The sequence below is a fragment of the Geodermatophilus sp. DSM 45219 genome (assembly GCF_900104025.1).
Lineage (GTDB): Bacteria > Actinomycetota > Actinomycetes > Mycobacteriales > Geodermatophilaceae > Geodermatophilus.
Map to the genome: position 1 here is coordinate 1 of NZ_FNIQ01000002.1, position 57,671 is coordinate 57,671.

Below are 57,671 nucleotides of genomic sequence, written 5' to 3' on the forward strand. Positions count from 1 at the left end.
ACCCATTCCGAACCCGGAAGCTAAGCCTCTCAGCGCCGATGGTACTGCCCCGGAGACGGGGTGGGAGAGTAGGACGCCGCCGGACAACCATTCCAGAACGGGGGTCGGAGCCACGTGCTCTGACCCCCGTTTCTGTCATTTCTGCCCATCTCCTGCAGCACCGGGCGTGCGGCAGCACCCAGTCTCGAGGTACGCACACCCCCATGACTTCTCCGCGACGAAGTGCCGGCGGTTCCGGCGGACAAGGACCCCGCGGTGGCCGCACGGGCTCCGGTCAGGGCCGTCCGCAGGCCCGGGGTGGCGCGTCGCGCGGCGGCTCAGCCGGTCGGGGCGGTGAGGGCTCGTGGCAGGGGCGTGCCGAGGGCGGCCGCTCGTCCGACGGCCGGGGTTCGGGCTGGCAGGAGCGCCGTCCCGACCGTGAGCGACCGCAGCGACGTCCACAGGGTGGCAGTGCCGGCCGCACGGCAGGCGGGGAGTGGCAGGACCGGCGCCCGCAGCGTGAGGGCGGAGCCTCCGGTGGCGGTCCGCGTCGGGACTCGCAGGAGCGCCGTCCGCAGCGTGAGGGCGGAGCCTCCGGTGGGGGCCCGCGTCGGGACTGGCAGGAGCGCCGTCCGCAGCGTGACGGCGGGACTGCTGGCGGCGCACCGCGCCGCGAATGGCAGGACCGTCGTCCGCAGGGTGACCGTCCGGCGGGCGCCCGCGGGGAGTGGCGTGACCGACGTCCGCAGGGCGACTCGTCCCGTACCGAGCGCTCGGGGTGGCAGGAGCGCCGTCCGCAGCGTGAGGGCGGACCCTCCGGCGGGGGACCGCGCCGCGAGTGGCAGGACCGGCGCCCTCAGGCCGGCGCGCGCCCGGAGTGGCGGGACCGTCGTCCGCACGACGACGCCCCGCGGGCCGAGCGTCCGGCGCGGAGTGGGTGGCAGGAGCGCCCCCAGCGTGGCGACCGGGACCAGACCGATCGCGGCGGCTGGCGGGACCGGCCGTCCGCGGGTCGTCCCGGTGGCTCGGCTCCGGAGCGGCGCGAGGAGCGTCCTCACCGGACCGGTGCGCCGCGCGGTGACCGGCAGCCTCGGGAGGAGCGTCCGGGCCGACAGCGCGGCGACTGGCGGGACCGCCGTCCCTCCGACGACCGTCGCGGGCACCCGGAGCGGGAGCGGCGCCCGGCCCGCAGTGCGGACCGCACCCCGCCCGCACCGGCCGGCCCCGAGATCCCCGACTGGGCCGACCCCCGTGAGCTGGACCAGACGGTGCGTGCGGCACTGCGCGGGCTCGACCCTCGCAACGCCCAGCGTGTGGCGGGCCACCTGGTCGTCGCAGGCACCCTCCTCGACGACCAGCCCGAGGAGGCACTGGCGCACGCCCGGGCGGCCCGCGACCGGGCGTCGCGGATCGCCGTCGTGCGCGAGGCGGTCGGCGTCGCGGCCTACCACGCCGGGGACTACGCGGAGGCGGCCCGCGAGCTGCGCGCGTACCGCCGGATGAGCGGCGAGCCGGGGTACCGCGCGGTGCTGGCCGACTGCGAGCGCGCGCTGGGGCGCCCCGACGTCGCCCTGCGCCTGGTGCGCGAGGCGCTGACGGAGCGGCCGGACGCGGAGGAGGCCGTCGAGCTGCAGCTGGTCGAGGCCGGGGCCCGCCAGGACCTCGGCGAGCTCCCCGCGGCCCGCCTGGTGCTCGAGGGGGTCCTCGGTGGGCGGCCGCGGCCGGACGCCGTGGACCTCACCGACCCGACCGTGCTCCGGGTGGCCACCGCCTACGCCGACCTCCTCGCGGCGGCCGGCGACGACGAGGCCGCGGCGCTGTGGGACGCCGCGGTGGCCGCGCACACGCCCGAGGAGCCCGACGTCGAGTTCTCCGAGGAGGAGCTGCCGGTGGTGGCGGCCGAGGTTGGCGACGGGGTGGACACCCGGGCCGACGAGCCGTCGACCGAGCCCGTGGACGCCGAGCCCGGGAACGCCGAGCCCGTGGAGGCCGAGGCCGCGGACGCCGAGCCCGTGGAGGCCGAGGCCGCTGCTGAGGCCGACGCCGAGGCCGACGCCGAGGACGACGCCGCTTACGACTTCGCCGAGGACGTCGAGGCCGAGGTCGCCGAACTCCTCGGCGAGACCGACGCGGACGACGACGCGGACGACACCCCGCCCCGGGACGGCGCCGAGCACTGACCTCCGACCGCGGGGGTTCCGTCGTCCACACCGGCGTCGTCGGTCCACAGACTCCCGGCGGGCCTGGTCTGCCCGTGAGGGGACGGCGAGGCTGCGGTCATGAGCGTGGCTGTGATCGACCGGAACGACGTGGTGCTCCGCGGGAAGCTGTCCGCACCCGCCGAGCTGCGGACCCTGCCCAGCGGCGACACGCTGGTCAGCTTCCGCCTGACGGTGCGGCGGCCCGAGCCGCAGGTGCGGGGGCGCACCACCGACACGCTGCCCTGCATCACCTACGACCGGGCGCTGCAGAAGCGGATCGCCGCGTGGCAGGCCGGTGACGTCGTGGAGATCGAGGGCGCGCTGCAGCGCCGGTTCTGGCGCACACCGACCGGCACCACCTCGATGACGGAGGTCAACTGCCGGCGCGGGCGCAAGGTGCCGCGGTCCGCGGGGGCCGACGCCCGCAGCGCGTGACCGGACGGTCAGTCCGCGTGCGGCCGCAGCACCAGACCGGTGCGCGGCTTCGGGACGAACAGGGTCGACTTGCGCGGCATGCGGGCACCCGCCCGGGCGACGGCGGCGACGTCGGCCGGCGAAGCGGCTCGAAGCAGCACGGCCACCCCGTGGCGGGCCGGCGCTCCGTCGAGCGCCTCCTCGATGCTGTGGGCGATGTGGACGCCGTCGGGGTCGTCGGTGCGCCCCCACATCTGCTGCACCAGGCCGTGGTGGGCCAGCACGACGTCCAGCCCGCGCCAGGCCGCGGGGGCGTCGGCGGGCACCGCGTCGCAGACGTCGGACGAGGGGGTGTCCAGCCGGACCAGGCGCCGGCCGTCACTGACGACCATCCCCGCCTCGCCGGGGTCGGCGAGCCATCGCCGCACCGCCGGAGCCGGGCCGTCGTCGCCCACCGGCAGCTCGGTCGCGCGGAAGCCGGCCGACGCCGCGGCGAGTGCCTCGGTGAGGGGGAGGCCGGGCACCACGCGGTGGATGGGGTTCACCCGGAGTCCCCCCGGTCCCATGGAGGTGAGCAGCGCCAGGATCGTCGCCGCCCCGTGGGCGCGTGCCGCGGCGAAGCGGTGGTGCCCGTCGGCGATGACCGCGCCGGTGTCGGCGAGCGCGGCGGTGACCTGTTCGATCGTCGTGGGGTCGGGCACCCGCCAGAGGGAGTGCCGGACGCCGTCGGCGTCGGTCAGCTCCAGCGTCGGCGCGCCCTGCTGTGCCGCTGCGGTCAGGGCCGGGACGGCGGGGTGCGGGTCGTGCGCGAGGACGATGGGCTCGAGGTCGGTCGCGGTGGCCTCGAGCAGCGCCCGGCGGCCCTCCACGGCGACCGGGAAGGTGTCCTCGTGCGGCAGCACGGCGCGGGAGCCGTCCGGCGGCAGCCCCACCGCGGCGAGCCAGCCGACCGTCGCGGGCGCACCGTCGGCGGGGTGCATCGCGTAGACCCACAGGGCGGGCTCGCCGTCGCGCTCGAGCACCCCGGTGCGCTGCCACTCGTGCAGGGTCCGCGCTGCCTGCTCGACCGGCCGCGCCCCGTCGGGTCCCGACGCGACGACGGGCAGGATCAGGCGGACGATGTTGTGTGGGTCGGCCGCGGTCAGGCGTTCGCGGCCCTCCGGCGTCACCAGGTCGTAGGCTGGCGAGCTGACCCGGGCCAGGGCGTCCGGGTCCCGCCGCCGGTAGGTGAGGGCGCGGAAGGGCCGGACGTCGAGGCCCGTCGCAGTTGCCAGGAGCGGGGAGTCCGCGGACGACGAGGGCACGACGGAGATCGTAGGAGCGGTGCGCTCCGGTGGGTGACGAGCGTGGGCCGTGGGGGAGGGCCGGCGGCGTCGACCGCGGCCGGCGGCACCCGGAGCAAGGGAGCGGCGGTGTCCGACGCGGGGGTGCCCGACGGTGACGTCTACGACTGGTACCAGCGCGGCCTGCAGTTGCTGGCCAACCGTGACCCGGCGGCGGCCGCGACGATCCTCGCTCGCGCTGCGGAGGCCGAGCCGGGGTCGCGCAGCCTGCTCGAGGCGCTCGCGCGGGCCCAGTACGACGCCGGCCGCTACACCGAGGCGATGCGCACGTTCCGCGAGCTGACCGTCCGCAACCCGGCCGACGACTACGCGCAGTTCGGCCTGGGACTCGCGGCCAGCCGGGCCGGGGACCTGGACCTGGCCGCCGAGCACCTCGCCCTCGCGGTCGCGATGCGGCCGGACCTCGGGCACTACTCCCGGGCGCTGCGTGGCGTGCGCGCCCGCCGCGGCGGGGAGACGTCGTGAGCGCCGCGCCGGTCCCGCTCAGCGCGGGCTCGACCCAGCCGCCGTGCGCCGTCCACGACGTGGCACTGCTCGACCTCGACGGCGTGGTGTACGTCGGGCCGGATGCGGTGCCCGGCGTGCCCCGGGCGCTGGCGGCGGCCCGGACGGCGGGCATGCGGCTGGGCTTCGTGACCAACAACGCCGCGCGCACACCCGAGGAGGTCGCCGGGCACCTCACCGCGCTGGAGGTGCCGGCCACGGCCGAGGACGTGATCACCAGCTCGCAGGCGGCGGCCACGGTCGTCCTCCAGCGGTTCGGTGCCGGCGCGCGCGTCCTGCCCGTGGGCGGGCCGGGCGTGACCGCCGCCCTCCGCGCCGCGGGCCTGACCGTGGTCCACCGGGCGGAGGACCGGCCGCTGGCGGTCGTGCAGGGCTACGGCCGCGACGTCGGGTGGGTCGAGCTGGCCGAGGCCGTGGTGGCGGTCCGCGACGGGGCCGAGCACGTCGCCACCAACGCCGACGCCACCGTCCCCTCCCCGCGGGGGCCGCTGCCCGGGAACGGGGCGCTGGTGGGGGTGGTCAGCGCCGTGACCGGCCGCCGTCCGCTGGTGACCGGCAAGCCGGACCCGGCGATGCACGCCGAGTGCGTCCGCCGGACCGGGGCGCGCCGTCCCCTCGTCGTGGGGGACCGGCTCGACACCGACGTGGAGGGGAGCCGGCGGGCCGGCGCGGCGTCGCTGCTGGTCCTGACCGGCGTCACCGACGCGGCGGTCCTGCTCGCCGCCGGGCCCCAGCAGCGGCCGGACCTGCTGGCCCCCGACGCCGGTGGGCTGCTCACCCGGCACCCGCGCGTGGTCCCGGAGGGGGCGAGCTGGCGCTGCGGCAGCTGGACCGGTCGTTCCCGGGGAGAGGAGCTCCAGCTGGCCCAGGACCGGGCCGCCGCCACCGACCACGGCGACGGGCTGGACGGGCTGCGCGCGCTCTGCGTCGCGCACTGGGCCGGATCCCCGGGGGCGGCTGCCCCGGTCCGGGTGCTCGCCGCCGACGAGGCGGCCGCGGCCGCGCTGCGGGCATGGGGACTGCCGTCCTGAGGCGCCCGGGGAGCCGCGCGGCCCTCCTGCGGGTGCCCGCCGGGAGGTCGCGGGCGGTGGGGCGCAGGAGGGCTCCTCAGAGCAGCGTGCGCAGCCGGAGCATGTCGCGCAGGCCGGCTTCCAGCTTCACCCGCCCCGACGCCCAGGCCGGTCCGAAGGACAGCCGGCCCTCGGTCAGGCCGACGAGGTCGTCACTGGACATCGTGAAACGGATGTCGGCCTTGTCCAGCGACTGGCCGTCGGGCTCGGCCCGCAGATCGCGCACCGACCCGCGTGCCAGCCGGCCGCGGACGACCTGGCCGAGGTCGGTCAGCCGGCAGGACAGGCTCCGGTCCAGGCCCTGGGCCGCCGGCTTGGCCGCGAGGTCGCCGAGGATGCCCTCCAGGGCGGTCATGCACTGCTCCATCGTGGCCACGCGGGCACGCCTCCATCGGGTCGGGGGACCGGGCGGCCGAACGCTAGCGTCCGCCGGCGAGCCGTGCGCGTCGCCCCCGGCCGGTACCGTGGCGAGCCGGGGGAACAGCACCGGGCCACACCGCGGGCACCCGTCCCCGACGTCCCTCCGGCGCACCCCGCCGCCCTGCCCGACCACCCGAGAGGCGAGCGATGACCGAGCCGAACCCGCCGCGACCGGTCCCGGGCCCGCCCCGGCCCGGTCCGGGGGGCGGCCCGGTCCCGGGCCCGGCCGCGACGGGCACGCGCACCGCCGACGTCGGCAGCGAGCCGGCCGCGTCCTTCGCCGGCCTGGACCAGCGGCCGGTCGCCGAGCACGTCGCCGTCTTCGAGGCCGAGCACGCCCGGCTGCAGCGCGAGCTCGGCACGATCGACCAGCTCTGATGGTCCGCCGCAGCCGGCTCGACGCCGAGCTCGTGCGGCGGGGACTCGCCCGCTCGCGTGAGCACGCCGTCGCGCTGATCGCCGACGGGCGCGTCGCCGTCTCCGGGCGGGCCGCCACCAAGCCCGCCACCGGGGTCGACGCCAACACCCCGGTCGTCGTGCGCACCGACCCCGACCAGCCCAGCTGGGTGTCCCGCGGCGCGCACAAGCTGCTCGGTGCGCTGGAGGCCTTCCCGGTCGCGTTGGGGGGCCGGCGCGCCCTCGACGCCGGCGCGTCCACCGGGGGGTTCACCGAGGTGCTGCTCCGCCGCGGCGCGCGGGAGGTCGTGGCCGTCGACGTCGGCTACGGCGAGCTGGCCTGGTCGCTGCGCACCGACGAGCGGGTGACGGTGCTCGAGCGCACCAACGTCCGCAGCCTGACCCCCGAGCAGGTCGGCGGCCCGGTCGACCTGGTCGTCGCCGACCTGTCGTTCATCTCGCTGCGGCTGGTGCTGCCGGCGCTCGCCTCCTGCGCCACCGCCGAGGCCGACCTGCTGCCCATGGTCAAGCCGCAGTTCGAGGTCGGCCGCGAGCGGCTCGGTGCAGGCGGCGTGGTGCGCGACCCGGCACACCGGCAGGACGCCGTCCTGCAGGTCGCGCAGGCCGCCGCCGCGCTCGGTTGGGGGACGGCGGGCGTCGTCGCCAGCCCGCTGCCCGGGCCGGCCGGCAACGTCGAGTTCTTCCTGTGGCTGCGCCGTGACGCCGGCCCGCCGCGCGAGGACGACGTGCGCCGCGCCGTCGAGGACGGGCCGTCGTGAGCACCGCGGGTACCCAGGACCCACGACCCAGGCACCAGAGGCGCCGCCGGCACCCGCCGGCCGCCGTTCCCCGAGGAGGACCCGTGACCGAGCTCGCGAGGTCACGCAGGGACCCAGCACTGTCCGGCGCGCGACCGACGAGCGCCGGCGAGGAGGAAGCGTGACAGAGGTCAGTCCTGCCGTGTGGGCGCCGAGCGGAGGCCGGCACGTGCTGCTCGCCGTCCACACCGGCCGCCAGGACATCGTCGAGCTCGCCCGCAGCTCCGCCGCCCGGCTGGCCAAGGGCGGCATCACCGTGCGGCTGCTCGAGGACGAGGCCGTCGCGCTCGGCATCGAGGGCGCGCAGGTCGTGGCCGCCGACGCCGAGGCCGCCCGCGGCGCGGAGATCGTCATGGTCTTCGGCGGCGACGGCACCTTCCTGCGCGCCGCCGAGCTGGCGCGGTACAGCAACGCCGCGCTCATGGGCGTGAACCTGGGCCGGGTCGGCTTCCTCGCCGAGACCGAGCCCGAGGCGGTCGAGGAGACCCTCACCGCGATCGAGCGGTGCGAGTACTCGGTGGAGAAGCGGCTGGCGATCGAGGTGGACGTCCTCGACGCGAGCGGAGCCGTCGTCGGCGGCACCTGGGCGATGAACGAGGCGTCGGTGGAGAAGTCCGAGCGCTCCCGGGTGCTCGACGTCGTCGTGGCCATCGACGGCCGCCCGCTGACCAGCTTCGGCTGCGACGGGGTGCTGTTCGCCACCCCCACCGGGTCCACCGCCTACGCCTTCTCCGCCGGCGGACCGGTCGTGTGGCCCGACGTCGAGGCGATGCTCGTCGTCCCCTCCAACGCCCACGCCCTGTTCTCCCGCCCGCTGGTGACCTCGCCGGACTCGGTGCTCACCGTCGCCATCCCGGCCGACGGCAACCGGGCCCGCGTCTCCGCCGACGGCCGGCGCGCGCTGGAGGTGCCCGAGGGCGGGCGGGTCGACGTCCGCCGGGCCGCCCGGCCGGTGCGCATCGCCCGGGTGCACAAGGCGACCTTCGGCGACCGGCTGGTGGCCAAGTTCGGGCTGCCGGTGCGCGGCTTCCGGGACGCCCGCCGGCACGACCCGGGCCGGGAGATCGGCGCCGACCGCAACGTGCTCACCCGCGGCTACGTCGGCGGGTACCCGGGGGAGGAGGGCCGCGGTGCCGGCACGGACGACGACGCGTGAGGCCCGGCGGCCGGCCCGCCGCGCGCAACCGGTGGAGGAGCCGGCCCCCGCGCCGCTGGGCCGGCTGACCGAGCTGCGGATCCGCGGCCTGGGGGCCATCGACGACGTCACCCTCGACCTCGGTGACGGTCTCACCGTGGTCACCGGCGAGACCGGGGCCGGCAAGACGATGGTGGTGACCGGGCTGACCCTGCTCTTCGGCGGCCGCGCCGACCCGGGGCGGGTGCGCGCCAACGGGCGGGCCGGCGTGGAGGGCCGGCTGGTGCTGCCGCCGGACTCCCCGGTCTGGGAGCGGGCCACCGATGCCGGCGCGGAGCCGGACGACGACGGCACGCTGATCCTGGCCCGCACCGTGAGCGCCGAGGGCCGCTCGCGGGCGCACCTCGGCGGGCGCAGCGTCCCGGTCGGCGTCGTCGCCGAGCTGGCCGAGGGGCTGCTGGCGGTGCACGGGCAGAGCGACCAGCTGCGGCTGTCGCGCCCGGCGGAGCAGCGCCGGGCGCTGGACCGCTACGCCGGCACGGCGCACCTGCAGCTGCTGGACCGCTACCGCGAGGTGCACACCCGCTGGCGGCAGCTGGCCGCCGACCTGGAGCGCCGCCGCGGCCGGGCCCGGGAGCTGGCGCAGGCCGCCGACGTCCTCCGGCACGGGCTGGCGGAGATCGACGCGGTCGGCCCGCAGCCGGGTGAGGACGACGAGCTCGACACGCAGGCCCGCCGGCTCAGCGACGCCGACGCGCTCCGGGCCGCCGCCGACGAGGCCCGCACCGCCCTGGTCGGCGACGTCACCGGCGACCTGGGCGAGGACCTGCCGCAGGACGCCACGGCGGCGCTGGCCATCGCCGAGCGGGCGCTGGCCGCCTCCGACGACCCCACCCTGGTCATGCTCGCCCAGGACCTGAACGACGCGGTCGCGGTGGTCTCCGACGTCGCCGGCCAGCTGGCCAGCTACGTCGCCGACCTGGACGCCGACCCCGCCCGGCTGGCCGAGGTGCTGGACCGCCGGGCGGCGATCACCGCGCTGGTGCGCAAGTACGCCGACGTGGGCGAGGGCGTGGCCGGCGTCCTGGCGTGGGCCGAGGACGCCCGCCGCCGCCTGGACGAGCTGGACGTCTCCGACGAGGCGCTGGAGGCCCTGGAGGCCGCCCGTGACGCCGCCCGGTCCGAGGTCGACGAGCTGGGTGCGCAGGTGTCGGCCGGGCGGCGGGCGGCCGCCGAGGGGTTCGCCGCGGAGGTGGGCGCCGAGCTCGCCGGCCTGGCGATGAGGAGCGCGCGGGTCTCTTTCTCGATCGAGAGCGACCCGGCCGCGCCCGGCCCCGAGGGCGTCGACGAGGTGGCGCTGCTCATGGCCGCGCACCCCGGCGCCCCGCCGCGGCCGGTGCACAAGGGCGCCTCCGGCGGCGAGCTGTCCCGCGTGATGCTGGCCATCGAGGTCGTCTTCGCGGGAGCCGACCCGGTGCCGGTGATGGTCTTCGACGAGGTCGACGCCGGGGTCGGCGGGCAGGCCGCGGGGGAGATCGGCCGGCGGCTGGCGCGGCTGGCCCGCCGCCACCAGGTCGTCGTCGTCACCCACCTGGCGCAGGTGGCCGCGTTCGCCGACACGCACCTGGTCGTGGACAAGTCCCCGGACACCGGCGCGGGCGTGACCGCCACCGACATCCGGGCCGTCGACGGCGAGGACCGGGTGCGCGAACTGGCGCGGATGCTCTCCGGTCTGACCGACAGCGACACCGGTCAGGCCCACGCGCGCGAGCTGCTCGCCGTGGCGGCGACCGCGCGCACGGTGGAGTGAGTCCAGACCCGCAGGAGTGAGGGCCGGAGAGGAGGGGTAGGGCCGGGTCGTGCCCCATCGACGTCGCACCGCCGCTGACGCGCGGCCCCTCGTCCCCTCAGCCCCGACCGGCTCCGCCCGGTGAGCTGCTTCTCCTCCGCCGACGAGTCGGCGCACTACGGGTTCAGTGTCTGCATGCTGCTGCAGCAGTACCGCGAGCAGCTGGGCTGGGACGCCGACGGCGTGGCCGAGCTCGGTACCGGTGACGCCACGGCCATCGCCGACGTGGTGGCCGGGCTGCCCGGGCTGCGGGTGCGCAGCTTCGACATCAGCGCGCCGTCGGTCGAGCGGGCCCGGGAGAACATCGCCGCCCGCGGGGTCGCCGACCGCTACACCGTGGAGCTCGGCGACTTCTTCGACAGTGCGGACTCCGCGGCCGGCCCGCCGGTGTCCACGGTGATCGCCAACCCGCCCTACATCCCGGCGCCGGACCGCGACATCCTCATGCCCGAGCTGTGGGGCGGGGTCCACGGCAACGACCTGGTGCTGCAGCTGCTCAAGGCGGGCTACCGCAACGTGGTCACCGCGGTGCCGAGCTACGCCGACCCGGAGACGACCGTCCGCACCGCCGAGGACCTCGGCTACCGGGTCGTCAACTTCCTCGCCATGGGCCTGGACTACGGCGAGTACAGCAGCGAGCCCAAGGTGCGCGACCACGTCCGCCGGCTGTGCGCCGAGGGCCGCGGCTGGGCCGGGGAGGACGAGTACATGGTCGCCGTCGCGCTGTTCACCCAGGACCCGGACATCCCCGGGGACCGGGGCACCCAGCTCCTGCGCGCCCTCCAGCTCGGCACCTGACCCCGGCGGTCACCCCAGCGGCGCGCAGAGCGCGGCCGGGTCGTCCGCGCAGCCGCCGGACCAGACGGTGACCCGGTCCCACGGGCCCTCGGCGTTGCTGCCGGCCTCGTTGCGCAGGCCGGACACCCGCAGGACCAGGTCCGCGGCGGGCACCCCGGCGGGTGCGACGACGTAGGCGGTGACCGGGACGTCGACGCCGCTGGTCCAGAACCCGTCGACCGTCGGCGTCGTCGTGCCGTCCTGGCACCAACGGGTGTCAGGGGCGGAGGACTCGACGAAGACCGCCGCGTCCGGCGCCGGCTCGCCGCCGTCGGCCGAGGTCAGCGCGACGGTCGCGGCGAGCGCGGCCATCGCCGTGCCGGTCGTGTCCGCGAAGGCGACCTCGACGGCGGTCGTGCGCACCGAGCCGTCGTCGGCCAGCGCGCCGTCGGCGGCGAAGGACCCCGGCAGCGGCGGCAGTCCGTCCACGGGCGAGACCGCGACCCGCACCGTCCCGGTGGAGTCGAGTCCGTCGTGGCGGTCGGCGAGGGCGGCGGCCGCCACCTCGACCGGCTCGGGTGGCAGCCGGGGCAGCCCGGTGGGGACCGGGGTGGACGCCGCGGCCGGCGGATCCGGCTCGGCGAGGTCGGTCAGGAACGCGCAGCCCGACGTGGCCAGGACGACGGTCGCGGCCGAGGACAGGACGACCGGCCGCCGGGTGATCACGAGCGGGGACCCTGCCACGGTCGCGGGCCCATCGGCCCGCGACTCCGCCGGCTACCGCCGCTTGGCGTAGCCGGCGAGGCCGAACTGGAGCAGGGCCAGGCCGCGCTCGCCGCGGGTGCGCAGCTCGGCCGACAGCTCCGGGCCGGAGACGCCGGCGAGCACGCGGTCGCGGGCCAGCTCCAGCAGGGCCGCGTAGAGGCTGAGCACCGCGTGCGCGGCGAGCCAGGGCGCGAGCTCGCCGGGCTCCGACCGGGTCTCCTCGGCGATCAGCTCGGCCAGCGCGGTGGTCAGCTCGCCGAGGATCTCCCGCTCGCGGACCTGCAGCGTGCGGCTGCCGCGGATCACCTGCGCCATCTCGGCCACCCCGGCCGCGGCCTCCGGGGAGCCGAGACCGCTCATCGCCCGGACGACGAACGTGCCGGCCGCCGCGCTCACCGACTCACCGGCCGGGCGGGTGCGCACCGCCCCGAGCAGGGCCGCGCGCATGGGCGGGTCGGCCTCGAAGACCAGCCCCTCCTTGACCGGGAAGTGGTTGAACACCGTCTTCTCCACCACGCCGGCCCGCTGCGCGATCTCCACGACGCTCACCGCGTCGAAGCCGCGCTCGGCGAACAGCTCGGCGGCGGCCTCGATGATCGTGGCGCGGGTCTGCTGGCGGCGCCGCTCGCGCAGCCCGGGGCCGCGCAGGGCCCGCCGTCCGCGCCGGCCGCGTGCGGTGGCGTCCGGTTCGGCGGCCGCCGGCGGGACGGCGGGCGTGGTGGCGCCGGGCAGCGGGGGCGCCTCGTCCTCGGCGACCTCCGCCGGCTCCGGTGCGGGCACGTCGGGGACGGCGGCCCCGGGCGGCTCCGGCCGCACGTCGTCGTCCTCGTCGGTGCGGCCGACCGCGTGCGCCCCAGGAGTCACCTCGCCAACGCTAGCCAGGACGGCGGGGTGGTCCGGCGGGGCGGGTGGGGCAGGCGTGCCCGGCGTGTCGTGGTCTCCGTGGTGTCGGACACTCTCCGTGACTGGTATGTGGCGGAAGCGCGTCGTGGGGGAGTCGTCCGGCCCGCCCGTGGGAGAGTGCAGGCCATGCGCATCGGCTCCATCCGCCGTGGCCGGGCGCCGGAGGCGGCCCCCGGAGTGACCGGCACCGTGCGGCTGGACCGCCGCACGAAGAACCTCACCAAGCGGCTGCGCCCCGGGGACGTCGCGGTCATCGACCACGTCGACATCGACCGGGTGAGCGCGGACTCGCTGGTCGCCTGCCGGGTCGCCGCGGTCGTCAACGCCGCGCCCAGCACCTCCGGCCGCTACCCGAACCTCGGCCCCGAGATCCTGGTGAACGCCGGCATCCCGCTCGTCGACGGCGTGGGCAAGGAGGTGCTGTCGGCGGTCAAGGAGGGCACGCCGGTCCGGGTCGACGGCAACCAGCTGCTGCTGGCGGACGGCACCGTCGTCGCCGAGGGGACCGAGCAGACCACCGAGTCGGTCGCCGGGGCGATGGCCGAGGCGCGGGCGGGGCTCTCGGTGCAGTTGGAGGCCTTCGCCACCAACACGATGGAGTACATGAAGCGCGAGCGGGCGCTGTTGCTCGACGGCGTCGGTGTCCCCGACGTGGCCACCCAGATCGAGGGCCGGCACGTGCTGGTCGTCGTCCGCGGCTACGACTACAAGGAGGACCTGCAGGCGCTGCGGTCCTACATCCGGGACTACCGGCCGGTGCTCGTCGGCGTGGACGGCGGCGCGGACGCGCTGGTCGAGGCCGGTTACCGGCCGGACATGATCATCGGCGACATGGACTCGGTGAGCGACGACGTGCTGAAGAGCGGCGCCGAGGTCGTCGTGCACGCCTACCCCGACGGGCGCGCCCCGGGCCTGGCCCGGGTGCAGGACCTGGGGGTGGAGGCGATCACCTTCCCGGCCGCGGCCACCAGCGAGGACATCGCGATGCTGCTGGCCGACGAGAAGGGCGCCAAGCTGATCGTCGCCGTCGGCACCCACGCCACGCTCGTGGAGTTCCTCGACAAGGGCCGCGGCGGCATGGCCTCCACGTTCCTCACCCGGCTGCGGCTGGGCGGCAAGCTCGTCGACGCCAAGGGCGTGAGCCGGCTGTACCGCAGCCGCATCTCCACCCTGACGCTGGTCGTCCTGGTGCTCGCCGCCTTCGTGGCCATCGGCTCGGCGCTCGCCGTGTCCGCGGCCGGCCGCCTCTACCTCGACCTGCTGGCCGACCAATGGAACAGCTTCGTGTTCTGGCTGGAGAACCTCTTCTCGTGATCGACTTCCGCTACCACCTGGTCTCGCTGATCGCGGTCTTCCTCGCCGTCGCGCTGGGCATCGTCATCGGCACCACCGCGCTCAACGCGCCGATCCTCGAGGACCTCGAGGGCGAGGTGGCCGCGCTCGCCGAGGACAAGCGGGAGCTGGAGACCCGGACCCAGGAGCTGCAGGCCCAGCTGGACACCAGTGACGCCTTCGAGCAGGCCGTCGCTCCGTCCCTGGTCGCCGGCAGCCTCGCGGGGCGCAGCGTCGTGCTGGTCGCCACCGGCGAGGACGTCCCCGAGGAGACCGTCGAGGAGGTCACCACGCTCGTCGGCGAGGCCGGCGGCACGGTCACCGGCACCATCCGGCTGCAGCCGGGCTACAACGACCCGGCCACCGCCGCCGAGGTGCAGAGCTACGTCACCGGCCCGGGCCTGCCCACCGGCGTCACCCTGCCCGAGACCGACGACACCGGGCAGCTGGTCGGCGCGCTGCTGGCCCAGGTGCTGATGCGGCCGGCCACCCCCGGCGCCACCGCGCCGGACACCGCCGCGCTGTCCTCGGTGCTCGCCGGCCTGCGGGCCCTCGGCGTGCTGGACGTCGACTCCGACTCGGTCACCCCGGCCGACTTCGCGGTCGTGCTGACCGCCGGGGCCCCGACCGGGGACGACGCCGCGGACCGCACCGACACCCTGCTGGACCTGGCCCTCGCGCTGGACGCCGGCGGATCGGGCGCGGTCGTCGCCGGCGACCCCGCCTCGGCCGGCGAGGCGGGGCTGGTCGGCGCGATCCGCGCCGACCCGGAGCACTCCGCCGCGGTCTCCACCGTCGACAACGTCGACTCCGCGTCCGGCCGGATCAGCACCGTGCTCGCCCTCGGGCGGGAGGGCGAGGGCACGTCCGGCGCCTACGGCACGGGCGAGGACGCCCAGCCGGTGCCGCCGGTCCCCGCCGCCGCACCGTGACCCGCCGTCGCACGGGCGGCGGTGCGCGGCGGGTGCTGCTCGCCGCCGGCGGCGCGGCGCTCGCCCGCCTCGGCCTGGCCGGCGCGGCCGCGCTCGACGCCCGCCCGGCCGGCGCGCCCTGGCGGCGCACCAACTACGCCGGCCGCCCGGTCACCCTGCTCGGCGGCCCGGCCCTGGCGCTCGCCGCGACGGTGTCCGCGGTCGCCGGCGCACCGGCCGGCACCGGGGCGGCCGCCGCGCTGGTCGGCACGGTGTCCGGGGTGGTCGGCGGCTACGACGACCTCGCCGGTGCCCGTCCCGAGCAGGCCCGGGACAAGGGGCTGGCCGGCCACCTGCGCGCGCTGGGCGCGGGGCGGGTCTCGGCCGGCGCGGTCAAGGTCGCCGGCATCGGCGCCGCCGCCGCGGCCGCCGCGCTGCTGGTGGAGGCCCCCGCTGCCCCCCACGCCTCGCTCCGCTCGGCCCGGGGCGTTGCAGCGGGGCCGCTGCGCCGCCCCACCACGCTCGCCGACGCCGTCCTCACCACCGGGCTGGTCGCCGGCACCGCCAACCTGGTCAACCTGCTCGACCTGCGCCCCGGCCGGGCGGCCAAGGCCGCCGCGCTGGCCGCGGCCGCGGGCCTGGGCGGCCCGGCGGGCACCCTGGCCGCCGGGCCGCTGGGCGCGGCCCTCGCGGTGCTGCCGGCCGACCTCGGCGAACGGGTCATGCTGGGCGACGCCGGCGCCAACGCCGCCGGCGCGCTGCTCGGGCTGCGGCTGGCCGCGGTGCCCGGCCGCCCGGCGCGCGCCGGGGCGCTCGCGGTCGTCGTCGCGCTCACCCTCGCCAGCGAGCGGGTCAGCTTCACCCGGGTCATCGAGGCCACGCCCGTGCTGCGGGAGCTCGACCGGCTCGGCCGCCGGGGCACATGACCCGCGCGCAGGTCGTCCGGGGCGTCGCCGGGGCCGCCGCGCTGATCGCCGTCCTCACCGTGCTGGCCCGGCTGGCGGGGTTCGGCCGCACGCTGGTGTTCACCAACGCCGTCGGCGCCGGCAGCACGGGGGACACCTACCTGGCGGCCAACACCGTCCCGAACATCGTCTTCGAGGTCGTCGCCGGCGGCGCGCTGGCCGGCCTGGTGGTCCCCATGCTGGCCGGGGGCATCGCCACCGGCGACCGCGAGCAGGTGCGGCGGACCGCCTCGGCGCTGCTGGGCTGGACGCTGCTGGTGCTCACCCCGCTGGCCGTGCTGCTGGCGCTGTGCGCCGAGCCGGTGGCCCGGCTGCTGCTGGGCACCGGCGACCCGGCGCAGGTCGACCTGGCCGCCCGCTTCCTGGTCGTCTTCGCCCCGCAGGTGGTGCTCTACGGCATCGGCATCGTGCTCACCGGCGTGCTGCAGGCCCACCGCCGCTTCGCCGCCCCCGCGCTGGCGCCGCTGCTGTCCAGCGTCGTCGTCGCCGGGGCCTACCTGACCTTCGCCGTGATCGGCGGCAGCCGGTCGGCGGGGGACCTGTCGACCGCCGCCGAGCTGACCCTCTCGGTGGGGACGACGCTCGGCGTGGCCGCCCTGGCCTCCAGCCTGCTGCCGCCCGTGCGCCGGCTGCGGCTGGGACTGCGGCCGGCGCTGCGCTTCCCCGTGGGAGTGGCGCCGAGGGTGCGCCGGCTGGCGGTCGCCGGCGTCCTGACGCTGGCCGGGCAGCAGCTGGTCGCCGCCGTGGCGATCCGGCTGGCCAACGCCGGCGCACCCGACGGCACCCAGGTCGTCTACGTCGCCGGGCTGACCGTCTTCCTCGTGCCGTGGGCCGCGCTGGCGGTGCCGCTGGCCACCTCCGCCTACCCGGGGCTGGTCGAGCGGGCCGGGACCGGCGACGAGGCCGGCTTCCGCCGGGCGCTGGCCCCGGTGACCGTGCTGGTCGTCGTCCCCTCGACGGTGGGCGCGGCGGTGCTCGTCGCCTGCGCGGGCCCGATGGCGCGGGTGTTCCTCGCCGGCGAGCCCGCGGCCGTCGTCGCCGCGCTCCGGGACACCCTGGTCGCCTTCGCCCCCGGCCTGCCCGGGTACGGGCTGGTGGCGGTGCTGACCCGCGCGCTCTACGCCCGCGGGCTGTGGCGGTCGCCGACGGTCTGCGTGCTGGGCGGCTGGCTGGTCGCGGTGGCCGCCGACCTGGTCCTCGCCGCGGCGCTGCCCGCGGCCGACCGCGGGGCGGCGCTGGCCGCCGGGCACAGCACCGGGGTGACCGTGGCCGGCCTCGCGCTGCTGGTCGTGGTCGCCCGCGTCACGGGACCGGCAGGGCTGGCCGGGGTCGCGCGCACCGGGCTGCCCGCGCTGCTCGCCGCGGTGCTCGGTGGAGCCGCCGGGCTGGCCGTCGCCGGTGCGCTGGGGGTCGACCCGGTGCCGCAGGGGCCGCTGCCCGCGACCGTCGGGGCCGGGGTCCTCGCCGCGGCGTCCGCACTGGTGGTGGCCGCGGCGGTCATGATGGGGACGGCACGCGGTCCGCTCCGGGCGGCCGTGCGCGGACTGAGACGAGGCGAGACCCAGGAGGTGCACGGTGGCTGAGCGGCTCCCGCTGCAGGGCCGCCGGGTGGCCGAGGTCCTGGCCACCAGCACCGGCGGGGTGGGCACGCACGTGCGCGCCGTGCTGCCGGCGCTCGCCGCGGCCGGCGCCGACGTCCGGGTGTGCGGCCCGGCGGCCACCGAGGCGCTGTTCGGGTTCACCGCCGCCGGTGCCGCCTTCACCCCCGTCGGCATCTCCGCCGGCCTCGCGCCCGCCGCCGACGCCCGTGCCGTCGCCGCGCTGCGCCGGGCCACCGCCGACGCCGACCTGGTGCACGCGCACGGCCTGCGGGCCGGCCTGGTCGCCGCTGCGGCCCGCCGGCTGGGCGACCGCAGCCGGCCGCTGGTGCTCACGCTGCACAACGCCCTGCCCGAGGGCGGGGGCCCGCTGCGCCGCGTGCTCCGGCTCGCCGAGCGGGCCACGGTCCGCGGCACCGACGTCGTCCTCGCCGCGTCCGGCGACCTCGCCGAGAACGCCTGGCGGCAGGGCGCCCGCGACGTGCGCGTCGCCCCCGTGTCCGCCCCGCCGCTGCCGCCGCCGTCCCGGACGGCCGCCGACGTGCGCGCCGAGCTGGGCCTGGCCGACGGGCGGCCGCTGGTCGTCGCCGTCGGGCGGCTGCACCCGCAGAAGGGCTACGACGCCCTGCTCGACGCCGCGGCCCGCTGGGCCGCCGAGCCGCGACCACCGCTGGTCGCCGTCGCCGGCGACGGGCCGCTGCAGGACCGGCTCGCCGCCCGGATCGCCGCCGAGCGGCTGCCGGTCGTGCTGCTCGGCCGGCGCACCGACGTCGCCGACCTGCTCGCCGCCGCCGACCTCGCCGTGCTGCCGTCGGTCTGGGAGGCCCGCTCGCTGACCGCTCAGGAGGCGCTGCGCGCCGGCACCCCGCTGGTCGCCACCCGCACGGGCGGCCTGCCCGGGCTGCTGGGCGATGCGGCCGAGCTGGTGCCCGTGGGCGACGCCGCCGCGCTCGCCGACGCGGTCACCGGGCTGCTCGCCGACCCGGCCCGCGCGGAGGCGCTGGCCGCGGCCGGCACCGCGCAGGCGGCCACCTGGCCCGACGAGGCCGCCACGGCCCGCCAGCTGGTCGCCCTCTACCGCGAGCTGCTCGGCGCACCCCGATGACCCGGCTCGCGGCCCTGCTGCTCACCGTCCTGGCCGTCCTGCTGACCAGCGCATCCCCCGCGGGTGCCGCGACGGACGAGGGGACGGCGCGGGCCGACCGCGTGGTCGTCGTCGGCGTCCCGGGCCTGGTGTGGGACGACGTCGACCCGGCGGCCACGCCCCACCTCTGGGCGCTCGCCGAGGGGGCGCCGATCGGCGCGGTGTCGGTGCGGGCGGCGCGCTCGACCAGCTGCGTGCTCGACGGCTGGGCGACCCTCGGGGCGGGCAACCGCGCCCGCTTCCCGGCGCCGGACGAGTCGATCCCGCCGGTGCCGCTGCCCACCGTGCCGCTGCCGGGTGGGGCACCGGTCGACCCGGACACACCCCCGGCGGACGACGCCGCGCCGCAGGAGCCCACCCCGCCGGTGCCCCCCACCAGCCCCGCGCTGTCGCACTGCGGCCTGCAGGAGCGGCTGGCCCAGGCCGGGCTGGCCGACCCGCGGACCGCGGTCGCCGCCGTGGCGGCCGACCCCGCGACCGCCCGCTTCGGTGCCGATCCGGCGGCGCTCGGCGAGGCGGTCGGCTGCGCCACCGTCGTCGGCCGGGCGCCGGCGCTGGCCGCCGCCGCCCCCGGCGTGACGATCGGCCAGCGCGAGCAGCTGCCGGCCGATCCCGGGGAGCTGCTGACCGGCTGCCCGCTGGTGCTGGTCGGCCTCGGCGACCTCGTCGACGCCGGCGAGCCGGACCTGGAGACCAGCGACACCGGCACCGAGCCGCTGCCACGGGCCGCCGCGCTGGCCGGCATCGACGCCGCCCTGGGCCGGCTGGTGGACGCCGCGGCGGCCGCGCCGGGGGAGACGCTGCTGCTGGTGCAGGGCATCTCGGAGGTCAACGACGGCCGGGCGCAGCTGCACGTCGGCATCGCCTCGGGCCCGGGCTTCACCGAGCCGCGCTGGCTGACCTCGGCCAGCACGGGGCGGGCGCCGTTCGTGCAGCTCATCGACGTCGCCCCGACCGTCCTCGCCGCCCTGGGGCTGGAGCGCCCGGCGTCGATGAACGGCCAGCCGCTGCGGTCCGACGGCGAGCGGCCGCCGCTGGCGGAGGCGGTGTCGGTGCTCGAGCGGGCCAACACCGCCGCCTCGGTGCACTACCGGAGCACCAGCGCCTTCTTCTGGGGGCTGGTGCTGCTGGACGCCGCCGTGGTCGGCCTGGGGCTGCTGGTGGCCGGTGGACGGCGCCGCGACCGGGTCCGGCCCCGCAGCGCGCTGCGCCCGGTCGCCCTCGGCGCCGCCGCGGTCCCGGTGGCCGGCTACCTCGCCGGGCTGCTGCCCTGGGAGCGGGCGGGGGCGCCGCGCCTCGCGCTGGCCGCGAGCGTGCTGCTGGCCGCGCTGGTGGTGACCGCCGTCGCCGCGCTGGGGCCGTGGCGGCGCCGCCGGCTCGGCCCACCGCTCGCCGTCCTGGCCGTCACGCTGGGCACCCTGGTCGGCGACGTGCTCACCGGCTCGCACCTGGAGCTCAACAGCCTGCTCGGCTACGACGCGATCGTGGCCGGGCGGTTCACCGGCTACGGCAACCTCAGCTTCGGCCTGCTGTCGGTGAGCGCGCTGCTGCTCACCGCCGCCGCGGCCACCGCTGCGGGACGCCGCGCGCCGGCCGGGCGCGGCCGGCTGGTCACCGCCGCCGTCGTGCTCGGCGCGGGCGCGCTCACGGTGCTCGTCGTCGGGACGCCGGCGCTCGGCCGCGACTTCGGCGGCGTGCTCGCCGCGCTGCCGGGCTTCCTGCTGCTGGCGATGCTGCTCACCGGCACCCGGGTCACCTGGACCCGGATGGCCGGGGTGCTGGCGCTGGCGGTGGCCGCGGTCGGCGCGCTGGCCCTCGTCGACTGGCTGCGGCCGGCGAGCGAGCGCAGCCACCTGGGCCGGTTCGTCGAGCAGCTGCTCACCGGCGAGGCGTGGACGGTGGTCAGCCGCAAGGCCCAGGCCAACCTCGACATCCTGCTGGGCAGCCCGCTGGCCTGGCTGCTGCCGGTCGCGCTGGTCGCCGCGGTGTGGCTGGTCCGCCCGGCCGGGGGCGGGCGGCTGGGGAGCCGGCTGCCCGCGCCGCTGCGCGGGCCGGGGCTGCTGCGCGGGCGCGCCGACCTGCTGGCGCCCGGAGAGCGCGCGGCGCTGCGGGCCGGGCTGCTCGCCACCGCGCTCAGCCTGGCCCTCGGGGCGGCCGCCAACGACTCCGGGGTGGCCCTGCCGGCGACCGCGGCGTCCCTGCTCGTGCCGCTGCTGGTGTGGCTGGGCGCCGGCCCGCGCAGCGGCGCGGAGGTGTCCGACGGCACCCCGCCGGACCGGGCGGCCGACGGCGGCACCCGTGTTACGGTCGTCTCCCGTGGATCGACCGCATGGCACGCGTGACTATGACCACGGGATGAGGGGTCTCCTCCACAACTCCCAGCCGACGAAGTTCGTCTTCGTCACCGGCGGAGTCGTCTCCTCCCTCGGCAAGGGCCTGACGGCCAGCTCCCTCGGGGCCCTGCTCTCCAGCCGTGGCCTGCGGGTCACGATGCAGAAGCTGGACCCCTACCTCAACGTCGACCCCGGCACGATGAACCCGTTCCAGCACGGCGAGGTCTTCGTCACCGAGGACGGCGCCGAGACCGACCTGGACATCGGGCACTACGAGCGGTTCCTCGACACCGACCTCACGGGCCGGTCGAACGTGACCACCGGCCAGGTGTACTCCGAGGTCATCGCCAAGGAGCGGCGCGGGGAGTACCTCGGTGACACCGTGCAGGTGATCCCGCACATCACCAACGAGATCAAGTCGCGGATCATGGCCGCGGCGGGGTCGGGTGGGGGATCGGATCGCGTGGACGTCGTCATCACCGAGGTGGGCGGCACCGTCGGCGACATCGAGTCGCTGCCCTTCCTCGAGGCCGCCCGCCAGGTGCGCCACGAGATCGGCCGGGACAACTGCTTCTTCCTGCACATCTCGCTGGTGCCCTACATCGCCCCGTCGGGTGAGCTGAAGACCAAGCCGACGCAGCACTCGGTCGCGGCGCTGCGCAACATCGGCATCCAGCCCGACGCGCTGGTCTGCCGCTCGGACCGGGAGATCGGCACCGGCCTCAAGCGCAAGATCAGCCTGATGTGCGACGTCGAAGCCGAGGGCGTCATCTCCTGCCCCGACGCGCCCTCGATCTACGACATCCCCAAGGTGCTGCACCGCGAGGGCCTGGACGCCTACGTCGTCCGCCGGCTGGGCCTGCCGTTCCGGGACGTCGACTGGACGGTGTGGGGCGATCTGCTCGACCGGGTCCACGCGCCCAGGCAGACGGTGACGATCGCGCTGGTCGGCAAGTACATCGACCTGCCCGACGCCTACCTGTCGGTCACCGAGGCGCTGCGCGCGGGCGGCTTCGCGCACAAGAGCCGGGTGCAGATCCGCTGGGTGCCGTCGGACGACTGCCAGACCCCGGAGGGCGCCGAGCGGGCGCTGGCCGGCGCCGACGGCGTGTGCATCCCGGGCGGGTTCGGCGTGCGCGGCATCGACGGCAAGCTCGGCGCGATCCGGCACGCCCGCGTCAACGGCGTCCCGCTGCTGGGCCTGTGCCTGGGCCTGCAGTGCATGGTCATCGAGGCCGCGCGCAACCTGGCCGGGCTGCCCGAGGCCAACTCGGCGGAGTTCGACCCCGAGACCCCCGACGCGGTCATCGCCACGATGGCCAGCCAGGTCGACGTCGTCGCCGGGCGCGGGGACATGGGCGGCACCATGCGGCTGGGCAGCTACCCGGCGTCCCTGCAGAAGGGCTCGGTCGTCGCGCAGGCCTACGGCTCCACGGAGATCACCGAGCGGCACCGGCACCGGTACGAGGTGGCCAACGCCTACCGCGACCGCATCGGTGAGGCCGGCCTGGTGTTCTCCGGCACCTCCCCGGACGGGCTGCTGGTGGAGTTCGCCGAGCTGCCCCGCGAGGTGCACCCCTTCTTCGTCGGCACCCAGGCCCACCCGGAGCTCAAGAGCCGCCCGACCCGGCCGCACCCGCTGTTCGCGGCGTTCGTGCAGGCGGCGATCGACTTCTCCGAATCAGCGCGGCTGCCGGTGCCGATGGACGAGGCCGAGAAGGTGGCGATCTAGTGACCGGGCTCGCGAGGGCACAGGGCGGCAGAGCGCGGCCCGCCGCCAGGACGACGAGCGCCGGCGAGGAGGACTGATGGTGGAGCCGGCGCGGCCGGGCGAGTACGAGGTCCTCGCCAGCGAGACCGTGCACGAGGGCCGGATCATCACGCTGGTCAAGGAGACCGTCGCCATGCCCGGCGGCGGGGACAGCGTGCGGGAGATGATCCGGCACATCGGCGCGGTCTGCGTCGCCGCGGTGGACGACGAGGGGCGGATCGTGATGATCCGCCAGTACCGCCACCCGGTCCGCGGCTACCTGTGGGAGCTGCCCGCCGGCCTGCGCGACGCCGACGGGGAGGCCCCGCTGGCCACCGCGAAGCGCGAGCTCGCCGAGGAGGCGGGCCTGGCCGCCGAGCGCTGGGCGCTGCTGGCGAACAACCTGAGCACGCCGGGCTTCTGCACCGAGCAGATCCTCGTCTACCTCGCCGAGGGGCTGTCGGCGGTGGACCTGCCGGAGGGCTTCGTCGTCGAGCACGAGGAGCTGGACATGACCGTCGAGCGGGTCCCGCTCGACGAGGCGGTGCAGCGGGTGCTCGCCGGGGGGATCCGCAACTCCTCGGCGGTCATCGGGGTGCTGGCCGCGGCGCAGGCCCGCGCCACCGGCGCGCAGCTGCGCCCCGCCGACTCCGAGTAGCGCCTACCGAGGTGCCTTTCGCGCGCGGAAGGCACCTCGGTCGGCGTGCTCAGCCGATGACGACGGCGTCCGAGGTGCCCACCTGCACCCAGCGCAGGACGCCGAAGGTGTCGGGCACCTCCTCCTCCAGCCAGAACACGTAGGGGACGCCGGAGGTCAGCCCGGCGAAGGCGACGGTGACCGGCACGCAGTCCTCGGGCTGGGCGGCGATCTGCACCGGCGGGTCGGGCTGCAGGCCGCTCACCAGCCGCTGGCTGACCGCCTGCACCCGGTAGCGCTGCACGTCGGCGTCGCCGTCGGCCTGCCAGCTGACCGTGGCCGACGCGACGCCGGGGACCACACCGGGCAGGATCCGCCGCGGGTTGCCGTAGCCGCCGCACTCCGACGGCGGCGGGTCGGTGTCCGGCATGACGCCGTAGGGCACCCCGGGCCGCACCGCGACCTCGATCGGCCGGGGCCGGGGGATGTCCACGGTGTCCACCGGCGGCACGGCGGCCGGCGCGGCGGGCGGGACGGCGACGACGCGCACCGGGTCGGGCAGCGCGGCCGCGGGCGCCGGGACGGCGGGCAGCGCCGTCGGGGTGGCCGTCACCGTCGCGGCCACCTCGGTGACCGGTCCGCTGAACGCGATCAGCCCGACCGCCGCCACCGCGGCGACGGTGCCGCCGTGCCCGCGCGGCCGTCGCTGCCGTCGTCCCCGCCCTGCCACGCAGTACCTCCCGGTGTCCCACCCGTCATCGGCAGTCCCACCGGTCTCCTCAACCCCAACGGCGCACGTCGTCCCCGGTCGTGGGCAGGCCGAGGCGGGCGAGCTCCACGGACGCGAGCGCGCGGGTCGCCGCAGGGTCGCCCGAGCGCCACGCGTCGGCGGTCCCCGGCGGGAGTGCGGCGAGCCGGGACAGCGGGGCGGTGGCCAGCGCCCGCGCCGCCAGGACGTCGGGGTCGGCCGCGGCCAGCCGCCGCGCCGCGACGGCCGCCCGCGCCCAGCCCAGCCGCCACGGCAGCCAGCGCAGCAGTGCCCAGCCCACCGGCAGCACCACCAGGACGACGGCGAGCACGGTGGCCAGGGTGCCGACGGCGTCCTGGGCGGCCTGCCCCGCCCCGCCCACCGAGCCGGCCGCCGAGCCGAGCGCCTCGAACGGCCCGGCCAGGTCGTCGCCGACGACCGGTACGTCCTCGGCGGCCTCCGCGGCCGAGGACATGCTGCCGGCGACCGACGCGCCGAGGTCCTCCACGGCGCGGCCGGGCTCGGCGAGGGCGAGCACCGCCCCGTGCACCGTCCGGGCCACCACCACCCAGAGCACCAGCCAGGCCACCATCCCCAGGTCGGCGGCCAGCTGGCGCCCCCGCAGCGCGGGGGACGGGGCGTAGAGGGGCATCGGGTTCCTCCGGAGGTGGTCGGCACGGGCCGGACGGCCCTACCCGGTGTCCGCGGCCGGGACCCTCCCGCGCGCGGCGTCCCGGGGCCCTGGCAGGCTGGGCCGGTGCTGACCTCCGACCAGGCCTGGGCCCTCCTCTCCGCCGCGCGCGAGGAGTGCGGGCGCGCCGGCATCCCGATGTCCTTCGCCGTCATGGACCCCGCGGGCCACCTCGTGGCCGCGCTGCGCACCGACGGCGCCCCGTGGATCTCCACCGACGTCGCCCAGGGCAAGGCCTGGACGGCGGCGGCCTACGGCATGCCCAGCGCCGGGCAGAAGGCGAAGATGGACAGCCTGCCCAACTTCTCCACCGCGCTGACCTCGATGACCGGCGGCCGCTTCACGCCCCAGCCCGGTGCCGTGCCGGTCTACGCCGACGGGCAGCTGATCGGCGCCCTCGGCGCCAGCGGGGGCACCGGCCAGCAGGACGAGGACGTCTGCAGCGCCGCCGTCACCGCCTGCGGGTACACGACCAGCGCCTGAGGCCCCCGGCCCCCTCGCAGGGTCCCTGGCCTCCTCGCAGGGTCCCGCCACGAGCGTGCGAGTGGCGGGGGGCGAGGGGGTCCTTCTCCTAGACTCCGCGCGAGGCGCGCCCCGACCGGGTGCGTCCACGAGGCGGTTGGGGCACCCGTCACCCTCGGGACGTCCCGCCGGGACCAGGAGTGCGGACGATGCGGGTCGGGGTTCCCCGAGAGGTCAAGAACCGGGAGTACCGGGTGGCGCTCACCCCTGCCGGGGTGACCGAGCTGGTGCGGGCCGGGCACACGGTGCTCGTCGAGCGGGGCGCGGGGGAGGGCTCGTCCATCCCGGACGCCGACTACACCGCCGCCGGCGCGACGATCGCCGCGTCGGCCGACGACGTGTGGGCCGACGCCGACCTGGTGCTCAAGGTCAAGGAGCCGGTCGCCGAGGAGTACCACCGGCTCCGCGCGGGCCAGACGCTGTTCACCTACCTGCACCTGGCCGCGTCGAAGGACTGCACCGACGCGCTGGTCACCTCCGGGACCACCGCGATCGCCTACGAGACCGTGCAGACCGCCGGCGGCGCGCTACCGCTGCTCGCCCCGATGTCCGAGGTCGCCGGCCGGATGGCGCCGCAGGTCGGCGCGCACAGCCTGGAGCGGGCACACGGCGGGCGGGGCGTCCTGCTCGGCGGCGCGCCCGGCGTCTACGCGGCCAAGGTCGTCGTCATCGGCGCCGGGGTGTCCGGGATGAACGCCGCCGCCATCGCGCTGGGCATGCAGGCCGAGGTCGTCGTCCTGGACCGGGACGTCGACAAGCTGCGCGCCGCCGACCGCATCTACCAGGGGCACCTGCAGACGGTGGCCTCCAACGCCTACGAGCTCGAGCGCGCCGTGCTGGACGCCGACCTGGTCATCGGCGCGGTGCTGGTGCCCGGGGCCAAGGCGCCCACGCTGGTGAGCAACGAGCTGGTCGCGCAGATGAAGCCGGGCTCGGTGCTCGTCGACATCGCCGTCGACCAGGGCGGCTGCTTCGAGGACACCCGGCCCACCACGCACGACGACCCGACCTTCCGGGTGCACGAGTCGGTCTTCTACTGCGTGGCCAACATGCCCGGTGCGGTGCCCAACACCTCCACGCACGCGCTGACCAACGTGACGCTGCCCTACGTCATGGCGCTGGCCAACGAGGGCACCGTCGCCGCGGTCGCCTCGGACCCGGCGCTGGCGCACGGGGTCAACGTGGTCGCCGGACAGGTGGTGCTGCCCGAGGTCGCCGAGGCCCACGGGATGACCGCCGTCCCGCTGGAGGAGGTGCTGTCCTGACGACGGCGACGGGAGCATCGCAGCGAGCGCCGGCGAGCGAGGAGCGGACCGGCGCGCGGAGTCGGGACCACGGGCAGGGCCTGAGCGCTGCCGCCACGACCTCTCCGATCGCGCGGGTGGTGACCGGCTACCTCGACCACCTGACCGTCGAGCGCGGGCTGGCCGCCAACACCATCTCCTCCTACCGCCGCGACCTGCGCCGCTACACCGAGTTCCTCGACGCGGCCGGGGTGCGGGGGCTGGGCGAGGTGGCCGAGTCCGACGTCGCCGGGTTCCTCGCCGCGCTCCGCCAGGGGGACGACGACCACCCGCCGCTGTCGGCGACCTCGGCGGCGCGCGCGGTGGTCGCCGTCCGCGGGCTGCACCGTTTCGCACTGCTCGACGGTCTGGTGCCCGACGACGTGGCCCACGAGGTGCGCCCGCCGTCGCCGGCGCGCCGGCTGCCCAAGGCGATCCCGGTCGAGTCGGTGGTCGCGCTGATCGAGGGGGCCGGCGCGCTGGAGGGGCCGCGCGGGCTGCGGGACCGGGCGCTGCTGGAGTTGCTCTACGGCACCGGGGCGCGCATCTCCGAGGCGGTGGGGCTGGCCGTCGACGACCTGGACCGCGGGCAGTCGGTCGTCCGGCTGGCCGGCAAGGGCGGCAAGCAGCGGATCGTGCCGGTCGGGTCCTACGCGCTCCGGGCGGTGGAGGACTACCTGGTGCGCGCCCGTCCGGCGCTGGCCGCGGCCGGCCGCACCGGGGTGCGCGGCGGCGCGCTGTTCCTCAACGCCCGCGGCGGGTCGCTGTCGCGGCAGAGCGCGTGGGCGATCCTGCGGACGGCGGCGGAGCGGGCCGGGCTGACGGCGGAGGTCTCGCCGCACACGCTGCGGCACTCCTTCGCCACCCACCTGCTCGACGGCGGCGCCGACGTCCGCGTGGTGCAGGAGCTGCTCGGCCACGCCTCGGTGACCACCACGCAGGTCTACACGCTGGTGACCGTCGACCGGCTCCGTGAGGTGTACGCGAGCAGCCACCCGCGTGCGCTGACCTGACAGCGCTCGGCCCGAACCCTCGGCGTCTTCTGCCAGTGGTCTCGGCTGGATGTGACCACTGTGTTGGCATGGGTCGCCAAGTCGACACGACTCGCGGCGTGCCTCCTCGGCCAACCGTGTCGATCTCCCTACCTTCAGTGCATCCCGCGCGGCAGACCGGCTGACCGCACCCGGCACGAGTCGGAACGGGCACGAGGTGGAGGACACGACAGCGATGGCGATCCGAGGGGACGCGGCCGGCCAGGCCTTCGCGCTCCCGACCGACCCCGAGCCCGAGATGGGTGCGGCCGCCTCGCGGCTGGACCCGGCCCGCGCGCGCATGCGCCGGCTGCCCGACCCCAAGCCCCTGACGCAGCACGGCCCCGCGCGGATCATCGCGATGTGCAACCAGAAGGGCGGCGTCGGCAAGACCACGTCGACCATCAACCTGGGCGCCGCGCTGGTCGAGTACGGCCGCAAGGTGCTGCTCATCGACCTCGACCCGCAGGGCGCCCTGTCCGTCGGGCTCGGCGTCCCGGCGCAGAACCTGGACCGGACCATCTACAACGCCCTGATGGAGCGGCGCACCTCGCTCAAGGACGTGCGGGTGCCCACCGACATCGCCGGCCTGGACCTGGTGCCGAGCAACATCGACCTGTCCGCGGCGGAGGTGCAGCTGGTCAGCGAGGTCGCCCGGGAGCAGACGCTGCTGCGGGTGCTCGCCGACGTCCGCGACGAGTACGACTACATCCTCATCGACTGCCAGCCCTCGCTCGGCCTGCTGACGGTCAACGCGCTCACCGCGGCGCAGGGCGTGGTCATCCCGCTGGAGTGCGAGTTCTTCTCGCTGCGCGGCGTGGCCCTGCTCGTCGACACGATCGAGAAGGTCAAGGAGCGGCTGAACCCGGACCTGGAGATCTCCGGGATCCTGGCCACGATGTACGACGCCCGCACGGTGCACTGCCGCGAGGTGTTCAGCCGGGTCGTCGAGGCCTTCGGCGACACCGTCTTCCAGACGGTCATCCAACGGACCGTGCGCTTCCCGGAGACCACGGTCGCCGGCCAGCCGATCACCACCTGGGCGCCGACGTCGTCCGGCGCGTCGGCCTACCGGGACCTGGCCAAGGAGGTCCTGGCACTGTGAGCGAGCTCGCGAGCTCACCGATGAGCACAGCCCGCCGCGTCGCGCTCCCGCCGAGCGCCAGCGAGGTGGCAGCGTGACGCGGCGCCCCGTCCTCCCCGGTGCGGCGGAGCTCTTCCGCCGCACCGACGCCGCCCCGGCGCCGGAGGTCACCGAGCTGCCCAGCATCAGCGCCACGGTGAGCTCGCCGGCACTGCGCGGGGCCCCGGCCCGTCGCGGCGACGGCGACACGGCCGCGCCGCTCACCCTGGTGCCCGGCGGGGCGGACGACGCCGACCCGCTGGCCGGCTTCCGCACGCCGCCGCCCGCCCCGGCCCCGGCGCCGGCCCGCCGTGGCCGCGCGCAGCGGACCGAGCGGACCAAGCACGACGAGAAGATCACCGTCTACATCTCCGCGGACGAGCTGCTCGCGCTGGAGAGCGCCCGGCTGACCCTGCGCGGCCAGCACGGCGTCGCCGCCGACCGCGGCCGCATCGTGCGCGAGGCGATCAACGTGCTGCTCGCCGACCTCGCCGAGCGCGGTGAGGACTCGGTGCTGGTCCAGCGGCTGAGGAAGTAGCCGCGGCCCGGTCCGCGGCGGTCGTCGTCCGTCAGCGTGTCTCACCGCGACCTGCCGACGAGCGTTCAGGGGGCCCGGGGTGGCCGCGACCGTCGGTGACCGCTCCTAAGCTGACCGTGTGACAGCGACGAGTGCGCCGGAGGTCGGCAGCGAGCGGTTCACCGTCAAGCTGACGAACTTCGAGGGCCCGTTCGACCTGCTGCTCCAGCTGATCGGCAAGCACAAGCTCGACGTCACCGAGATCGCCCTGTCGACGGTCACCGACGAGTTCATCGCGCACCTGCGGGCGCTCGGCGACGAGCTGCACCTCGACCAGGCCAGCGAGTTCCTCGTCGTCGCGGCCACCCTGCTCGACCTCAAGGCCGCCCGGCTGCTGCCCGCCGCCGAGGTGGAGGACGACGAGGACCTGGAGCTGCTCGAGGCCCGCGACCTGCTGTTCGCCCGGCTGCTGCAGTACCGCGCCTACAAGGAGGCCGCGGCCTTCCTGCGCGAGCGCGAGGCCGGCGCGGTCCGCCGGCACGCCCGCGACGTGGCGCTCGAGCCGCGGTTCGCCGAGCTGCTGCCCGAGGTGCTGCTGGGCGTCACCCCGGAGCAGTTCGCCGCGCTGGCCACCAGGGCGCTGACCCCGCAGGTGCCGCCGACGGTCGGTGTCTCGCACCTGCACGCGCCGCCGGTGAGCGTCGCCGAGCAGCTCGTGCTGGTGCGCACCCAGCTCCTGGGCCTGGGGACGGCGAGCTTCCGGACCCTGACCGCCGACTGCCCGCACGTCCTCGAGGTGGTGGCCCGCTTCCTCGCGCTGCTGGAGCTCTACCGCCAGCAGCGGGTGGTCTTCGAGCAGCTGACCCCGCTCGGTGAGCTGCACGTGCGCTGGACCGGCGGTGCCGACCCCGGGCCGGAGGAGGCCGACGCGGACGGGGAGTACACGTGACCGGGGACGAGCGGCCGCCCATCTCCTGGGACGCGCTGGCCGAGGAGCTCGCCGCCACCCGCGAGGAGGCCGAGCGGCGCGAGGGCGCCGACCCCGCCACCTGGGACGCCGTCGCCGCGGAGCTGGCCGTCCGGGTCGGCGAGCGGCCGGCGACGGTCGCCGGGCCCGCGCCCGTCGAGGAGCCCGCGCCGCTGCCGCCACCGGTGGCCGCCGTCCCCGAGCCCGAGCCGGCACCGGAGGCAGAGCCGGAGCCCGACCTCGACCCCGCCGCGCTGCGCGGCGGGCTGGAGGCGCTGCTGTTCGTCGCCGACACCCCGGTCGACGAGGTCACGCTGGCCGACGCGCTGCGCTGCCCGATGCCACGGGTGCGTGCCGAGCTCACGGCGCTGGCGGCCGGCTACGACGAGCGCCGCGCGGGGATGACGCTGCGCCGGGTGGGGGAGGGCTGGCGGCTGTACACCCGGGAGCAGTACGCCCAGGTGGTCGAGCGCCACCTCGTCGACGGCCAGCGCAGCCGGCTCACCCAGGCGGCGCTGGAGACCCTCGCCGTCATCGCCTACCGGCAGCCGGTGACCCGCGCCCGGGTGTCGGCGATCCGCGGCGTCGGGGTGGACGGCGTCATGCGCACGCTGATCTCCCGCGGGCTGGTGTCCGAGGTCGGCACCGACCCCGACAGCGGCGGCGGGCTGTACGGGACCACGCCGGTGTTCCTCGAGCGGCTGGGACTGGAGAGCCTCGACGAGCTGCCCGAGCTGGGCCCGCTCCTGCCCGAGCCGTCCTCCCTGCTCGACGAGCACCCCGACGCCTGAGAGAGGACCCCTCTGCCCCCGACCGCTCGCACGCTCGCGGCGGGACCCTGCAGAGGGGCCGTGCGCGAGGAACCCCGGCAATGCCGGACTCCCGCGCGGTCACCTGCGTCAGCGCGCCGTTGCACCAGCGCGAGAGCGGCAGGAACGGCGCGGGAGTCGGCCGGCGGCCGGGCCGGCAGAGCGGGGAACCTGCGGGCGCAGCGGCGGGAAGCGGCGTTCCGCCGGGTGGGAGACTGGACGGCGATGGACACCGCCCCGCACGACGATCCGACCCCCGGCCCCGGCGAGAGCTGGTCGGAGGACATGGAGCTCGCCCCCGCCCACCCCGGCGACCGTGGCCGCACCCGCACCGACCCCTCCGCGGAGGGTGAGCGGCTGCAGAAGGTGCTCGCCCGCGCCGGGGTCGGCTCGCGCCGGGTCGTGGAGAACATGGTCGACCAGGGCCGGATCAGCGTGAACGGCAAGCTGGTCACGGTCCAGGGCATGCGGGTCGACCCCGGGCGCGACAAGATCGCCGTCGACGGCGCCCGCATCGAGCTGCGCGACGACCGGGTCACCTACGCGCTGAACAAGCCGCCGGGTGTCATCACCGCGATGAGCGACGACCGCAACCGGCCGACCGTCGGTGACATGGTCGGCGACCTCGCGCCGGGCCTGGTGCACGTCGGCCGGCTGGACCAGGACACCGAGGGCCTGCTGCTGGTCACCAACGACGGCGAGCTGGCCCACCGGCTGGCCCACCCGTCCTACGGGGTCAAGAAGACCTACCTGGCGCAGGTGTCCGGGTCGATCCCGCGCGACCTGGGCCGCCGGCTGCGCTCGGGGGTCGAGCTCGAGGACGGCCCGGTCAAGATCGACTCCTTCACGGTCGTCGACACCCACGCCGGTCAGTCGGTCGTCGAGGTCGTGCTGCACGAGGGCCGCAAGCACATCGTCCGGCGGCTGCTCGGGCACGTGGGCCTGCCGGTGTCGCGGCTGACCCGCACCGCCGTCGGCCCGATCAAGCTCGAGCGGATGCGCAGCGGCTCCATCCGCCGGCTCACCCGCGCCGAGGTCGGTGCGCTCGAAGAGGTCGTCGGGCTCTAGGGCAGCCAGGCCACCGGGTCGGCCACGACGGCGTCCAGCGCCTGCAGTGCCGCGCCCGTGGCCCCCGCGGCCGGTGGCCCGGTCACGGCGAGGACGGTCGGTCGGCGCCAGCGCGCCGAGAGCACCCGCCGGCCCAGCAGCTCCTCCAGGCCGGGCCGCAGCACGTCGGCCAGCGCCGCCAGGTGACCGCCGAGGACGACGACCGGCAGGTCGAGCACGTTGACCACCCCGGCCAGCGCGACGCCCAGCGCGTCGGCCGCGGCGTCCAGGGCCCTGCGCACGGGAAGCTCCCCGGCCCGGGCCACCACCTCGGCCGGCGGGGTGTCCAGCGGCAGCCCGGCGGCGGCGAGCAGCGCGTGCCGCCCGGCGTACTGCTCCAGGCAGCCGGTGGAGCCGCAGCGGCAGGCCGGCCCGTCGGGGTCGACGCACACGTGGCCCACCTCGCCGGCCCATCCGGCGCTGCCGGTCAGCACCCGGCCGCCGAGCACGGCCGCGCCGCCGATGCCGATCTGCCCGGACAGGTAGAGGAAGTCCCGCAGCGGACCCGGCCGGCCGGGCGCGGTGTCGGCCACGGTGCGCGCGGCCAGGTCGGCCTCGTTGCCCACCACCGGGCGCAGCCCGCCGGGCAGCTGCGCGGCCAGCAGGTCGGGCGCGGGGACGTCGGTCCAGCCGAGGTTCGGCGCCCGCAGCAGCAGGTCGCCGTCCACCAGCCCGGGCAGTGCCAGGCCCGCGCCGGCCAGCCGGAGCCCCGCGGGCAGGCCGGCCACCAGGTCGGCGGTGAGCGCGCCGAGCCGGGCAAGCGTGCGCGCCGGGTCGCTGCCGACCAGGTCGTCGTCCTCGACGTGTTCGGCGACCACCCGGCCGCGCAGGTCCAGCACGCGGGCGGCGAGCAGCCCGGCGTCCACCTGCAGACCCAGCGCCCCGACGCGCGCGCCGGGCAGCAGCGGTGTGGCCGGGCGGCCGCGCCGGGGCGGGGTCAGGCGCTCGCCCTCGTCGAGCAGCCGGCCGGCGACCAGGTCGTCGACCAGCCGGGCGGCGGTCGCCCGCGTCGTCCCGGTGCGGACGGCGACGTCGGCGCGCGACAGCGGGCCGCCGGCGCAGACGGTGCGCAGCACGAGCGCGAGGTTGCTGCTGCGCAGCGTCGACTGCCGCGCCGCGGATGTCGGCGTCACCCCTTGAGGCTAGCCACCCGACTGGTTATGTTCCACGGGAGAACAAACTCGATGGAGGGATACCGCGATGACCGCACAGCCCCGGGACGTCCAGTTCACCTTCGGCCTCTGGACCGTCGGCTGGCAGGCCCGTGACCCGTTCGGCGACGCCACCCGCCCGGCGCTGGACCCGGTCGAGAGCGTGCACCGGCTGGCCGGGCTGGGCGCCTCCGGCGTGACCTTCCACGACGACGACCTCATCCCGTTCGGCAGCGGCGACACCGACCGGACCAAGCACGTCGAGCGGTTCAAGGCGGCGCTGGAGGAGACCGGCCTCGTCGTCCCCATGGCCACGACCAACCTGTTCACCCACCCGGTGTTCAAGGAGGGCGCGCTCACCGCGAACGACCGCGACGTCCGCCGGTACGCGCTGCGCAAGGTCATGCGGAACATGGACCTCGCCGCCGAGCTCGGCGCCCGCACCTACGTGCTGTGGGGCGGCCGCGAGGGCGCCGAGGTCGACTCCGCCAAGGACCTGCGGGCCGCGCTGGACCGCTACCGCGAGGGCATCGACACCCTGGCGCAGTACTCGGAGGACCGGGGCTACGGCCTGCGGTTCGCCCTCGAGCCGAAGCCGAACGAGCCGCGCGGCGACATCTTCCTGCCCACCGTCGGGCACGCGCTGGGGTTCATCTCGACCCTCGAGCACGCCGACCTGGTGGGGCTCAACCCCGAGGTCGGGCACGAGCAGATGGCCGGGCTGAACTTCACGCACGGCATCGCCCAGGCGCTGTGGCAGGGCAAGCTCTTCCACATCGACCTCAACGGCCAGCACGGGATCAAGTACGACCAGGACCTCGTCTTCGGCCACGGCGACCTGCTCTCCGCCTTCGGCACCGTCGACCTGCTGGAGCACGGCGGCCCCCAGGGCGGCCCGGCCTACGACGGCCCCCGGCACTTCGACTACAAGCCGCTGCGCACCGAGGACGTGGACGGCGTGTGGGCCTCCGCGGCGGCCAACATGCGCACGTACCTGCTGCTCAAGGAGCGCGCCGCGGCCTTCCGCGCCGACCCGGAGGTGCAGGAGGCACTGGCCGCGGCCCGCGTGCCCGAGCTGGCGCGGCCGACGCTGGGCGACGGCGAGACGTACGAGGACCTGCTCGCCGACCGCACCGCGTTCGAGGACTTCGACGCCGAGGCCGCCGGCGCCCGCCCGGGCGGTCAGGTGCGGCTCGCGCAGCTGGCGGTGGAGCACCTGCTCGGCGCCCGCTGATGCCTCTGGTGGCGGGGGTCGACTCCTCGACCCAGGCGTGCAAGGTCGTCGTCCGGGACGCATCCTCCGGCGCCCTGGTGCGCGAGGGCCGGGCGCCGCACCCCGACGGCACCGAGGTCGACCCGGCCGCGTGGGAGTCCGCCCTGGACCGGGCGCTGGCGCAGGCCGGCGGCCTGGACGACGTCGCGGCGGTCGCCGTCGGCGGCCAGCAGCACGGCATGGTCTGCCTGGACGACGACGGTGCGGTGGTGCGCCCGGCGCTGCTGTGGAACGACACCCGCTCGGCCGGCGCCGCGCGCGACCTCACCGCGGAGCTCGGCGGCGGGCAGGCGTGGGCCGACGCGGTCGGGCTGGTGCCGGTCGCCTCGTTCACGGTGACCAAGCTGCGCTGGCTGGCCGACGCGGAGCCCGCGAACGCCGCCCGCACCGCCGCGGTGTGCCTGCCGCACGACTGGCTGACCTGGCGGCTGGCGGGTGCCCCGGGACTGGACGCCCTGGTCACCGACCGCGGGGACGCCAGCGGCACCGGCTACTGGTCCGCGGCGACGGGGGAGTACCGCCCCGACCTGCTGGAGCGCGCGCTCGGGCACGGCGCCGTCGTCCCCCGGGTGCTCGACCCGGCGGAGCCAGCAGGGTCGACGCCCGACGGCGTCCTCCTGGGGCCGGGCTCCGGGGACAACGCGGCCGCGGCGCTCGGCCTGGCGGCGGAGCCCGGGGACGTCGTCTGCTCGATCGGCACCTCCGGCGTGGTGTCGATCGTCTCGACCACGCCGGCGGCCGACCCGTCGGGCACCGTCGCCGGGTTCGCCGACGCCACGGGCAACTTCCTGCCGCTGATCGCCACGCTCAACGCCGCCCGCGTGCTCGACGCCACCGCCCGGTTGCTCGGGGTGGACCTCGACGAGCTGTCCCGGCTGGCGCTGTCGGCCCCGCCCGGCGCCGGCGGCCTGGTGCTGGTGCCGTACCTGGAGGGCGAACGGACGCCGGACCGCCCGGACTCCACCGGCGCGCTGCACGGCCTGACGCTGGCGACCGCGCAGCGCGCGCACCTGGCCCGCGCCGCGGTCGAGGGGCTGCTGTGCGGGCTGGCCGACGGGCTGGACGCCGTCGCTGCCACCGGCACCCCGGTGCGCCGGGTGCTGCTCGTCGGCGGTGGCGCCCGGTCGGCGGCGGTCCGCCGGATCGCCCCCGCCGTCCTCGGGGTGCCGGTGCTCGCGCCGCCGCCGGGGGAGTACGTCGCCGACGGCGCCGCCCGGCAGGCGGCCTGGGTGCTGGCCGCCGGTGAGGCACCGCCGGAGTGGCCGCGGCCGGGCACCGAGCGGCACGAGGCCGACCCGGTGCCGCACGTGCGGGAGCGCTACGCCGAGGTGCGCGACCTGACCGCGGACCGGCTCTCCGCGGCCGGTACCTAGACTCGACCGAGGGGCACGGCGATCCGGAGCCCCGCACCGATCGAGGAGAGTGGTAGTGGCCGTCCGAGCCATCCGGGGCGCGACGCAGGTGGACGCCGACGAGCGGGAGCTGGTCCTCGACGCGACCCGCGAGCTGGTGAGCGCGGTCATGGAGCGCAACCAGCTGGAGCACGACGACGTCATCAGCATCCTGTTCACCGCCACCCCCGACCTCGTCTCGGAGTTCCCGGCGCTGGCCGCCCGCGAGCTGGGCTTCGGCGACGTCCCGCTGATGTGCGCCACCGAGATGGGCGTCCCGCACGCGCTGCCGCGGGTGCTGCGGCTGATGGCGCACGTGGAGACCGAGATGCCGCGGGCGGACGTGCAGCACGTGTACCTGCGCGGGGCGAAGGCGCTGCGGCGGGACATCGCACAGTGAGCGAGCGCCAGCGAGCGGAGACCACTGTGCGGAGCGATCGCGCAGTGAGCGGCTTCGTGGGCCAGGTGGCGCTGGACGGACCGTCGGGGACGGGCAAGTCCAGCGTGGCGCGCGCGGTCGCCTCCCGGCTGGGGGCGGCCTACCTGGACACCGGCGCGATGTACCGCGCCGCGACCGTCGCGGTGCTCGACGCCGGCGTGGACCCGGAGGACGCCGAGGCCGTGGCCGCCGCCGTCGCCGCCGCCCGGATCGAGGTGGGGACGCACGCCCACACCGAGCTGGTCGAGGTGGACGGCGTGGACGTCGCCGTGCGGATCCGCGGCGCGGAGGTGACCCGCGCGGTGTCGGCGGTCTCGGCGGTGCCCTCGGTGCGCCGCCGGCTGGTCGACCAGCAGCGCGCGCTCGTGTCGGCCGCCGACGCCGTCGTCGTCGAGGGCCGCGACATCGGCACCGTCGTCCTGCCGGACGCGACGCTGAAGGTGTACCTGACCGCCGCGCCCGAGGCCCGGGCCCAGCGCCGTGCCGCCCAGCTGGGCCTCACCACGCCCGAGGAGATCGCCGAGCTCGCGGCCGACCTGCGCCGCCGGGACGAGTACGACAGCAGCCGCGCCGACAGCCCGCTGCGCCCGGCCGCGGACGCCGTGATCGTGGACAGCACCGACCTGGACCGCGAGGGCGTCGTCGACCGGGTGGTCGAGCTGGCGCTGACGACCGTGGGGGCGGCGCGATGAGCGAGCAGACCGGGCCGCTGCCCGTGGTCGCGGTCGTCGGGCGGCCGAACGTCGGCAAGTCCACGCTGGTCAACCGGGTCCTGGGCCGCCGCGCCGCCGTCGTCCAGGACACCCCGGGCGTGACCCGCGACCGCATCGCCTACGAGGCGCTGTGGAACGGCAAGCGGTTCACCGTCGTGGACACCGGCGGGTGGGACCCCAGGGCCAGCGGTCTCGGCGCGTCGATCACCCGGCAGGCCGAGTACGCGATGCAGACCGCCGACGTCATCGTGTTCGTCGTCGACAGCCAGGTGGGCGCCACCGACACCGACCTGGCCGCTGCGCGGATCCTGCGCCGCAGCGACCGCCCGGTGATCCCGGTGGCCAACAAGGTCGACGACGAGCGCAGCGAGGCCAACGCCTCGGAGCTGTGGTCGCTGGGCCTGGGCGAGCCGCAGCCGGTCAGCGCGCTGCACGGCCGGGGCAGCGGCGACCTGCTGGACCTGATCCTCGACGCGCTGCCCGAGGCGCCGCGGGAGCAGGAGGAGGAGGGCGGCCCGAGGCGGGTGGCGCTGGTCGGGCGGCCCAACGTGGGCAAGTCCAGCCTGATCAACCGGGTGGCGCGCGAGGAGCGCTCGGTCGTCGACTCGGTCGCCGGCACCACCGTCGACCCGGTCGACTCGATCGTCACCCTGGGCGGCGAGGAGTGGCGGTTCGTCGACACCGCGGGGCTGCGCCGCAAGGTGAACACCGCCAGCGGCATGGAGTACTACGCAAGCCTGCGCACCGAGGCCGCCATCCAGGCCGCCGAGGTCGCCGTCGTCCTGCTCGCCGCCGACGAGGTGATCAGCGAGCAGGACCAGCGGGTGATCACCCAGGTCATCGAGGCCGGCCGCGCGCTGGTCATCGCCTTCAACAAGTGGGACACCCTCGACGAGGACCGCCGGCTGCAGCTGGAGCGGGAGATCGAACGCGACCTGGCCCGGGTGAAGTGGGCCTCGCGGGTGAACATCTCGGCCCTGACCGGCCGCGGCGTGGACAAGCTCGCCCAGCACCTGCGCGAGGCCCTCGCCTCCTGGGAGATGCGGGTGCCGACCGCGGAGCTCAACACCTACGTCCGGGCGCTGGTGCAGGAGACGCCGCCGCCTGCCCGCGGTGGGCGCGCCCCGAAGATCAAGTACGTGACGCAGGCCGACGTCCGCCCGCCGCGGTTCGTCGTCTTCTCGACCGGCTTCCTGGAGGCCGGCTACCGGCGGTTCCTGGAGCGCAAGCTGCGCGAGCGGTTCGGCTTCCACGGGACGCCGATCGAGATCTCGGTGAAGGTCCGCGAGGGCCGGGGGAGCGAGAAGCCGAAGGGCTGAGCGATGAGTCCGGCGCCCGGCGCCGGTCTCCCTGGCATGACCGAACCGCAGACGCAGACCCTGGAGACCCCGGGCGCCGTCCTCACCTACGACGTCCGGCCCGGCTCCGCCACGGCGCCGCCGCTGCTGCTCATCGGCTCTCCGATGGGGGCGGCGGGCTTCGGCACGCTGGCCGCGCACTTCCGCGACCGCACCGTGGTCACCTACGACCCGCGCGGCGTCGAGCGCAGCCGGCGCACCGACGGCGCGACCGAGACCACGCCGGAGGAGCACGCCGACGACCTGTCGCGGCTGATCGCGGCGCTGGGCGCCGGGCCGGTCGAGGTGTTCGCCAGCAGCGGGGGAGCGGTCAACGCGCTGGTGCTCGTCGCCCGCCACCCCGAGCAGGTGCGCACCCTGGTCGCGCACGAGCCGCCGGCGCTGCAGCTGCTGCCCGACCGCGAGCCGGCGCTGGCCGCCACCCGGCAGGTGGCGGACGCCTACCAGGCGAGCGGGTTCGGCGCCGGGATGGCGGGGTTCATCCGGCTCGTCGGCCACCGCGGCCCGGTGCCCGACGACCTCGGCGACCTGCCCGACCCGGCCGCCTTCGGCCTGCCGGCCGAGGACGACGGCTCGCGGGACGACGTGCTGCTCGGCCACAACCTGATCAGCTGCACGTCCCACGAGCACGACGTCGAGGCGCTGAGGGCCGCGGCGACGCGGATCGTCGTGGCGGTCGGCGCCGGGTCCGACGGCGAGCTGGCGCACCGCTGCGGTCTCGCCCTCGCCGAGCGGCTGGGGACGGCGCCGGTGGTGTTCCCCGGCGACCACGGCGGCTTCCTCGGCGGCGAGTACGGCCAGACCGGCGAGCCGGAGGCGTTCGCCGCGACCCTGCGGGAGGTGCTGGCCGGCGACCGGGACGCCGTCCCGGCGCGCGGCTGACCTCCGGGCGGGGCCGGTCGGGGGGTGCGGTAGCCTGGCTCCTGCAGCGATCGGGCGGTGCGAGCCGCCCGGCGCTCGGGCTGTAGCGCAGCTTGGTAGCGCACTTGACTGGGGGTCAAGGGGTCGCAGGTTCAAATCCTGTCAGCCCGACAGTGGAACCGCAGGTAAGAGGCGGGTCGGCCGAACAGGTCGGCCCGCCTCTCGCGTGTCTACAGCAACGGGTACAGCAACGCGGCCGGCGTACAGCAACGGTCACCACATGGCGACCTGCCGGCAGGAGTGAGCAGGTGGGGTGCAGACGCCGTGGCCAGCTCCGCCACGCGAGCACGAGCGGGTCCACCTGGCAAGGATGGACCCGCTCGTGCTGGCGTGACCGGATGGCGCCGGCCATAGGGCCGCGCCGCCAGGTCCCACGTGGGAACGTCGGCAGACCGTCTGTCTTACACCATGTGACACTGGGCGGATGGCGGACACCGTCACCTTTCGGCCCGACGCGGAAGCCTCACGCGCGCTGGCCCTGTTGACCCAGGACGGCACTCCTGTCTCAGCGGCCGTGCGCAACGCGCTGATCCGGGCCGCCCGGGCGGTGGCCTCGGAGCAGCTGCGGGCGGAGGCGGCCGACTTGGCGGCCGACGAGGCCGATCGCGCGGAGGCGGCGCAGGTGCTGCGGGACATGGAGACGTTGCGTGCGTGGTGAGGTGTTCCGGCTTCGAGCGCCTGGGGATGCCCGGGGCCACGAGCAGTCCGGCCGGCGGTTCGCCGTGGTGGTCCAGTCGGACCTGCTGCCGTTGTCCACCTGGCTGGTCGCCCCGACGTCGACGTCGGCGCGGGCGGCGACCTTCCGGCCGGAGGTGGAGATCGACGGTCAGGTGACGCTGGTCCTCGCCGAGCAGACCGCTGCGGTCGATCCGCAACGGCTGGGGGCGAGCGCTGGCCGTCTCAGCTCCACGGAGATGCGCCGAGTAGAGGCGGCGCTGCGACTGGTGCTCAGCCTCTGAGAGGCGAGTCGGCGCTGAGGGTTGCAGACCCTCGTCCGCCGGGTCCGCAGCCCTCACGACGCTCCAGCACGGAAGATCCCCGCCGGTCCCGGAGGACGACGGGGAGGAACGACGTCAGGATGACACCCCCGACGCCTGCGGCTCGGTGGCTGCTCAGTGGTGAGGGAGCACCAACGACAGCAACACTCACCCCCGGAGCGCTTGGTCGAGCCGGTCGGCCGCCTCGACGGCAGCGGTCGACGGCGGGAGCGGCGAGCGCCGGATCGAGGCCGGTCCCGGCCTGCTCGAGGTGTGGTCCACGGGATTCCCACGGGCTGTCGGCGCTGACGTTCCACCGCACGATCGAACATCCGGCGGCAGCACCACGCCGGCGCGACGCCCTGCGGGCCGAGCCGTTGTCAGGCGTGTCCCCTCCGGCGGCCTGGTCTGGCGCCTTGGCAGATTGTCCTGACATACTCGCGTTACTTGCATCACTCATCCGAGACCACTCAACGTCCTGCCTGCCCCGTGCGCATCGGTGACGTCAGGGCCCGACGCGGTCTCGGGTGGTCGGATCACCGGAAGGACATCCATGAGGATCGGGTTGATCACGGACTCGGTCGGTCACCTCTCGCTCGAAGGTGCGCTCGACCTGGCGAAGCACCATGGGCTCAGCTCCGTCGAGATCGCCACGGGGAACTGGTCCGAAGCCCCGCACGCCGACCTGCCCGCGCTCGTCTCCTCCGCGGACGCCCGGGCCGAGTTCGCGGAGAAGATCTCCTCCCGCGGCCTCGTCCTCAGTGCGCTGTGCGCCAACGGCAACCAGCTGCACCCGACCGAGGGAGCGCGGCACGACCAGGTGGTGCGCGACACCATCGAGGTGGCCAGCCACCTGGGGGTGCCCACGGTGGTCCTGATGTCCGGCCTGCCGGGCGCTCGCGGTGACTCGACACCGAACTGGATCACCACGTCATGGCCGCCGGAGACCCTCGCGGTGCTCGACTACCAGTGGAACGAGGTGGCGATCCCCTACTGGAAGGAGCTCGCCGCGCTGGCGCGGGACAAGGGGGTCCGCCTGGCCATCGAGGCATGCGGAAGCCAGCTGGTGTACAGCGTGTCGAGCATGTTCCGCCTCCTCGACGCGGTCGGCGACGACGTCGTCGGCGCCAACCTGGACCCGTCCCACCTGATGTGGATGGGAGCAGACATCCCCACCGTGATCCGCGCCCTGGGACCGGCCATCTACCACGTCCATGCCAAGGACATCCGGGTGAACAGGTTCCAGGCGGACCGCGACGGCCTGCTCGACACGCTGCCCATCGAGCGGGCCGGCGACCGCGCCTGGAACTACGTCACCCTGGGACTCGGGCAGCCGGCCGGGGCGGCCTTCTGGGCCGACTTCGTCTACGCCCTGCGTTCGGTGGGGTACGACGGAACGCTCAACATCGAGCACGAGGACACCCTGGTCAACTCCGTCGAGGGCGTCGGCCGCGCCGCCGACCTGCTCAAGCAGCTCGTCCTGGTCGAGCCCCCGGACTGGAAGCCGGCCAACATCTGATCGTGGTCGGTGGTGGGTCCTGGTCGGCGTCCTCGCGCCGAGCCTCGGCGCGGGCGTGCGTGTCGGGGAGGCAGGGTGCCGCCGCGCAACGGCTCCACGGGTCCAGCTGACCTCCAGCCGAGAGGCGGTGTGGTGGCGGCGCCCGGTTTGGCAGTGGTCGCGGGGCCGGCGCGGCGGCGGAGGGCAGCGAGGACGTCCCCGCGCAGCGCCAAGTAGCCGGTCGGGACAGCGGATGGCTCGGTGGGACGGCTGCGGGGTAGCCGTACGCGGCTGACGCCGGACGAGCTGGCGGGCACCTCCTCGCCAGGTGATCTACGTCACCCGATCGCCATCGCCGACGAGGCACGGCTCACCGAGGTCAGCTTGGAGCTCGAGAGCCTGGCGGCGTCGGGGGCGCCCCGCCTCTCGAGTGATCACAGCAACGCAGCCGCGGTACAGCAACGGCCGCCCTCGCAGCGCCCTGATCAGCCGCCTCTGCTTGCATGCGCTGCACGACGTCGCTCCAGCCCCGACCGCGAGGGCTGTCCCGGCCCCGCGGTCGAACGACTCGGGTGTCCGGGTGACTCCCTCCTCGTCGACCCAAGCTCCCGAACTCCGACGCCCGGGCGCCGCGCACGCACCTGCGGGCCGTCGCAGCCCAGGCTCCTATCAGGCATCAATCGCCCAGGGCATCGGCAGGCGTCACCGGCGGGCAATCAATGCGAAGGCCACTGAACTTCGCGACGGGCAAGCAAGACGTCGAGCACCCCGCCGCGGTGGCGGGGCCTCGTTGGTACCGCAGGTGCAAGACGTGTGACGTTTGGTGATCTTGATGTGACCGGACCGGGATCGGCCGATGGCGCAGTTGGATGCGGATGGTGCGCAGCACGAACTGCGTCGGCTCGGACCTTGACTGCGCCGACCTCGAGGTCGACGGCGCGGAATCGAGCAGGACCGTGGGCTGACCAGCCCGTACACCGCCCAAGGGTCGTTCATAACGCGTTGATCACTTTGCGTTGCACGTAGTCCCAGCCACGCCGCTGGTCCAGCACCAGCTGCTTCACTCCTCGCGCTCGTTTCGTCGCGGACAGTGTGGAGTGGTCGTGGCTGGTCGGGGTCGGATTGCGCGGTGGTGGCGTCGGGCCGGTCGGCCGCAGACGGTGGCGCTGGCCGCCGCGCTGATGACGGCCACGGTCTTGGCCTCTGATCTCCCGGCCATCGCCGCGCCGCCGCCGGTCCCCGTGGCGGACGAGTCGCGGAGCGGAGACGAAGCAGGCCTGACGGCTCCGGATGCGGTTTCCGCCCGCACGATCGCCCGTTCCACCGGTCAGGCGGTCGAGGTCGTCGGTGAGCGCACCGAGACCTCCTCCACGTGGGTGCGGCCCGACGGTACGTTCACCCGCAGTGAGTTCGCCGCCCCCGTGTGGGTGCAGACGGGGGCGGACGCGACGGAACCGGGGTCATGGGCACCGGTCGACCTCCGCCTCGAGGTCGGCGCGGACGGCGCCGTCCGTCCCATGTCGCACCCGCGGGACGTGCGGCTCAGTGGCGGCGGCGAGGGCGAGGTCGCCCGCATGGACCTGCCCGGCGGCTCGGTGGCCTTCCGAGGAGTCGACCGGTTGCCGAAGCCCCGTCTGGAGGGTTCCCGGGCGGTCTACGCAGACGTTCGTCCGGGCGTCGACCTGGTCGTGGAGGTCAACCGCACCGGCTTCGAACAGTTCTGGGTGATCCGTGACCGGCCGGGCCGCGGTCGGGTGCCCCTGGAACTGGACCTGCCCATGGAGCTGGTGACGGAGGGCGTGGACACCGCCGTCCGGACGGACGGTCAGGTCGACGTGGTCGATGCGGCAGGTACGACGCTCGCGACGCTGCCGAAGCCCAACATGTGGGACGCCTCGGTCGACGCCGACCTTGCCCGACCGATCGCCGCACCCGCTCCCGGCCTCGCCGGTATGGCCGCCGGCCAGCCGCCGGCGGTTCCTGCCGCCGTCGAGGGCGGCGTACAGCCGGTGCCGGCCTCCCACGAGCCCTACATCGCTGAGCAGGCGAGTCCCGGGCACGCGCCGGTGACGACCACGCAACCCTCGTCGGCCACGGGTTCGCCATCCGGTGACGAGCCGTCGGTGCGGACGGGCCCGGCGACGCCCGGCACGGGCCGGCCGGAGGCGCGGCCGGTCGACGTGCGGGTCGACAAGCCAGGGCGTGGGCGGACGGCGTTCACCTTCAGCCCGGGGCGGGCGTTCCTGGACTCGCCGTCGACCCGGTATCCCGTCGTGGTCGACCCCTACGTGAACGCTTGGACGCACTTCGACACCTACGTGCAGTCGAACGTCGTCAACACCGACTACTCCGGCTCCGGCGAGCTGCGCCTCGGCACCTATGACGGTGGGGCCACCGTGGCGCGCAGCTTCCTGACGATGAACCTCGACGGGCTGCAGGACAAGACGATCATCACCAGCCGCCTGGCTCTCTGGAACTGGCACTCGTGGTCGTGCGAGCGCGCCGATTGGGAGGTCTGGTGGACCAATGAGGCGTCGCCGGCCACCCGCTGGGGCTCACAGCCCGGCTGGCACCGGCGGATCGGCGTCTCTGCTGACACCCAGGGATACGGCAGCGGGGCCTGCGGGGACGGCTGGGTGTGGGCCGACATCACCGAGGCGACCCAGTGGCAGTCCAGCCGTGGAGTCACCCGGTGGGGCCTGGGCCTGAAGGCGCTCAACGAAGGTGACAACAGGAGCTGGAAGAAGTTCGACTCGGCCAACGCCGGCATCCCGCCGCGTCTGGACGTCACCTACCGCAACCGCCCCCACACAGCCGGCGACCTGCAGATCTCCCACTCCGGCTTCGACGCTGCGGGACGGTTGGTCAGCAACCCCCGTCCCGAGCTGAGCTTCGTCGCTGCTCACCCCGACGGTGCCGACGTCGATGCGGTCTTCTACGTGTACGAGGGAAGCCGCCTGGCCTTCCAGCAGGCGGTGCGCGTCCGATCCGGGGAACGAGCGCGGCTCGTGGTGCCGGACGGTGTGCTCAAGCAGGGGCGCGCCTACAAGTTCCGCGCCGCCGTCTACGACGACTACACGTTCGGCCCGGACGGCTGGAACCGCATCACACCGGCCCACGCGCCGAACAAGGCGCTCGACGTCCCCGGCTGTGGCGTCGAGGCAGGCCTGCAGATGCACCAGTGGGACTGGAACGGCGGGAACTGCCAGCGGTTCGGCATCCTCATGCCGCGCGACGGTGCCGGTCACCACGCCTTCCTGGCGCGCAGCGGTGCCGGTGCGCTGGACCAGGCCGGCTGCGCCACCACCATGGGAACGCGCATCATCACCTGGTACCCACACCTCGCGAGCTGTCAGCAGTTCTTCCTGCAACCCACGCGCGGGGACGCCGCAGGCCAGTACCGGCTGCTGGCCCGCAACTCCGGGCTCGCCATGGACATCAACGGCGCGAGCGTGGACAACGGTGCGATCGTCCATCTCTGGGGCGTCAACGGGTGCCTGTGCCAGGAGTTCCGCATCGACCCCGCCGGCGACAACGGCTGGGAGTCGCGGATCGAGTTCCGCACCGACTTCACCGCCCCGGGGGCTCCCTTCGTCTCCTCGTCCAACTACCCGAACAACGAGACCTGGAACGGTGGCGCCGGCACCGCCGGCTCTTTCACCGTGCGCCCGGCCACCGGCAACACCGACGTCGCCGGTTACGAGTGGGGGCTGGACAGCCCCGCGGCGGCGACCAACTTCGTCGCTGGCGGTGGTCAGGTCACCTTCAGCGTGCCGATCCCGACGAACGGCCGGCACACCCTGCAGGTGGTGGCCCGCGACCATGCGGGCAACCGCTCCCCACCGGTGAGCTACAGCTTCAACGTCGGGCGCGGCGGGATCACCCAGCCGGCCGTCGGGCACCACGCGGTCCGCCGGGTGCGGGTCACCGTGGACGGCGACCCGTCCTGGACCCAGGTACGGCTCGACTACCGCCGCGGCGAGGGCGCCACCGAGTTCCCCGTGCCCATCGGCCACCTCACCCGGCCGGACGGCACCGGGTTGACCAGTACCACCGGGTTCCTGCCCCTGGCCGACGTCCGCGAGGCGGCGATCTGGGACGCCGGCACGACCTTGGGCTTCGTCGGTGGGCCGGTGCAGCTGCGGGCCACCCTCCGCGACGCCTCCGGCGTCACGTACCAGACGCCGTGGATCGGCTTCACCCTCGACCGGGACGCCGACGGCGCCGCCACCACCGACATCGGTCCCGGAACGGTCAACGTGCTCACCGGCGACCACGTGCTGTCCAGTACCGACGCCGAGGAGCCCGGGCTGTCGGTCAGCCGCACCACGTCCTCTCGGGACCCCGACAGCGGCCTGCAGCCCCAGCGCGAGCAGTTCACCGCCAACCAGGCCGCGATCGGCACGGACACCGCAGGCTTCGCACCCAACTCCGTGACGGTCACCCGCGTCGCCGACCGGGGCCACTCGCCGGGCGGTGCGCTCCAGGTCGTCCCGGCCGGCACCGGTAGCACCTCGGACACCTTCGTGGCGGTGGGGGAGGGCAGCGGGCTGCAGGCCGGCCTGCAGCCGGGCAGGCGGTACCGCGTCTCCGGGTGGGTCTTCGTCCCCGGGGCCACGGGGCTGTCACCGGCCGATCCCGACGACGGGCTGCGCATCGTGGTCGCCGCCCGCCGCGCCGACGGGACCTGGACCCACGCCCGGTCGGACAAGGCCGGCACGACCGACGCCTGGCAGCAGCTGTCGGTCGACGTCACCCTGCCTGCCGACGCCACGGCCGCCGGGGTGCGGCTGTACTCCGGCTTCGCCACCGGCAGCAACGCGCCGGTCCTCTTCGACGACCTCTCGCTGCGCCAGCTGTGGGCCCCCTTCGGCGAGGCCTGGAACACCGGCGTCACCGCCGAGGCCGCCGGCACCGACTACACCCGCATCTCCCTCGTCGAGACCGAGGTGGCCCAGGTCGACCTGGCCGGCGGCGGGCGAATCTGGTTCACCAAGGGCCCGAACGGCTGGTGGCCCGAGCTCGGCGCCGAGGGCCTCACGCTGACCGTCAACGCCGCCGAGGACTCCTTCACCCTCACCGAGCTCGACGGCACCGCCACGGTCTTCCGCCGCACCAGCCCGGGTGTCGGTGACTGGCTGGTCGACGCCACGACCCCGCCGGTGGCCTCGGCCACGACCCGGTACGTGTACGAGACGACGCCGCAGGGCGTCACCCGGATCACCCGCGCGGTCGCGCCGACCCAGCCGGGCATCGACGCCTCGGCCTGCGCCACGGCGGCCACCCCGCCGGTGGGCTGCGTGGTCCTCGAGTACGACTACGCGCCCGCGAACACCGCACGTCCCTCCGGACTGGGCGACTTCCCCGAGCAGGTCCGGCAGGTGCGGATGTGGACCACCGACCCGGCCACCCGGACGCCGTCGGCCGAGGCGGTCGCCCGCTACCTGTACGACAACAGCGGCCGTCTCCGAGAGGTCTGGGACCCGCGCATCGAGGCCACGGGCGCGCCGGCACTGAAGACCAGGTACGAGTACGACGCCCAGGGGCGGGTCACCAAGCTGACGCCGCCCGGCGAGCTGCCCTGGTCGTTCACCTACGGCCAGGCCGGCGACACCGTCACCGGCAGCGGCGACTGGATCGACCCGAACCCCGGCCGGCTGCTCGCGGTGTCGCGGCCCAGCCTGGTGGAGGGCACCCGGGACCAGGTCGGCCCCGACATCCGCACGAGCGTCGTCTACGACGTCCCGACCACGCGGGCTGCCGGCGGCCCCTACGACCTGGACGCCCCCGCCATCGCGACCTGGGGGCAGACGGAGGCGCCCACGGACGCCACCGCCGTCTTCGGTCCCGAGACCGTGCCCAGCGTGTCGACGGCGACCGCCAGCAGCCCCGGCTCCGGTGGCTATTCAGCGGCGACCGTCCACTACCTCAACGCGGCCGGTCGGGCGGTCAACACCGCCTCCCCGGCCGGACCGGACGCACCGGTCGAGGGTTTCATCGACACCGCCGCCTACGACCGGTTCGGCAACGTCGTCCGCACGCTCGAGGCCACCAACCGGCTGCTCGCCCTGCGCCGGCTCCCGGACGCGGCGCTCACCCTCGGTCGTCTCGGTCTCGCCGGAGTCAGCAGCGCCGGCGCGGCCTCGGCGCTGAGCTCGGTGACGACCTACAGCCCCGACGGTCTCGACGTCCTCACCAGCACCGGGCCCACGCAGCTGTTGGCGATCGGCAACGACGTGGCCAGCACCCAGCCCGTCCGTGACTACACCGAGTACCGCTACGACGAGGGCAAGCCCGACGGGCTGACCTACCACCTGGTCACCACCGAGACCGAAGGGGTGAAGAAGGCCGACGGCACGCTGGCCGACGTCGACGTCACCACCAACGGCTACAGCCCGCCGACCGTCTGCCCCGGCAGCGGCAGCGGCTGGCGCCAGGGCGGACAGCCCACCACGGTCACCGTCGACGCCGCCGGCAAGAAGATCACCACGACGGTCTGCTACGACGACCAGGGCCGGGCGGTGCAGTCCCGCCGTGCCGGTGCCGGCGGCACGGACGCCGGCACGGTCCGGACGGTCTTCTGGACCGCGGGCGCCAATCCCGACGACACCGAGTGCGGCGGCCGACCCGAGTGGGCCGGGCTGCCCTGCGTGACCCGCGCGGCCGGCCCGGCCACCGGCGCGGACACCACCCGGATGGCCGCCGAGCTGCCGGTCAAGCGGATCCGGGCCTACTCCCGCTACGGCAGCGCCGAGCGGGTGGAGGAGTCCGCGACCGGCCCGGTGGCCGGTGCCACGGCCACGCAGACCCGCACCACGGTCACCACCTACGACCGGGCCGACCGGGTCACCTCCGTGGCCATCGCCACCGCCGGGCCCGGGATGGTGCCGGTCGCAACCACCCGGCACACCTACGACCCGGTCAGCGGTGACGTCACCCGCATCGCCAAGATCGACGCCAGCGGTGCCGAGAGCGCGGCCGTGGTGAAGACCTTCGACGCGCTCGGGCGGATGACCCGGTACGACGACGGCGCCGGCGCGTGGACCGCGACGACGTTCGACCGGTTCGACAAGCCGACCGTGGTGACCGACAGCCTGGGGAGCACCCAGCGGTTCAGCTACGACCGCAGCGTCGAGCCGCGGGGCTTCCTCACCTCGGTCGACGACTCGGTCGCCGGCACGCTGAGCGCCGCCTACGGGCCCGACGGCCAGGTGGTGCGGCAGAGCCTGCCGGGGCAGGTCACCTTGCGGATCGGCTACGACCCGGCCGGCATCCCCGTGTCGCGCGACTACACGGCGCCCGACGGGCCGGATGCGGACACCACCGAGGACAGGCTCGCCTTCTCGGCGGTGGTCGAGAACGGCGCCGGCCAGTACATCAGCCACGAGACGGCGGCCAGCGCCAAGACCTACGCCTACGACGTGCTGGGCCGGCTCACCGACGTCCGCGACCTGACCCGAACCAGCACCGGGGTCTGCAGCTGGCGGAAGTACACCTGGAACGACCGGGCCGGCCGCCAGTCGCTGTCGGCCACGCGGACGGCGGGGCAGACCTGCACCGACCCGGCCACCACGGCCGGTGCGGCCACCACCGGCTACGGCTACGACTCCGCCGACCGGCTGCAGGCCACCACGGGTGCCTCTGCCGGCACCTACGCCTACGACCCGCTGGGGCGGATCACCACCGCTCCGGTCGCGAGCAACCCGGGTGCGACGGTCACCAACAGCTACTACGCCAACGACCTGGTGGCCGGCCAGGAGATCAGCGGCGTCGCCCGCACCCGCTGGACGCTGGACGCGCTGCAGCGGTTCTCCACCTACACCGCCGAGGCGTGGGCCAACGGTGCGTGGGCGAACGCGGTCACCAAGACCAACCACTACGACTCCGACGGCGACAGCCCGGCCTGGATCGCCGAGGACGCCACCCTGCCCGACGAGGTCACCCGGTACATCGACGGGCTCGACGGCCAGCTGGCGGTGCAGACCGGCAAGACCGGCGACCGCGTACTGCAGCTGATCGACCTGCACGGCGACGTCATGGCCACCCTCCCCATCCGGGACGGCGCCGCCAGCGGGGACTGGGCCGGGCTGCGGCACCAGGCGGCCGACGAGTTCGGCAACCCGACCGACCTGGCCACCGGCGCGACCACCGCCTCCACCGGCGCACCGCCCGGCAAGGGCAACCGGTACGGCTGGCTCGGCGGCGCCCAGCGCTCCAGCGAGGCCCTCGCCGGGGTCCTGCTCATGGGCGTTCGCCTCTACGACCCCGCCACCGGACGGTTCTGGTCACAGGACCCCGAACCCGGGGGCAACGCCACCCCGTACGACTACTGCGGCGCCGACCCGGTCAACTGCACCGATCTCGACGGCCGCTGGGGCTGGCTGAAGAAGTCGCTGAAGAAGGTCGCCCGGTTCGCCGAGGTCGCCTCCTACATCCCCGGGCCCATCGGCTCCGCCGCCTCAGCGATCTCGGCCGGCGCCTACGCCGCTACCGGCAACCGCCGCAAGGCCATCGAGATGGGCATCAGCGCGGCCGCGGCGATGGTGCCCGGCGGTCGAGCAGCCGTGCGGCTGGGAGCCGCAGCACTTCGCTCGGCAGGCAAGGTATCGGCCAAGGCCGGACGACCACTAGCCCGGGCATCCAAGCCGTGCAACAGCTTCACCCCGGGAACCGGCGTCCTCATGGCCGACGGCACCACGCTGCCCATCAGCCAGATCCAGGTCGGGGATCTCGTCGCCGCCCGCGACCCGATCACCGGCGAGACGTCGGCTCAACCGGTGCTCGACGTCATCGTCGGCGTAGGCGACAAGCACCTCATCGGCGTCACGACCTCCCGGGCTCCGCCTACTGCGCTCGGGTCGGAAGAGGTTGGCGCCGCGGCCGGCGCCGACTCCTGGACGGCCACCGCCGGCCATCCCATCTGGGTCGAAGGTGAGGGCTGGACGGACGCCGAGGACCTTGAGGTCGGCGACCGGACCGTCGGCGCAACTGGCGAACTTCGCATCGTCGTGGCGCTCGTCGATCACGGTTGGCGCGCTGACCAGACGGTCTTCAACCTCAGCATTGCGAACGTTCACACGTACGTCGTTGGTGATGTCGGCGACGGAACCGTGGTGCACAATAAGAGTTGTAGGCAAGGTGGTGTCTATGCTCTGACGACCGCGAGTGGAAAGGTGGTCCGAACAGGTCGTACGAATGACCTCGCGCGGCGGGAATCCGAACACGGTCGCATGTATCAAGGCCTCAACTTCGTGCCGCTGGCGAGGACAAACAATCGCTTCGCTCAGCGAGGACTGGAGCAGATGGTCCACAACCGATACCGGCCGATCCTCAACCGTGTAAGCCCCGTGTCCTCAAAGAATCCGGCTCGGCACCTGTACGCGGCAGCCGCCAAGCGCCACCTACGTGGGGGTAGATGATGGCTCGATCGATACCAGAGGGGACAGTCTTCATAATCCCACCGCGGATGGCGGCACCGGCTCTCGGGGTAGTGGCACGGCGCCAACCACGGGGCACCTGCGTAGCCGCCTACATATTCGCGAGGGTATCGATGGATCACGCTGATGTGCTGCGCGCGCCTCTCCCCGACCCGACCGAAGCCTCGTACAGGGTGCGCTTTTCGGATCATGCCATACGCACGGGTTCGTGGAAGGACCTCGGAGTCCATCCGCGTTTTGAACGCGCCCGATGGCCGTTCCCCGCGATTCGCCACCGTGACTATTTCACCGGCGAGTGCCAAATCCTGCAACTGGATGATCGGAATCCGCTCGTGGTGACTTCATCCCAGGCGGTCGACTGTGGTGAAGTGGGGCATCTGCCGCCTGACGGGATCATGGATCCCTACATCTTCATGGAGACGGTGCTTCCAGAGCTCTAGGAAGACGTTGCATTAGTCGGTTAACAGGCGGCGGGCACAGATGAGGGTGACGGCCAGGCAGGCCAGTGCGGTGATCGTTGTGGCGGTGCGGTCGTATCGCAGACTGTCAGGCTTTTGTAGGACAGCAGCCAGCCAAGGGTGCGATCGACGACTCAGCGGTGCGCATCCACGGCTGCGGCGGCAAGCTGCGCGACTCAGACACCGTGCCACCCAGCAACGACCCGTCCCACAGGCGGAACCCGCTACGGGGACGCTCCACGCGGTCTCAGTTGCTGCAGCCGGGCGTCCCAGGGAATCGGCCTCCGGCCACGTCGACGACCTCCGCACCGCGGTGGCCTCGGTGCCCGGCCGCTCACCGCACGCCGCACGACCTTGCTGGCGCACTGACGCCGGGCTCCGGCCGCAGGTGGGACCGCTCGGCGTCGAAGGACCAGTCGTTTGCGTGCCGGCCCCGGGGTCGGCCGGCTCGGGCCAGCCGGCGACGGGCCCTGGGCACGTCACTGGGGGTCTAGGGGTCGCAGCTTCAGATCCTGTCAGCCTGACAGTGGAACCGCAGGTCAGAGGCGGATCGGCCGAGAGGGCCGGCCCGCCTCCCGCGTGAGTGCAGCAAGGCGGCCGGAGTGCAGCAGCAGTCACCACCGGAGCGCCTCGTCGAGCCGATCTGCCGGCTCACGTCGTCGTGCGGGCCCGACCTGGCCGTGGACGTCCGCTGTGACGGCGTCCGACGAGTGACCGGGGTGTTCCCGGACGACCTACTCCCGTATCGAGGCGGTGACCTGGTGGAACGTCGGCAACCAGGCATGGTCCACATGGGCCGGTGCGAAGAGGACGAGGAGAACCGGAGAGGGCTCCTCGATCAAGTACAGGTGCAGGTGCAGCACCTCGTCCGAGGCCAGTTGCAGACTCCCGTCGAAGGTGCTGGTCTCGCGGCCGGCGATCTCGGTCCGGTCACCCGCTGGGGAGATCGTGCTGGCGGGCAAGGACGCCTGGATCTGTTCCCGTTGCTGCACGGGGTCTCTCGCGTTCAGCAGGGGCCTCTCGGCGACGTACAGGCCGACCGCCGACTCGGGGTCCCGCTCAGCCGCGCCGGCCGCCTCCTGCCGTGCGCTCGGCTCGCCGAGGAAGACCCCGGACCAGTCGATCGGGGCCAGCACGGCCTGACCCTCCGTCCCCGGTCGGCGCCATGGTTCCCAGTCGCGCGGGACGTCCGCCGAGTAGCCGCCGACCCCCAGCTGCCGCGTGACCCGGTCGGTCTCGCGCTCCCACGGTCGCCAGAGCACGAGGAGCACAACGGCCGCCGCCAGCAGGATCGCCCCGACGACGGGCCACAGCGGCCACCGGCGTCGCTGCCGGGCCGACGCCGGCTCGCCGGGCGCCGAGGAGGGGGCGGACGGCGGGCTGTCCGGAGCGGCGTCCTCGCCGGGTGGGGTCGAGGTCTCCCGGCGGGGCGCACTCCTCTTGCCGAAGGGGTACACCTCCGCAGACGAGCCCTCGTCGGCGCTCACGGCCGCAGCCGTCTGCGCGACGGGTCACCGCACGACGACTGCCCCTGCTCCGCCGATCCCGGTCCACCGCGCACCGACCGCACACCGGGCGCTGCGGGGTGGCGTCGCCGGGTCGCCGTCGTCGGGCGCGGAGCGACGTCCACGTCTGCCCACAGGGGTGGGGAGTACCGTCCCCGGAGGCAGGGGGGCTCACCGGTCAGCATCTCGCTGGCCGGCGGACGCGTCGCCTGCCGTGGGCGCTGCTCCACCCGTCGGGCCGGCCGTCCCGACGACGCCGGTAGGGCGGCGACGTCGTCCGATCAGCAGCCCCGCGGTCAGTGCCCCGAGCACGAGCAGCACCACCACGCCCCACATCCACCACGCGATGCCCCCGTCGTCGGGCACGAGATCGTCGACGGCGTCCTCCCGGGCGGCGGCGCGGTCCTGGGCGAACGTGAGGTAGTCGCGGGCGAGAGCCGAGTCGAAGTACGTCGTCGCCGTTCGCAGCCGCTCGGCCGCTGCCGCGTACTCCCCCCGGTTGATCTGTGCGAGCCCGTCCGCGAAAGCGATGTCGAAGCCGGATCGCGTGGCCGTGACGCCGGCGCCGACCAGCGCCGCCTGGATGCTGGCGGCCCCGACCGCGGAGACGACGAAGGACGGGTCGCAGTCGGCCAGGGCGAGCACGGCGCCGGTGGCCCGGTCGATGACGGGTCCGCCGTTGAGCCCACCGGCGAGCGAGCTCGTCAGGGTCTGGCCCCCCGTCAGCCTGCTGCCGTCCAGACGCACGGGTTCGACCGCGGGCCGCAGGGTGCGTGTGGTCGGAGCCGACTGCGACACCTCCCAGTCGAGTCCGGCGACCGCCGCATCGTCGACGGGCTCCTGGGTCGGGGACAGGCTGGCGGTCGGCAGGCCTCCGGCGCCGATGCGCAGGAGCGCCACGTCGGTCGGGCCTGAGGGCTGGTTGACGAGGGTGGCCGGCACGGGCTCCTCCTGGTCCGCGCTGAGCAACACGACCTCGTAGCGTTCGTGGGGGACGACGATGCAGTGCTCGACCCGCCGGTAGCAGTGCTGGAGGTGCTCGTCGATCGCGGGGTCCGTCGCGTGGGTGGGACCGGTCGCGTCGTTCCCGTCCACCAGCTGCGCGCCGATCTGCTCCACGAAGAGTCGGTTGGCGGCCGGGACGGTCACCGTGTCCAGGTCCTCCCGGAGCAGCCGGTACAGCGTCGCCACGACGCCGTCCCCGGTCACCAGCACCCCGGTCGCCTCGGCTTGCGGCACCTCGTAGGTCCCTTGGTGGATGACCACGTCGCCGGTGGAGTGGTTGACGTGGGCGATCGTCACGTCCGCGATCACGTTGATGCGCACGAGCGCGGCCTGCGTGCCCACCAGCTCGGTGTCCACCGTGGCCGGCTCACCCCCGGCGGGACCCGCCTGAGCCGCCGGCATCAGGGCGAGGAAGGTGACGAGGACCGCGGCGGCGGAGCCGATGCGGCGGATGAGCGTCGTTGACATCGCTGAACCCCCAGGGGTCCCTGCCGGTCGGAGCGGCCACCGCGTCCGGTGACCGCTGGCCCGGACGGAGCGGTTCCCGGTGTGCAGCCCGAGCGGTGTGCCGTCCGCCTCGAGCCCGTGTCCCGATCTCAGCTGCATGCCGCGAGCCACGGGTCGACCACCCCCTCGGCCCGTTGGTACGCCTGCACGGCTTCCGTCCCGCGCTGGACCCAGGCATCCGTCGGCTCGGCCTCCCGCAGTGCGCGACCGAGGTCCCGGGCGTACCGCAGGGCATCGATCTCGGCGGCCGCGGCCTTGGTGCAGGCAGCCGCAGGGGTGTCCTCCGGTGTCTCGGTACCACTGCAGGCCAGCAGCGCACTGTTCGCTCCCTCGAAGTACGCCTCGAAGAGCTCAGCTGCCTCGGCACCCTGCTGGAGGGTCGGCGCTCCACCCGTCCCGCCGGGAACCGACCCGCTCATCTCGGCGACACGGCGTTCGAAGGCGGTCCGGATCTCGGTCGTGTAGAGGTCCGTGAGCGTCTTCGCGACCTCCAGCGCTGGCTCGCACTGCTGGAAGACGTCGCTCGGCAGCGGGTGGAACTGCGGCGCAGCCGGCACCGTGCTCGCGGCAGCCGCTGCCTCGGCCCCGGTCGTCAGCGACACCACGTCCAGCGCCCCGGTCTGGACCAGCCCGTAGAAGCCCGCCATCTCCTCCGCGTACTCCGCCATCTCCTGGTACCGGCGCTCGTAGGCGTTGGCCACGCGCCCCTCGCCGTCGGCGAGGGAGTACCACGTCCCCGGGCACACGGCGGTCGGGTCGCGTCGGATCTCCGAGTCCTCGGCCTGGCCCTCGAGCGTGCCGGCGGGACTGATGCACGTGGCCATGCTGCCCTGCTCGACCTCCATGAGGGCGGCCGAGTTCCGGGGGTCGTACAGCCGCATGCTGAGCACCTGCACCGTGTTGACGACGTGAGCTCCCCGGACGAGCCGGTGGAGGGTGCTCAGGTCCTCGATCGGCCACTCGACCACGGTGTAGCGGTGGGGATAGGGACGCGGCGACCTCGTGGGCTCGGCTCCCACCAGCAGGGGAGCCTCGTCCGGACTCCTCGGCATGGTGAGTTCCTCGTAGTACGAGTCTCGACGCCCGATGTCCACCTCGACGGTGCTGTCGGGCTCCGTGGTGGTGTCGTCGGCGCCGGCATCGTCCTGCCACCCGGTGCGCTGGACTGCTTCCTCGGCCTCCTTGTAGTCCCGGTACTCCTCGTTGCTCATGAGAGCCCGCGGCACCATCTCCGGCCCGTGACCCGGGACCCGTTCGAGGACGAGTCGCGATCCCTGGGCGACGGCCAGCCATGCCGACAGGTGCAGCTCCTCCAAGCCGGGGGATCCGCCCGGTTCCGCTCGTCCCGGGACGTGGACCACCAGGTTGTGCTCGAACGCCTCCTCGGGCTCCAACCAGGAACCGTCCCCGACGATGTGTCCCAGCTGGAGCGTCTGGGCCGCGATCGGCTGGCTGGTGCGGGAGATGGGGTAGTCGTCCTCGGCCCTGGGGTCTCCGGCGCTGAACTGGCCGTACCGGTAGATGTGGGGCTGGTCGCACTCCGGGTCGGTCACGGGCGCGAGTTCCTCGAGGAAGCAGGCCACCTGCTGCCGTTCCCGGTCGACCTCGTTGATGCCTTCCATCGGGTCACGCAGGCCATGGGTGACCGTCGTGACCTGGTAGAGGGAGGCGACGATCTGGACCTTGGTGGAACTGACGTTCTCCACGGTGATCGTGCCCTCGAACACGTGCGGGCCCGACACGTCGTCGGCGTTCCCCGCCGCCGTTGCGGGCGCCGGCCTCAGCTCGGCCGTGACGGTCAGGGCCGCCGCGGTGGTGCCCGGCTGGTACTGCTGCGTGTACCACCAGTTCACCCCGCTGAAGAGCACGGTCACGGAGAGCCCGCCCGCGAACAGGCGTCCGCCGATCGCCGTCCAGGTCACCTGGTCGGCGGCGTGGTCCTCGGTGCTCCGCCAGCCGAGGACGGCCGCCGACACCGAGGCCACCACGACGACGGCCCACGGCGCCCACGTCAGGAACGGGGGCAGGCGGCTGCCGGGGAGGTCAGGTGCCCGGTACTGCAGCACGAGCAGGTAGCCGCCGACGAACACCCCGGCGACGCCTGCGGCCACAGCCGCGACGCGACCGCGCTTCCACCGCCACGTGTCCCGGACGAGCACGGCGCTGCCCGCGAGCAGCACCAGCCCGGCCGTCGTGAACGCGAGCCCGATCAACTTGTACTGCAGGTTCGCGGCGGAGAGGAGATCCAGCAGGCCGACCCAGGAGGCGAACACGCCGACCGCTCCGAAGAGGGCGGCGGCCACCCACGCCGCACTCGGCTTCTGGGGGCGGGTCAATGCCATGGACCGTCACCGCTGGCACCATCGGACCAGGCGCCACGCACCGCGGGCGCCACCCGCGAAGCTAGGTCCCCCGCGTCACCCCGGCGTCGCCGTCGCGTCACCGCGTCACCGCGCTGAGAGGCCGGTCAGCCGACGCCCGCGCACCCGCGGTCCATGCCGGGGTCTGGGGTCTTCGGCAGCCGGCGGTGCCGGGTGGTCCCGGGTTGCGGGACGACGGCGAACCGCCACGGACGCCGTCATGACGGTCCCGCGGGGGGGCGGGAGCTGCAGTCAGCGCCGGGCCAGCGCCGCGAGCGCGCCCTCGATCCGCAGCCGGGTGTCGTCGGAGGTCCAGCCGGCGAGGACGGCCGCGTCACCGTCGGCGGTCGCCTCGATCGCTGCGTTCGCGGGGCGGTGGAGTGCGCTCTTGGCCAGCCGGTAGGACTCAGGCGACCGGGAGGCCAGCTCGGTGGCCAGCGCGACCGCCCGCGGCAGCAGCTCGCCGGGCTCGGTGAGTTCGTCGACCATCCCCAGGGCCAGCGCCCGCTCCCGGTCCCCGGTCCGCGCGCCGAGCAGGACCTGGCCGGCACGGGAGCCGAGCGCGTGCCGGACGATCTCCAGGGCGGTGGTCGGGAAGGGGACGCCGACCGTCAGCTCGGTCAACCCGATCCGTCC

The 57,671-nt window shown here is 75.2% G+C and carries 47 protein-coding genes, 1 tRNA gene, 1 rRNA gene and 1 pseudogene (1 of these 50 running past the window's edge); 38 read left to right on the plus strand and 12 right to left on the minus strand.

Annotated elements, in window-relative coordinates:
* The 3 genes from rrf to BLR12_RS04965 all read left to right on the plus strand — a co-directional run.
* Positions 1-85, plus strand: a 5S ribosomal RNA gene (gene rrf / locus BLR12_RS04950); the annotation flags it as partial.
* Between the two features lie 1,162 nt (positions 86-1,247).
* A complete protein-coding gene (locus BLR12_RS04960) occupies positions 1,248-2,159 on the plus strand; it encodes a tetratricopeptide repeat protein (protein ID WP_143018703.1) in 912 nt (303 codons plus the stop codon).
* 99 nt (positions 2,160-2,258) lie between these two features.
* Positions 2,259-2,615, plus strand: a complete 357-nt coding sequence (locus BLR12_RS04965) for a single-stranded DNA-binding protein (RefSeq protein WP_091374442.1) — start codon at positions 2,259-2,261, stop codon at positions 2,613-2,615.
* Between the two features lie 8 nt (positions 2,616-2,623).
* Here the strand turns inward: BLR12_RS04965 and BLR12_RS04970 are convergent, their stop codons facing one another.
* Positions 2,624-3,898 carry a DUF1015 domain-containing protein gene (locus BLR12_RS04970; RefSeq protein ID WP_255363306.1) on the minus strand — a complete coding sequence of 425 codons (1,275 nt, stop codon included), beginning with the start codon at positions 3,896-3,898 and terminating at the stop codon, positions 2,624-2,626.
* Between the two features lie 108 nt (positions 3,899-4,006).
* Between BLR12_RS04970 and BLR12_RS04975 the strand changes: the two genes are divergently transcribed.
* Positions 4,007-4,402: a tetratricopeptide repeat protein gene (locus BLR12_RS04975; protein WP_091376411.1), complete on the plus strand. Its 396-nt coding sequence runs from the start codon at positions 4,007-4,009 to the stop codon at positions 4,400-4,402.
* Positions 4,399-5,472, plus strand: coding sequence for an HAD-IIA family hydrolase (locus BLR12_RS04980; RefSeq protein WP_091374443.1), 1,074 nt, complete (start codon positions 4,399-4,401; stop codon positions 5,470-5,472). Before BLR12_RS04975 ends, BLR12_RS04980 begins: the two co-directional genes overlap by 4 nt.
* Before the next feature lie 76 nt (positions 5,473-5,548).
* On the opposite strand, the gene BLR12_RS04985 is transcribed toward BLR12_RS04980, so the two are convergent.
* Positions 5,549-5,866, minus strand: coding sequence for an SCP2 sterol-binding domain-containing protein (locus BLR12_RS04985; RefSeq protein WP_255363307.1), 318 nt, complete (start codon positions 5,864-5,866; stop codon positions 5,549-5,551).
* A gap of 212 nt (positions 5,867-6,078) precedes the next feature.
* Between BLR12_RS04985 and BLR12_RS04990 the strand changes: the two genes are divergently transcribed.
* The 5 genes from BLR12_RS04990 to BLR12_RS05010 all read left to right on the plus strand — a co-directional run bounded on the left by BLR12_RS04990 (position 6,079) and on the right by BLR12_RS05010 (position 10,927).
* On the plus strand, positions 6,079-6,309 hold the full coding sequence (locus BLR12_RS04990; RefSeq protein WP_091374447.1) for a hypothetical protein: 231 nt from the start codon (positions 6,079-6,081) through the stop codon (positions 6,307-6,309).
* Entirely contained in the window at positions 6,309-7,106 is a 798-nt protein-coding gene (locus BLR12_RS04995; protein ID WP_091374448.1) for a TlyA family RNA methyltransferase, read from the plus strand. The genes BLR12_RS04990 and BLR12_RS04995 overlap by 1 nt, the downstream gene beginning before the upstream one ends.
* 160 nt (positions 7,107-7,266) lie before the next feature.
* The gene (locus BLR12_RS05000) at positions 7,267-8,301 is read left to right on the plus strand and encodes an NAD kinase (RefSeq protein ID WP_091374449.1); all 1,035 of its coding nucleotides are present in this window, start codon (positions 7,267-7,269) and stop codon (positions 8,299-8,301) included.
* Entirely contained in the window at positions 8,276-10,090 is a 1,815-nt protein-coding gene (recN, locus tag BLR12_RS05005) for a DNA repair protein RecN (protein WP_255363308.1), read from the plus strand. Before BLR12_RS05000 ends, recN begins: the two co-directional genes overlap by 26 nt.
* Before the next feature lie 174 nt (positions 10,091-10,264).
* Positions 10,265-10,927, plus strand: coding sequence for a class I SAM-dependent methyltransferase (locus BLR12_RS05010; RefSeq protein WP_255363309.1), 663 nt, complete (start codon positions 10,265-10,267; stop codon positions 10,925-10,927).
* A 9-nt stretch (positions 10,928-10,936) separates the two neighbouring features.
* On the opposite strand, the gene BLR12_RS05015 is transcribed toward BLR12_RS05010, so the two are convergent.
* Positions 10,937-11,632: a hypothetical protein gene (locus BLR12_RS05015; RefSeq protein WP_143018704.1), complete on the minus strand. Its 696-nt coding sequence runs from the start codon at positions 11,630-11,632 to the stop codon at positions 10,937-10,939.
* A 51-nt stretch (positions 11,633-11,683) separates the two neighbouring features.
* On the minus strand, positions 11,684-12,535 hold the full coding sequence (locus BLR12_RS05020) for a TetR/AcrR family transcriptional regulator (RefSeq protein ID WP_091374455.1): 852 nt from the start codon (positions 12,533-12,535) through the stop codon (positions 11,684-11,686).
* A 165-nt stretch (positions 12,536-12,700) separates the two neighbouring features.
* Between BLR12_RS05020 and steA the strand changes: the two genes are divergently transcribed.
* From steA to BLR12_RS05060, 8 genes are all read left to right on the plus strand, one after another.
* Positions 12,701-13,888, plus strand: a complete 1,188-nt coding sequence (gene steA, locus BLR12_RS05025) for a putative cytokinetic ring protein SteA (protein WP_091374457.1) — start codon at positions 12,701-12,703, stop codon at positions 13,886-13,888.
* Entirely contained in the window at positions 13,885-14,838 is a 954-nt protein-coding gene (locus BLR12_RS05030; protein ID WP_091374458.1) for a copper transporter, read from the plus strand. Before steA ends, BLR12_RS05030 begins: the two co-directional genes overlap by 4 nt.
* A gap of 32 nt (positions 14,839-14,870) precedes the next feature.
* Positions 14,871-15,743 carry a hypothetical protein gene (locus BLR12_RS05035; protein WP_218120549.1) on the plus strand — a complete coding sequence of 291 codons (873 nt, stop codon included), beginning with the start codon at positions 14,871-14,873 and terminating at the stop codon, positions 15,741-15,743.
* The gene (gene murJ / locus BLR12_RS05040; protein WP_091374461.1) at positions 15,740-17,365 is read left to right on the plus strand and encodes a murein biosynthesis integral membrane protein MurJ; all 1,626 of its coding nucleotides are present in this window, start codon (positions 15,740-15,742) and stop codon (positions 17,363-17,365) included. Before BLR12_RS05035 ends, murJ begins: the two co-directional genes overlap by 4 nt.
* Positions 17,358-18,485: a glycosyltransferase family 4 protein gene (locus BLR12_RS05045; protein ID WP_091374463.1), complete on the plus strand. Its 1,128-nt coding sequence runs from the start codon at positions 17,358-17,360 to the stop codon at positions 18,483-18,485. The genes murJ and BLR12_RS05045 overlap by 8 nt, the downstream gene beginning before the upstream one ends.
* Positions 18,482-20,866 (plus strand): hypothetical protein, encoded by a 2,385-nt coding sequence (locus tag BLR12_RS05050; RefSeq protein ID WP_091374465.1) that lies wholly within the window; start codon positions 18,482-18,484, stop codon positions 20,864-20,866. Before BLR12_RS05045 ends, BLR12_RS05050 begins: the two co-directional genes overlap by 4 nt.
* Positions 20,867-20,879: 13 nt before the next feature.
* The gene (locus tag BLR12_RS05055) at positions 20,880-22,589 is read left to right on the plus strand and encodes a CTP synthase (RefSeq protein WP_091374466.1); all 1,710 of its coding nucleotides are present in this window, start codon (positions 20,880-20,882) and stop codon (positions 22,587-22,589) included.
* 76 nt (positions 22,590-22,665) lie between these two features.
* Complete coding sequence (locus tag BLR12_RS05060; protein ID WP_091374468.1) at positions 22,666-23,265, plus strand: NUDIX domain-containing protein; 600 nt, start codon at positions 22,666-22,668, stop codon at positions 23,263-23,265.
* A 49-nt stretch (positions 23,266-23,314) separates the two neighbouring features.
* Here BLR12_RS05060 and BLR12_RS05065 read toward each other — a convergent pair whose 3' ends face one another.
* Together BLR12_RS05065 and BLR12_RS05070 are read right to left on the minus strand one after the other, a co-directional pair.
* Positions 23,315-23,974 carry a hypothetical protein gene (locus BLR12_RS05065; protein WP_091374469.1) on the minus strand — a complete coding sequence of 220 codons (660 nt, stop codon included), beginning with the start codon at positions 23,972-23,974 and terminating at the stop codon, positions 23,315-23,317.
* A gap of 49 nt (positions 23,975-24,023) precedes the next feature.
* Positions 24,024-24,644, minus strand: a complete 621-nt coding sequence (locus tag BLR12_RS05070) for a hypothetical protein (RefSeq protein ID WP_091374471.1) — start codon at positions 24,642-24,644, stop codon at positions 24,024-24,026.
* Positions 24,645-24,749: 105 nt separating this feature from the next.
* Here BLR12_RS05070 and BLR12_RS05075 point away from each other — a divergent pair, with 105 nt between their 5' ends.
* The 8 genes from BLR12_RS05075 (at position 24,750) to BLR12_RS05110 (ending at position 32,003) form a co-directional block, all read left to right on the plus strand.
* Positions 24,750-25,166: a GlcG/HbpS family heme-binding protein gene (locus tag BLR12_RS05075; protein WP_091374472.1), complete on the plus strand. Its 417-nt coding sequence runs from the start codon at positions 24,750-24,752 to the stop codon at positions 25,164-25,166.
* A 188-nt stretch (positions 25,167-25,354) separates the two neighbouring features.
* Complete coding sequence (gene ald / locus BLR12_RS05080; RefSeq protein ID WP_091374474.1) at positions 25,355-26,470, plus strand: alanine dehydrogenase; 1,116 nt, start codon at positions 25,355-25,357, stop codon at positions 26,468-26,470.
* Between the two features lie 116 nt (positions 26,471-26,586).
* On the plus strand, positions 26,587-27,501 hold the full coding sequence (xerD, locus tag BLR12_RS05085) for a site-specific tyrosine recombinase XerD (RefSeq protein WP_091374475.1): 915 nt from the start codon (positions 26,587-26,589) through the stop codon (positions 27,499-27,501).
* A 214-nt stretch (positions 27,502-27,715) separates the two neighbouring features.
* A complete protein-coding gene (locus tag BLR12_RS05090) occupies positions 27,716-28,624 on the plus strand; it encodes a ParA family protein (protein ID WP_091374477.1) in 909 nt (302 codons plus the stop codon).
* A 73-nt stretch (positions 28,625-28,697) separates the two neighbouring features.
* The gene (locus tag BLR12_RS05095; RefSeq protein WP_091374479.1) at positions 28,698-29,180 is read left to right on the plus strand and encodes a hypothetical protein; all 483 of its coding nucleotides are present in this window, start codon (positions 28,698-28,700) and stop codon (positions 29,178-29,180) included.
* A 118-nt stretch (positions 29,181-29,298) separates the two neighbouring features.
* A complete protein-coding gene (locus tag BLR12_RS05100; RefSeq protein WP_091374480.1) occupies positions 29,299-30,108 on the plus strand; it encodes a segregation and condensation protein A in 810 nt (269 codons plus the stop codon).
* Complete coding sequence (gene scpB / locus BLR12_RS05105) at positions 30,105-30,917, plus strand: SMC-Scp complex subunit ScpB (RefSeq protein ID WP_091374481.1); 813 nt, start codon at positions 30,105-30,107, stop codon at positions 30,915-30,917. Before BLR12_RS05100 ends, scpB begins: the two co-directional genes overlap by 4 nt.
* Positions 30,918-31,160: 243 nt before the next feature.
* Positions 31,161-32,003, plus strand: a complete 843-nt coding sequence (locus BLR12_RS05110) for a pseudouridine synthase (RefSeq protein ID WP_091374483.1) — start codon at positions 31,161-31,163, stop codon at positions 32,001-32,003.
* On the opposite strand, the gene BLR12_RS05115 is transcribed toward BLR12_RS05110, so the two are convergent.
* Positions 32,000-33,175 carry an ROK family transcriptional regulator gene (locus tag BLR12_RS05115; protein WP_091374484.1) on the minus strand — a complete coding sequence of 392 codons (1,176 nt, stop codon included), beginning with the start codon at positions 33,173-33,175 and terminating at the stop codon, positions 32,000-32,002. The two genes, BLR12_RS05110 and BLR12_RS05115, sit on opposite strands and share 4 nt — an antisense overlap.
* A gap of 67 nt (positions 33,176-33,242) precedes the next feature.
* On the opposite strand from BLR12_RS05115, the gene xylA reads away from it, so the two are divergent.
* The 12 genes from xylA (at position 33,243) to BLR12_RS23915 (ending at position 51,640) form a co-directional block, all read left to right on the plus strand.
* The gene (xylA, locus tag BLR12_RS05120) at positions 33,243-34,427 is read left to right on the plus strand and encodes a xylose isomerase (RefSeq protein ID WP_091374485.1); all 1,185 of its coding nucleotides are present in this window, start codon (positions 33,243-33,245) and stop codon (positions 34,425-34,427) included.
* Positions 34,427-35,839: a xylulokinase gene (xylB, locus tag BLR12_RS05125; protein WP_091374487.1), complete on the plus strand. Its 1,413-nt coding sequence runs from the start codon at positions 34,427-34,429 to the stop codon at positions 35,837-35,839. Before xylA ends, xylB begins: the two co-directional genes overlap by 1 nt.
* A gap of 55 nt (positions 35,840-35,894) precedes the next feature.
* On the plus strand, positions 35,895-36,257 hold the full coding sequence (gene aroH / locus BLR12_RS05130) for a chorismate mutase (RefSeq protein WP_091374489.1): 363 nt from the start codon (positions 35,895-35,897) through the stop codon (positions 36,255-36,257).
* A gap of 44 nt (positions 36,258-36,301) precedes the next feature.
* Positions 36,302-36,988, plus strand: a complete 687-nt coding sequence (gene cmk, locus BLR12_RS05135; protein ID WP_091374490.1) for a (d)CMP kinase — start codon at positions 36,302-36,304, stop codon at positions 36,986-36,988.
* Positions 36,985-38,328 carry a ribosome biogenesis GTPase Der gene (gene der / locus BLR12_RS05140; RefSeq protein ID WP_091374492.1) on the plus strand — a complete coding sequence of 448 codons (1,344 nt, stop codon included), beginning with the start codon at positions 36,985-36,987 and terminating at the stop codon, positions 38,326-38,328. Before cmk ends, der begins: the two co-directional genes overlap by 4 nt.
* 36 nt (positions 38,329-38,364) lie before the next feature.
* Positions 38,365-39,249 carry an alpha/beta fold hydrolase gene (locus tag BLR12_RS05145; protein ID WP_091374494.1) on the plus strand — a complete coding sequence of 295 codons (885 nt, stop codon included), beginning with the start codon at positions 38,365-38,367 and terminating at the stop codon, positions 39,247-39,249.
* 76 nt (positions 39,250-39,325) lie between these two features.
* A tRNA-Pro gene (locus BLR12_RS05150) sits at positions 39,326-39,399 on the plus strand.
* 313 nt (positions 39,400-39,712) lie between these two features.
* Positions 39,713-39,946 carry a hypothetical protein gene (locus tag BLR12_RS05155; protein WP_091374497.1) on the plus strand — a complete coding sequence of 78 codons (234 nt, stop codon included), beginning with the start codon at positions 39,713-39,715 and terminating at the stop codon, positions 39,944-39,946.
* The gene (locus BLR12_RS05160) at positions 39,936-40,247 is read left to right on the plus strand and encodes a type II toxin-antitoxin system PemK/MazF family toxin (protein ID WP_091374500.1); all 312 of its coding nucleotides are present in this window, start codon (positions 39,936-39,938) and stop codon (positions 40,245-40,247) included. Before BLR12_RS05155 ends, BLR12_RS05160 begins: the two co-directional genes overlap by 11 nt.
* Positions 40,248-40,818: 571 nt before the next feature.
* Positions 40,819-41,784, plus strand: coding sequence for a sugar phosphate isomerase/epimerase family protein (locus tag BLR12_RS05165; protein WP_091374503.1), 966 nt, complete (start codon positions 40,819-40,821; stop codon positions 41,782-41,784).
* A gap of 1,496 nt (positions 41,785-43,280) precedes the next feature.
* Positions 43,281-51,182: an RICIN domain-containing protein gene (locus tag BLR12_RS05170; RefSeq protein WP_176832364.1), complete on the plus strand. Its 7,902-nt coding sequence runs from the start codon at positions 43,281-43,283 to the stop codon at positions 51,180-51,182.
* Positions 51,183-51,313: 131 nt separating this feature from the next.
* A complete protein-coding gene (locus BLR12_RS23915) occupies positions 51,314-51,640 on the plus strand; it encodes a hypothetical protein (RefSeq protein ID WP_143018706.1) in 327 nt (108 codons plus the stop codon).
* A gap of 12 nt (positions 51,641-51,652) precedes the next feature.
* Here BLR12_RS23915 and BLR12_RS23920 read toward each other — a convergent pair.
* The 5 genes and pseudogenes from BLR12_RS23920 to BLR12_RS05190 all read right to left on the minus strand — a co-directional run.
* Positions 51,653-51,792 (minus strand): annotated as a pseudogene (locus tag BLR12_RS23920) (IS5/IS1182 family transposase); the annotation flags it as partial.
* A 600-nt stretch (positions 51,793-52,392) separates the two neighbouring features.
* Positions 52,393-52,794, minus strand: coding sequence for a hypothetical protein (locus BLR12_RS23925; protein WP_143018707.1), 402 nt, complete (start codon positions 52,792-52,794; stop codon positions 52,393-52,395).
* A gap of 540 nt (positions 52,795-53,334) precedes the next feature.
* Entirely contained in the window at positions 53,335-54,636 is a 1,302-nt protein-coding gene (locus tag BLR12_RS05180) for a hypothetical protein (protein ID WP_091374512.1), read from the minus strand.
* Between the two features lie 128 nt (positions 54,637-54,764).
* A complete protein-coding gene (locus tag BLR12_RS05185) occupies positions 54,765-57,017 on the minus strand; it encodes a hypothetical protein (protein WP_143018708.1) in 2,253 nt (750 codons plus the stop codon).
* Between the two features lie 270 nt (positions 57,018-57,287).
* Positions 57,288-57,671, minus strand: partial view of an enoyl-CoA hydratase/isomerase family protein gene (locus BLR12_RS05190; protein WP_091374518.1) — the 3' portion only. The gene runs 345 nt beyond the window's last position; 384 of the gene's 729 nt are visible here — the last part of the coding sequence; the start codon falls outside the window, past its right edge — the gene reads right to left on this strand; its stop codon occupies positions 57,288-57,290.

Bases quoted from the DNA above. Each gene is read 5' to 3' on its own strand.
- BLR12_RS04990 (WP_091374447.1), top strand. From the start codon at position 6,079: ATGACCGAGCCGAACCCGCCGCGACCGGTCCCGGGCCCGCCCCGGCCC.
- BLR12_RS05050 (WP_091374465.1), top strand. From the start codon at position 18,482: ATGACCCGGCTCGCGGCCCTGCTGCTCACCGTCCTGGCCGTCCTGCTG.
- BLR12_RS05180 (WP_091374512.1), bottom strand. From the start codon at position 54,636: ATGTCAACGACGCTCATCCGCCGCATCGGCTCCGCCGCCGCGGTCCTC.
- BLR12_RS05090 (WP_091374477.1), top strand. From the start codon at position 27,716: ATGGCGATCCGAGGGGACGCGGCCGGCCAGGCCTTCGCGCTCCCGACC.
- BLR12_RS05170 (WP_176832364.1), top strand. From the start codon at position 43,281: ATGTCGCACCCGCGGGACGTGCGGCTCAGTGGCGGCGGCGAGGGCGAG.
- BLR12_RS05070 (WP_091374471.1), bottom strand. From the start codon at position 24,644: ATGCCCCTCTACGCCCCGTCCCCCGCGCTGCGGGGGCGCCAGCTGGCC.
- BLR12_RS04965 (WP_091374442.1), top strand. From the start codon at position 2,259: ATGAGCGTGGCTGTGATCGACCGGAACGACGTGGTGCTCCGCGGGAAG.
- BLR12_RS05055 (WP_091374466.1), top strand. From the start codon at position 20,880: ATGAGGGGTCTCCTCCACAACTCCCAGCCGACGAAGTTCGTCTTCGTC.
- BLR12_RS05060 (WP_091374468.1), top strand. From the start codon at position 22,666: ATGGTGGAGCCGGCGCGGCCGGGCGAGTACGAGGTCCTCGCCAGCGAG.
- murJ (WP_091374461.1), top strand. From the start codon at position 15,740: ATGACCCGCGCGCAGGTCGTCCGGGGCGTCGCCGGGGCCGCCGCGCTG.
- xylA (WP_091374485.1), top strand. From the start codon at position 33,243: ATGACCGCACAGCCCCGGGACGTCCAGTTCACCTTCGGCCTCTGGACC.
- steA (WP_091374457.1), top strand. From the start codon at position 12,701: ATGCGCATCGGCTCCATCCGCCGTGGCCGGGCGCCGGAGGCGGCCCCC.
- BLR12_RS05165 (WP_091374503.1), top strand. From the start codon at position 40,819: ATGAGGATCGGGTTGATCACGGACTCGGTCGGTCACCTCTCGCTCGAA.
- BLR12_RS05010 (WP_255363309.1), top strand. From the start codon at position 10,265: ATGCTGCTGCAGCAGTACCGCGAGCAGCTGGGCTGGGACGCCGACGGC.
- xylB (WP_091374487.1), top strand. From the start codon at position 34,427: ATGCCTCTGGTGGCGGGGGTCGACTCCTCGACCCAGGCGTGCAAGGTC.
- ald (WP_091374474.1), top strand. From the start codon at position 25,355: ATGCGGGTCGGGGTTCCCCGAGAGGTCAAGAACCGGGAGTACCGGGTG.
- BLR12_RS05155 (WP_091374497.1), top strand. From the start codon at position 39,713: ATGGCGGACACCGTCACCTTTCGGCCCGACGCGGAAGCCTCACGCGCG.
- BLR12_RS05185 (WP_143018708.1), bottom strand. From the start codon at position 57,017: ATGGCATTGACCCGCCCCCAGAAGCCGAGTGCGGCGTGGGTGGCCGCC.
- BLR12_RS04985 (WP_255363307.1), bottom strand. From the start codon at position 5,866: ATGACCGCCCTGGAGGGCATCCTCGGCGACCTCGCGGCCAAGCCGGCG.
- BLR12_RS23915 (WP_143018706.1), top strand. From the start codon at position 51,314: ATGGATCACGCTGATGTGCTGCGCGCGCCTCTCCCCGACCCGACCGAA.
- der (WP_091374492.1), top strand. From the start codon at position 36,985: ATGAGCGAGCAGACCGGGCCGCTGCCCGTGGTCGCGGTCGTCGGGCGG.
- BLR12_RS05145 (WP_091374494.1), top strand. From the start codon at position 38,365: ATGACCGAACCGCAGACGCAGACCCTGGAGACCCCGGGCGCCGTCCTC.
- BLR12_RS05110 (WP_091374483.1), top strand. From the start codon at position 31,161: ATGGACACCGCCCCGCACGACGATCCGACCCCCGGCCCCGGCGAGAGC.
- BLR12_RS04995 (WP_091374448.1), top strand. From the start codon at position 6,309: ATGGTCCGCCGCAGCCGGCTCGACGCCGAGCTCGTGCGGCGGGGACTC.